Genomic DNA, 57,671 nt, shown 5'->3' on the forward strand with positions numbered 1-57,671 from the left:
CCTGTTATATGATCTTGCCGTCGTAGAAAAAAAAAGCACCCATCCCCTAGGGATAAGTGCTCTTGTATTATAAATTGTTTTCGTCAAACTCGAAGTCAAAGTCACCAATTTGAATCGTTTGTCCATGTACAGCGCCACGTTTACGCAATTCATCATCAATGCCCATGTTACGCAAAATACGAGCAAAACGCGCGATTCCATCTTGGGTCGTAAAATTCGTCCGCTTAATCAATTTCTCAATCGACGGGCTCTCGATAACGAATACATCATTATCACGACGAATCGTGAAGTCATTCTCTTCGCGTTTCTCAAAGCGATATACTTTACGCTCTTGCGTCTCAGCAACTCCCTCGACCTCAGGGGCATTCGGGATGCTTTCCACGATGTCAGAAATCTTATACAGCAAATCTTGAACGCCACCGCGCGTCAATGCCGAAATCGGATAAACAGCATAATCCTTGCCGTCAGCAGCCAACTGCTCTTTGAACAAAGCCAAGTTATCTTCCGACTCTGGCATGTCCATCTTGTTGGCTACAACGATTTGAGGACGTTGCTCTAGCTTCGCATTATATAGCTTGATTTCTTCGTTAATTTTAATGAAATCCTCATATGGATCGCGTCCGTCTGCCGCTGACATATCCACGACGTGAACGATAACGCGCGTCCGTTCTACGTGACGTAGAAACTCATGACCCAAGCCTACACCTTCATGAGCGCCTTCGATCAAACCTGGCAAATCCGCCATCACGAAGCTTCTGCCATCCCCAACATCAACTACACCTAGGTTAGGCGTTAGTGTTGTAAAGTGATATGCGGCAATCTTCGGCTTGGCTGCTGAAACGACGGACAATAAGGTCGATTTACCCACGCTTGGGAAACCTACGAGTCCAACGTCTGCCATGACCTTCATTTCGAGGACAACCCAACGCTCGACGCCCTCTTCACCGTTCTCCGCAATTTCAGGAGCTGTTACACGTGCTGTGGCGAAGCGAGTATTCCCTCTTCCGCCACGACCACCCTTAGCAACAACAACCTCTTGACCATGACGCGTCAAGTCGGCAATAACCTCTTGCGAATCATCATCTATAATCGTTGTGCCTGGCGGGATCCGAACAACCATATCTTCCGCGTTAGCACCATGCATGGATTTGTTACGGCCTTTTTCGCCGCGGTCAGCTTTAAAGTGCTTCTGATAACGGAAATCCATCAATGTCCGTAAGCCTTCGTCTACACGGAAAACAACATCACCACCGTTGCCTCCGTCACCACCGGCAGGACCACCCTCCGGTACATACTTCTCCCGACGGAAAGCAACTAAACCGTCACCACCGTCGCCGCCTTTTACAAAAATCTTCGCCTTATCAACAAACATTTCTACACCTCAACTTTATATATGAAACGGCAATCGCAGCGTGACACTTGCTTCTTCTTCATGCCAATCATCATTCTCAAGCAAATACTGTGAACCTTTCGATGAAAAACGTGCTAAAACCGATTGCTCAAGTTGTTCCCGATTATAGGGGCCTTGATATACAAAATCAAGCAGTAAGCCATCTTCTTGAACATCAAACTCCAAGCTGAGTGTGCCACTTTCCCCATCTTCGAATGCCGTATGTTCCTGGATGCAGGCCACCATTTGCCGAACCAATCGTTCAATCAGTCCGTGCTGAATCGGGAGTTGTCCAAGATTAATTTCTTGCTCCACTTCCACATTCAGCTCTAGCGTCTTTGACTGCACACGGAATTGAAGCAAGTAAGCAATAAAAGAAGGGATTCCCAGCTTGGAGAGATTGCTTTCCTGCTGCATAGTCATTTTTATTTTTTCCATATATGGCCGCAAATTATCAAACTTCTTCATTTGAATGTAACCAAATAAAATCTGGGTATCATTCATCCAATCATGCCGCAAACGATTTACAACGGCAATCAGCTTTAGATGATCCTCTTGCTCTTGCTGCTTCAGCGTAGAACGCCACTTTTCTTCCATTCTACTTACTTCTAGTCTCCAAGCTGTGTACCCACTTACGAGAATAATTAGTAGAAATGCCACTCGAATAATCCACGGTTCTGTAACCAACAAGCCAGTCAATCCTATGAGCACAAGTGCTAATATATAGACCTGTGCGCTGCCCAATTGCTTCATTATCCGCTCGCCCCGTTCTCTGCTTTGTAACCGTTCATCCAGTATATCATGCTGCCTGGAAAACTTCACCAAACAAACGAGAAAACCCCGCCCCGGGCCATCCGAAATGAGTGATCACGGTTAGAGGTTTTTCCTTGCATATTGAGAAAAAATCCCTGGATGAACTCTCGCTCACCAGGGATTCTAATTACGCTTCTAGAGCTGCAGCTACTGGAGCTACATCAACTGGGTATACGCTCACTTTTTTGCGATCGCGGCCCAAACGCTCGAATTTCACTACGCCTTGTACCAAAGCGAAAAGTGTATCATCCGAACCGATGCCTACGTTCGTTCCTGGGTGAATTTTCGTACCGCGTTGACGGTAGAGAATGCTTCCAGCAGTAACAGTTTGACCGTCAGCACGTTTAGCGCCAAGGCGCTTAGAGTGTGAGTCACGACCGTTCTTTGTGGAACCTACCCCTTTTTTGGAAGCGAATAATTGGAGATCCAATTTCAAAAACATGGTGTTATCCTCCTTTGTGATAGATTGTTTCAATCGTTATATAGTCACCGTAAGTTTGTTCAATCGTTTGTAACATAACGACCATCGATTCTATAATTAACTGCACTTGACCCCAAGTTTCAGGCTGGTTGCGCGCACTATCCGGGATGGTTACATCCAGCAGTCCAGGCTCCATCTCATGAATAGGAATCACACCGGTTAAGGATTCTATCGAGTTACATGTACCAACGGAAATCGCTGATACCGCGGCGCAGACCAAGTCTTTGCCAGGCACGTCATATTCGGCATGGCCTTCAACTACAAAAGAAAGAATTTGAGGTGAATCCGGTGCAAGACGTTCTATGGTCACGTAGATCATAGGCTTGTCTCTTACGCTTGGATTTTCTCTACTACTACTCTTGTGTACGGTTGACGATGACCTTGCTTTTTGTGATAGTTCTTTTTCGGTTTGTACTTATAAACGATGACTTTTGCGCCTTTACCGTGTTTTTCCACTTTCGCGGAAACTGAAGCACCTGCAACCAATGGAGCACCTACTACTAGGCCATCTTCTTTGGAAACCAAGAACACACGATCAAAAGAAACAACCTCACCCTCAGCAGCGTTCAATTTCTCGATGTAAAGAACATCGCCCTCTTGAACTTTGTACTGTTTACCACCTGTTTCAATAATTGCGTACATTTTCACTTACCTCCTCATGTCTCAGACTCGCCTTGTGCAGGTGACGGAACGGAACCAAATCCATTCGCGTACTTCGACCTGTTTCGTGCGGTTACAGCATGCCTAAACAACACACTCCGAGTATTATATCACAGTTATATTTTCATATGCAAACCTTTTATTTGCGTTTCCGAGTCATTTCCAACAAGCCTAACTTGGTCCAACCTACAATGGTCGTCTTAGAACGATCCTTGCGCACAGCTTCCGCCATATTCGCCATGACCTTCGCTCGATTGTCTTCTGCATGCATGTCAATAAAATCAACAATAATGATGCCTCTTAGATTTCGAAGCCGCAAGAGCCTAGGGATCTCGATAGCTGCTTCCCGATTAATATCTGTAACCGTTTGCTCCAAATCAATAGAACCCGTATATCGTCCCGTATTGACATCAATTACAGTCAGCGCCTCAGTCTGATCGATGATTAAATACCCGCCGCTAGGGAGCCAGATTTTGCGACGAAAGCTCTGGTTCAGCTCTTCCGTGACGCCGAAATGATCGAACATAGGTGTTCTACGGTCGTAGAAAGCGATGCGGCCACGCCAACCCGGCTGCTGCTTGCGTAATAAGGTTCTCATTTCTTCAAAAACCTTGTTATTGCTCATCCACACTTCTTGAACTTCATCCGAAATCACATCTCGCGCAAGTTTGGGCAGTAAATCCAGGTCTTGATAAAGCTGTGCGGGAACATGCGTTTCATCTCGCTTCGCTAGAATGGTACTCCACACATCGCGTAAATTTTGCAAATCGTCTCGGATAGCTTCTTCACTTTGACCGATTGCACCTGTTCGAATAATCACGCCTTCACCAGGCATAAGATTACCCTCTGCTAGCTGCTTTAGCCGCTGTCGCTCTGCTTCAAGATCAATTTTACGAGATATGGCAATATAATCCGCATCTGGCATATAAACAATCCAACGGCCCGGAATGGACACGTGCGTAGTCACTCTTGCCCCTTTGGTCCCCTGTGGATCCTTGCTCACTTGAACCATTAGCATTTGCCCAACTTCAGCAATATCCGTAATGGACGGCTTAATCTTAGGTTGCTTGTCCACATGAACGGGGAGGAGATCGTCTATATAAAGAAAGGCATTCTTCGCAAGTCCAATATCGACGAATGCCGCTTGCATGCCAGGAAGTACGTTAACGATGCGGCCCATGTAGATGCTGCCTGCCCGTTGAGATTCAAGCGGATACTGCGTGTCATACTCCACAAGACGTCCATCCTCAAGCAATGCCGCTTGTGTAAGCTCTGGTGCGCAGTGAATTATCAGTTGCTTCATACATGTTCACCTCAACAGTTATTTTACATGAAAAGATCGGAAACTGCACTCCCCGGTTTTTTCCCATCTAAATAACCGCCGACGATTTGCTGTTCGGGAAGCACCGCTTGGATGCGCCCTGCTTCATTCACGACATAAATTAAGTGGTATCGTTCCCGCATAAAAAGCTTCAAAGTCTCCGCCATCGTAAGCTGCTTCGTAATGACAATCGGCTGCGCTCGAGTACCTCGGCTGAGCAACTGCCCTACTCGTAACCCGCGCCCCATTAGGAAACGTAGAAAGTGATAGGGAATCTGCCGGTAGGCGTACCAATTGGATACAAGTAGAAACAGGCCTATAGCAAGAATATTGATTGGCAGTTGCCCTTGTACGAGCTGAATAATTGACATAACAATGATTGATAAGCTTATGATCATACTGATCCAAACTGAATAGACAATGGTGTTATGAAACGACATGATATAACCCAACAAGCCTTGCATGATTTTCCCGCCATCGAGCGGCATCACTGGTATTAGATTGAATAATCCGATCATGAGGTTCGCTTCAATGAAGTACTCCCACCAGTTACCACTTCCGATATCCAGTGACTTCATAATCAACGCAAGCCCTATCATCCATACGTGTTGAAGGGGGCCCGCTATGGCGACGATCAACTCCTCACGAGTAGACGTACTCCCTAGCTCATCAACAATTAAGACACCACCAAAGGGAAGTAATTGCACTTCTTGGACCCTCCAACCGAACCCTTTCGCCGCGGTTAAATGCCCTAGCTCATGGATAAGTACGATGCCAAATAAAGTGATTGCTTCTAGGAAATACCCCGTTATCGCACAGCCAATCATAATTAAGGTGAATAATGGATGAAATCGATATTTCGTCCCAGCCCATTTAATCAAAGGTGATCACATCCACCGGATTGATTGTCACGCCTTCTTTCATGACTGAGAAATACAGATTCCCCTTTGTTGGATCTTTGGAAGAAGCTTTACCTATGGGCTCCCCCACCTTCATCCAATCGCCAACAGCTACAGTAACCTCACTTAGTCCACCATATAAAGATTCCAGTCCACCAGGATGCCTAATCATAATTGTTAATCCCGTATCCGTGGTTGTACCTGCGAAAATAACCTGCCCCGTGTCCATCGCATACACCGGAGCGAACTCAGCCGTGTTCAATTTGACTCCCTTATGGATTGTCCCATCGTAGCTGATCAACACGCTTCCTTTGGCTGGTGCGAACAACGTACGCTTCGAGGTACTCACAATCACAGCTTCATTGCCTGCGCGATTAAAGCTTGGAATAAACGAAGGGGTTCCTCCGAACTTATCGGCATACCAAGCGGACAAAGCCGTAAAGTCATAAGACTGCGTTAGTGCTGCTGTTATGTACAGCTTCCCTTGATTTGCCCATGGCTTGTCTATGTGAAACATGCCGTAAACAGATGCAAATAAGGCACCGCTGATGAGCAGCTTAAAAGCGATTCTCCGCGCTGATGGCGGGGTAAGAATTCCTCTTTCTGCATCATCATTCGCCGTATCCATCATGAGCTTCTGTCTCCAAGCAAATTCAGGGTCCTCCATTCGTCTTCTCCAGTCAGGATCAGCATATAACGGCAATTCCTCTTTTTGTCGTGTTGGCAATAGGAAATCAACCGACGGAGAGGATCTGTGTGAGCCTCCATTCCCGAGTGGTGCTTCTGACGACGATTCTCGCAAATGGCGAAGTCGCTCTAGTCGCCGTTGCTTTACTTTATCTTTTATAACCATAGAATCCCCTCCTCATAGACTTTCATTAGTACAGCCTATGTGCAGATGGACAAGATTATGTGAAAAGTCAGCCTTCGTACTGCTTGCAGCAATAGAAAAAGCCCGCGGCCTTGGTAAGGTCACGGACTTCACATAGATAAGTTATTAAAACAATTCAGGCGCCCGCTCCTGATGCAGCTTCACACTCATGACAAGGCCTAGTGAAAGCATATTGATTAGAAGCGAGGTTCCTCCATAACTAACGAAAGGAAGTGTAATACCGGTTAATGGCATAATGCCAATCATCATTCCAACGTTCTCAAAAATTTGGAATACAAACATAGATACAACACCAACAACGATATATGCGCCAGCAAGCTGAGAACTTTGAATAGAGATCAGAATCATACGATAAATAAGCAAGAAATAAATAAGCAAAAGTACGGCTGAACCACGGAATCCAAATTCTTCCCCTACAACAACGAAGATCGAATCCGAATAAGCGAAAGGAATGAAATTACTGTGAACAGAGGTTCCCTTCAAGAAACCCTCACCATCCAACCCACCAGAACCAATAGCCCTTACCGCGTTGCGTACCTGATAATTATCATCATCCGACACATCCTGCGGGTAAAGGAACGTATCTATCCGATCCATCCAGTGACTGAAGCCGTATCCCTTAAGCATATCAAACAAACTATCATGAAAATGTTTATACAGCGTAAGTGTCAGGAAACCTACTCCGGCCACGAGAAGAATACTTATCAAAACTTGTGTGTATTTGATATTCCCAATCCATAGCATTCCTATCAAAATAATAACAAAAATTATCGCATTCCCTAAATCCGGTTGTATGAGAACAAGCACGAATGGGAGAAGTACAGCTAGCCCTACAGGAATTATATCATTTTTCACCTGAAGCAAATCGCCGCCGCGTCTGGCAAGGAGAGCTGTAATGCAAATAATCAAGATTAATTTGACGAGCTCTGCTGGTTGAAATGTCAATCCTCCGGGAAGTTCAAACCAGCCGCGGGCACCGTGAATTTTTTTACCAAAAAAATAGACGGCAATCAACGAGACAATTCCAATCCCATACAAATACGGAGCAATTCGGATAAGTACACGGTAATCGAATAAACTACAGGCTAGAAAAGCAACGAGTCCTACCCCATATAAAATCAGAATTTTCGAAATGCTGATGTTAATGGTCGGATGATCGACAGATGAGCTGTAGACCATCATTGTACTTATCACCATGAAGGCAAACAGAATGACTACAATTGGAATATCAATGTTTTTCAGTTTGGCAAACACAGAACAATCATCCTATTCCAATAAACTTTTTCATTCGTTTTACCCAGCCTGTTTTGTCCTCTAGCTGCATAAGCGGCACGGTATCGCCAACAATACGCCTAGCAATATTCCGATATGCAATGGCAGCGCGTGATGAAGGGTTCATCACCGTTGGTTCACCTAGATTAGCTGCCTTAATTACGTGCTCATCATCCGGTACAATGCCTAATAAATCTATTGCAAGTACAGAGCAAATTTCATCGATATCCAGCATTTCGCCTTTTTTCACCATTTGAGGGCGAATACGGTTAATAACAAGCTTCGGTGATGATATTTTCTCATTTTCCAAAAGGCCAATAATCCGATCCGCATCACGCACAGCGGCATTTTCTGGAGTCGTCACGACAATCGCTTTATCTGCGCCTGCAACCGCGTTCTTGAATCCCTGCTCAATCCCCGCTGGACAGTCAATAATGACATATTCGAAATCATTTTTGAGTTCCAAAATAATGGTACGCACCTGTTCCGGAGTTACGGCGTGTTTGTCCTTTGTTTGAGCAGCTGGTAATAAATACAGCTCATCAAATCGTTTATCCTTAATTAGCGCTTGCGGCAAACGACAACGACCTTCCGCAACATCCACAAGATCATAGATAATCCGATTTTCCAGTCCCATCACGACATCCAGATTACGTAAACCAATATCCGTATCAACCATGCATACTTTCTTCCCCAGAAGTGCAAGTGCAGTCCCCAGATTAGCGGAAGTCGTCGTTTTACCAACGCCACCTTTACCTGAGGTGACAACGATAGCCTCTCCCATATTCCTCACCCCAGACACAGTTTATATGTTAAAAACAATTATTTAATTGGAGCATCCGGCCAAATCCGATGAAGCTGATGCAGCTTATCGATTTCCATTTTGCCTTCTTTGACATAGGCGAATTCCATGAAAGCCTCCTCGATCCCCCACTCATCTGGAGAACGACTGATGACCCCGGCAATTCGTAATTGTGTAGGCCGCATATGAGACGCAGCAATGATTGCTTTCTCGTCTCCGTCTAACCCTGCGTGAGCCATACCGCGAAGTGAACCCATTATGTAAATGTTCCCTGTGGAGGTAATGATTCCGCCTGGGTTAACATCACCTAAATACAGTAAATCACCTTCGTTATGAAGGGTTTGTCCTGAACGAATCATTCCTCTTAGCGTTGTCATGGATACCTTGGGCTCCGGTGGAGCCTCCACCTTAGGCGGTTCACTCTCGATGGATTGAATCAAGAGATTCCCCTTCTTCTTAATTACAGCACGAATCTCTTCTTTCTGCTCATCGGTGGCCACACGGTTGCCCAGTTTGACATTCACATGAATAATCGGACCCGTTAATATTTGTTGATGCGTTTTCTCAAGCTTATGTTGCAGCTCTTGCAACAGCTCTTGCCAATCGCATGCGTCATTTAGTAAAAAAACTAGGCCATCTTTGACCCCTTTAATCATAACATGGTGCTTCGCTACAGACATAATGGCATGACGACCTCCCAACCTATACATTTCGGCCCTTGTTCTAAATTCTCCTGCTTATCGCCTGGAAAATTAATCTTCCTTCGCTGAAGCTGCAAGTCGTTTGCCTTCAAGCAGTTTGCGGATGGGAACGTAGCAAATCAAGGCCACAAGTAAATTGAATAGAACACTAGGGAGCATGTAATGGGTGAGAGCAAAATTCAAATCAACGGCAATCAGTTTAAATAGGCGGTTGATCCCATAGTTGAGAAACTCAAATATTAATAATCCTAAGCTTGTAATAAGCAAGTTGTAAAAAATAAGATTGGGCTGCTTGCGCTGCGCAAGGCCTGCCAAATAGCCTACGAGCCCCATGCTGAAAGAGTAAACACCCAACATCGCTCCATAGTAAGTAAAATCGTGTAATAATCCGAACAGAAGACCGTAAAGAAGAGCCGCATGACGATGATGAAAAAGTCCAATAAACATAATGAATACCAAAGGTAAGTGAGGTGTTACATAGACGATCGATTGCCAAGAGGCTGGCAGCAACCATACGACTAAACTACCTTGAAGGATAAACAGTCCGAGCAGAATGAGCCATAACACATGTCTATTCATTTGCCCACTCACCTCATTTCACTTCCGGAACTTCAACGACGAACACTTCACGGATTCGGTTAAAGGATGCTTTGGGCTTCACCATTACCTTATACGTAATGCCGAATTCCCCAGGTCCAATCGAAGAGATCGTCCCAACTTCTATTCCCTTTGGAAATACCTGCCCCAAGCCCGATGTAATAATCGTATCACCGATTTTCATATCGTCAGCATGTTCAACCTTATTCATCACTAGTTCCCCAAGCTTGGGATCATAGGATTCAATCATCCCGAATGGCTGTGACTCATTCCCTTTGACTGTGACGGCAATTGCTTTGGAGTTGTTGTCGGTATCATTCGTCTCCGACAAGAGCTGCACGTTGGAGTGAAACCCAAATACTTTACTCACTCTTCCCACTAAGCCATCGACAGTCATAACCGCCATATTCTCCTTAATCCCATCTTTGTCACCCAAATTAATCGTTACGGTGCTATTGTAGGGGTCTGGATCAATCGTGACGACCTCGGCGATTCTGTACGTATAATTGTTAGCTTGACGCTGACGTTCTGTGAAACCAAGCTCATCCAACAGACGCTTATTCTGCGATTCAAGTTCATTCAACCGTTGTGTATCTCGTGCGTATTGCGTGAGCGTCAGCTTCAGTGTCTTGTTTTCTTCATAAATGACACGCAGCTGTCTGATGTCTTCGAAGAAGCCCGCTACCTGCGCAGCGGGCTTATACAAGAGTCCTTGCGTCCATGATATCGAGTCTTTGACGAATTTCTCAGGCCATGTCATCGGCCCTCGATTCCCAAGTGTTAGTCCCATTAGAATAAAGAAACAGACTAAACCGGACATAAGAAAAATAAGTCGTTTATTTCCCATGAATTTAAACAAATTAGCACCTTCTAACGAAAATTAACCCTTATACCTTGAACCAGATCCTGATTTGTTTTTGAATAAGTGAATATTCTCTAATGCACGTCCCGTCCCAATCGCAACGCAATCGAGCGGATTTTCGGCAACCATTACGGGCATACCCGTTTCTCTTGCCAGTAGTCGGTCCAAATTACGAAGCAATCCGCCTCCGCCAGTCAGCACAATACCGCGATCCATAATATCCGCCGATAGCTCTGGTGGACATTTCTCAAGTGTGACCTTTACGGCCTCCACAATGGCACTTACCGTGTCAGACAACGATTCCGTAATCTCAACGGACGTTACACTGATCGTTTTCGGTAACCCGCTTACAAGATCACGACCACGAATTTCCATCGAATCGGCCTTCTCTGTGTTAAGCGCTGAGCCAATTTCAATCTTCAGTGTTTCCGCGGTACGTTCCCCAATCATGAGGTTGTAGGTACGTTTAATATATTGAATAATGGCCTCGTCCATTTCATCACCAGCGATACGAATGGATCGACTGGTTACAATACCGCCAAGTGAGATAACAGCAACTTCTGTCGTACCTCCGCCAATATCAACAACCATACTCCCCGTCGGTTCCCAAACTGGAAGATCCGCTCCGATCGCAGCAGCGAAAGGCTCCTCGATTGTGTAGGCTTCTCTTGCTCCCGCTTGCTTCGTAGCATCTTCAACAGCACGCTTCTCTACAGCAGTAATCCCGGATGGCACACATACCATGACATTCGGATGACGCGGAAATAACCAACGCTGCTTCTGAGCTTGTCGAATAAAGTATCGAATCATCGTTGCGGTCGTGTCGAAATCGGCAATAACACCATCCTTCATCGGACGTACGGCACGGATATTCCCGGGCGTACGACCAATCATCTTTTTGGCTGATTCACCGACTGCTTCTATTGTTTTTGTATCTGTACGAAGGGCGACCACCGAAGGCTCCCTAACGATAATTCCTCTGCCTTTCACATAAACCAATGTATTCGCGGTACCTAAGTCAATCCCCAGATCTTTCGTAAAACCACCAAACATACAAACGGCTCCTTTCCTGTAGCGTGTTCTATTATATTACATAAAGCCTTGTTCCTTCAAACTTATAAATCTCTGATCTCCAATGATAACATGATCCAACACTTCAATACCAATTATTGCTCCAGCTTCTACTAATCGACCTGTCAGACTAATATCTTCCGGACTTGGGGTAGGATCTCCACTGGGATGGTTATGTACACAAATGATCGAGGCACTGCTTCGTTTAATCGCTGCACGAAAAACTTCCCTAGGATGGACAATCGACGCGTTCAAGCTCCCCATAGATAAGGTCTCTTGTGCAATGACGTGATTCTTAGTATTTAGAAACAAGCAAACAAAGTGCTCTTTCTGCAAATAGCGAAGATCCTCGCTCATTAAATTCGCGATATCTTTGGGCGAACGAATCGTTATCCGCTCCTCATATGAGCTTTTGGCTAGCCTGCGTCCTAGCTCAATACCCGCAAGTATTTGAAGAGCCTTGGCATCGCCAATCCCCTTGATCTGCGTTAATTGATCCTTGCTCATATCTACAAGACTGCGCAGCCCCCCACTTTCACTTAAGATCCGGCTTGCCAAATGAATGGCAGATTCCGCTACCGTTCCTGTCCGTAATAAGATAGCAAGCAGTTCCGCATGACTGAGCGCCCCTGCCCCCAGTTGTAGCATTCGTTCCCGCGGTCTCTCTTCGATCGGAACTTCTCGCAGCATCAAACTTGAGCTTTCCATGTTTTCCCCTCTTCCGTAATGTAGGTTATGTTACTTATTGCTATCCCATGCATGCGGGTACAAGCCCTAAAAACAACATAAAACCCCCGGATTGTGAGATCCGAGGGCTTCTAGGATAAAGATTCAGTATTCGATTTCGGGCATTCAAACGCCCTTATTTGTTCTAGCATACTGCCAATTGTATGACCTTCAAAGTAATGTTCCATTTGCTTCTCAGCATCATTGAAAACTTTACCCATCAATTTATCCATTTTGGATGATATCATACAAGGCTTGGACTCATCACCAGAGCACCAGCTCGGCTTCAAAGTACCTTGACATGTCAATCGGTAAATCTCCCCGAGTGTGACTTCCTCAGGCTTGCAACTCAGTATAAAACCGCCACCTATGCCTTCCTTCGTTGACACGTACCCTGCTTTTCGAAGAAAACCCATAACTTTACGAATACGGGCAGAATGCGTTGATACATTAGCAGCAATTTCTTCACTAGTTGCCATATGATCAGGTAAGTGAGCTAACAGAACAAGACTGTGGACGGCAATTGTAAATTCGCTGTTCATGGTAGATACCTCCCAGAAGAATGCGAAGTCATGTCGCTTACTGTTATTGTAACCGTTACAGATTGCTCAGTCAATCTAATTACCCTATTTTGGACTAGAATGGATAGGCTTGGAAATGTCACTACAGAACTTGAATATCGAACGTCAGCAGCAAATCACTCAACAAGGATAGTGGAAGTCCCACAACCGTGAAATAATCCCCCTCGATCCCGCTGATAATCGTTGCCCCTATACCTTGAATGGCGTAAGACCCGGCTTTGTCTTTGGGTTCCCCAGTAGCTATATAGCGCAAAATTTGTTCATCTGTCATCGGCTTCATCCGTACATGAGTCACGCTATGCGAGACTACTTGTTGCCCCGTTGCTGCATCCACACAGGCAACACCACTGTAAACCTGGTGCACATTCCCTTGCAAACCTTTGAGCATGCGGAAAGCATCTTGCTCATCGGCTGGTTTGCCTAAAATTTCCTCGTTATACACAACAACTGTATCAGATCCAATGATAATACCATGCTGATCTTGAACTTCTAGCATTTCTCTGACTGTCCCCGCTTTGCGTAAAGAAAGCAGCTCAACGAGCTCCGCTGGCGTTATTTTTTGTTCGACGGTCTCATCCGCGTCACTCACACGAATAATATAGGGTAGTCCGAAAGATTGGATAAGCTCCTGCCTCCGCGGCGACGATGAAGCAAGAATTAGTCTTTGATGTTCTTTGGTTTGCACGCTCAACAACTCCTATAAATAATAAATTCCCACTGCTTAAACGTTCAAAAACTCACTAGAGTTTCCGATATAGGAGATAAGCTCCTACTAATCCAATAATACTGCATAGGTTTAGCTTCACCAAAAGGTGGAATTCATATTTCACAACTTGTAAATCTGCTTTAGGTTCCCAAGAAATTTGAACTGATTTGGTTAAAAATGCGAGAGCAGGAACGGGCGCCAGCAGCTGGCCGATAATAATTCCAGTAATTAACCCGACGATTAAAAAAATGATCAGTGTAAATGTGCTTTTTTTCATTCCTGTCATCCTCTCCAAGTATGTACAAGCACTATTATACGGGCAATCCCCTCTTTTTTCCATGCAAAATAAGCGGCCGGCCGTTGAATAAACCGATGGTGATTCTTACCTGCTTACAGCCTAGTCCAATCCTAGTATTATAGTTACCGGAGGTAAATTCAACTATGACTCTACTCAAAAGACTGATTCTGTTCACTTTACTGCTCACAATTGCATTCCCTTACCAAGCCTTCGCTTACAAGGTCGTACTTGATCCTGGGCATGGGGGAAGTGATCCTGGCGCAATCGGTGTTGGCGGACTCCGTGAAACAGATGTCAATCTGGACATCACGTTAAAGGTTAGACAAGCCCTTCTTGAACGCGGTTACGAGGTCGTCATGACACGCACCAACGACACCTTCTTATCACTCGCTGAAAGGGTTGCCTTCACAAATGAACAGCAAGCTGACTTATTCGTATCCATTCATGCCAACGCACATTCGAGCAGCAAGGCTAACGGAACCATGGTGCTCTATTATGACAATGCGTACCCACAAGAAGATTACCCAGCAAGCAGTGCGATGACGCAATTAACACCTTACAGTAAAGATTTAGCGCAGCATGTGCAAGATGCCTTACTCGCGCAATCCGGTACCAAAGACTTAGGGCTGACTCCAAGCGCTGTCTACGTAGCCCGAATGGGCACGATTCCGAGTATTCTAGTAGAGACGGCTTTTCTCACGAATGCTAGTGATGCAGCCTTACTTGCCAGCAGTTCTATGCGTTCTAAGATGGCGCTCGGCATTGCCAATGGGATTAGCAGCTATGAACCGCCTCCTTTTACCGACGTGCTTGTGCACTGGTCCAAAGCAGCTGTTCTTCGTATGAAAAATAAAGGCATTGTCGAAGGTGTCGGCAACAATTACGAACCAGACCGTGCGCTCACGCGAGCGGAGTTCCTCACACTGATGGATCGCGTATTTACCTTCAGCAAGCTGCCAGCTGTCTGCAGCACGAACGGAAGTGTAACTTCCAATGTTTATGGCTGCGGGTCTGACGCATCGAAAAGCTATTCGGATTTATCGACTTCTCATTGGGCAAGCACCGTTTTTGCCAAAGCAGCCAAATTAAACTTACTACAAGGGTATGCAGATGGGACGATTCGACCTAATCAGGCGATTACACGCGGGGAAGTTGCTTATTTATTCAATCAGCTTCTGCAAATGACATCACCAACTGCACAACCAACGTATACAGCCGCATTCGATGATGTGCCGAAGTCCATGTGGAGCGCTTCTGCCATTCTATCTTTGAAGGATAAAGGCATCATTAATGGCATATCGGATACTTCCTTTAAGCCTGATCAAACGATGACAAGGGCTGAGATTGCCGCCCTGCTCGATCGTTACCTCACGAAATAACAAGAAAGCCGTGTATCCCGGGCTCCGCAGAGTTCAGGGTACACGGCTTTCTCCTTATACTACACTAATCGTCTTAAGGAGATTTTTCTGAGCAATAATGTACTGCATCAAGGCTGACTGCGCTTGCCACATCAAGGCTTGAGATGGCGTTTTCTTGTATTCTTCCATCGATTGAACGGCACTATTAATCGCACTTGTCATCTTCGCCAGCAACGGCTTAACATCCTCACCTGCTCCGTTAGTCAGTCCTGTACCGAGCGTAATTAACGCCTGATGTGAAGTACGAATCGACTGCAAGGAGACATCCGTAAGTGCTGTGGGCTTCGTCTCCGCCAAATGGACAAGTGTGAGTCCACTCATTGCAGCGACAAGCTTGTCGCCCTCAGCAATATAATTGGGCAGGGACTCGGCCTTTGAGCCAGACCAACGAATGCTGTTTACCGCTGGGAAATCCACATTTTTCATAAAAACCTCGATCGTTTTATCTGCGGCCTGCACGCCTTGTCTCAAGGCAATGGCATCGTCCTTCGTCTTTGCAAAGCCTACAAACACAGTAAGTTTATCGGAATTATCCAATGCGGAAGCAAGACCCTTTTTATTGAGTGAATCCTGAACAGCCTGAGCGCCTTGAAGCGAACTGAACACCCCATTTTGCAAGAAGGTATATGATTTAGCAGGAATTTGCACAGCTGTGATAGCTGCTGTCGTTGCTGGGAGAGCTACATCCCCTGTACCCGTTTGTGTTTTGGTCGTGGAGGCAGCCGATTGTGTATTAGGCGATGGCACGGTAATTTTGGTAGGATTCGATGTGGCTATACTCGTGCTCGTATCTCGATCCGAGGAGAACATGGAGAGCACGAAGAAACCGAATGCGATTCCCGTTACCACTGCACCCGCCACAGATGTTGCTATGCGAATCCACGGCGCACCGGATGACTTCGCATAACGAGTTCCAGTCCCCGGATCCCGGTAAGGCTCCTTGGATGTCCAATTGGACCACTCCTCTCGATTGTCCGCAGGAGCAGGCTCAGGCTCCCTCTCTTGTCGAATAACCGTTGTAGGAATTGGCGCATTCTGCTGTTCTCGAGATATTTGGGTTTCCCGAATGATGCGTTCTACACGCTCTCCTTCGGATTCAATCTGGCTATGCCAGCTCCCAAAATCAGTGGTGAACGTATTCAGTGCATGTGGTTCAAATAATGATTCTACTTGCTCTCTTTCTGCTTGGTCATATGGCGTTACTTCCTTCGGGCTGCGATCTATCTTCGGTTCTATCACTTTATACTCTTCTTGATAGAGTGGAATGACGTTCTCTTCTTGTTCATGCACCCTGGCTGCTCTGCGTGTGGATTCTGCTCCTTCTTTGGGGTCGAAGCGATATGTAATTCTACCTTTGTTCATTCTCATCCCTCACTCCTCATCATATATATGGCCCGAAACGGGTACAATGCCGTATCATCTTGTCCCAATCTTCTGTTACTAGAGTATGAGAGAGAGAACCATATTATGATTTATTCAAGAAAAAAAGACCGCCTCCAGCCTATTGGCTCAAGCGATCTTCTCTCTAGGTATGTGATTCGTATTTCTTGCGCAGCGATTTAGCTAACCCATCCGCAGCCTTCCAGATGTCTCCTGCACCCATGGTGAGAACGAGGTCACCAGGTTGAACATGGTCTATCAAATACGTCAGTACTTCTTCACGTGTGGCAATGTGCTGAACATTCGGGTTGCTGTTGCTGCGTATCAACTCAACTAGTTTAACAGAGTCTACACCTTCAATCCGTTGTTCGCCTGCCGGTGAATAAATATCCGTAATGATTACTTCATCCGCTTCTAAGAAGGAACGGCTAAACTGCTCAAACAAATAGTAAGTTCGCGTATAGCGTTGCGGCTGAAACACAGCGACGATCCGTTTTCTCGTTGCTTTCGCAGCAGAAATCGTTGCTTGAATTTCCGTAGGGTGATGCGCATAATCATCAATGACCAAGATATTTTCAACTTCTCCGAGTACTTGGAATCTACGTTTAGCACCACGAAACTCTTGAATCGCTTCCGCAATGCTCTCGAAAGATAGTCCTGCTTCCAAGCAAGTAATCAGTGTCGCGAGTGCATTGTATACATTATGTTTACCAGGCACTGACAGGCTGACTTGGCCAAGGGATGCACCGTTAAACTCCACCGTAAAGGTTACCTTGCGATCACCTAGTGAGATGTCACGTGCGATATAATCCGCTTGCGTTTCAATCCCGTACGTAATCACTTGACTTTGAATTTCCGGTATCATTTCACGTAGGAATTCATCATCCTGACATACAATCGCTTTTCCGCCAGGTCTAACTTGGCTCAAGAATTGTTTGTATGCTTTCTTCAAGTTCTCGAAATCGCCATTATAATTTTCCAAATGGTCGGCTTCGATATTGTTCACTAACGCGAGGGTTGGGTGATATTGCAGGAAGGTGCCATCGCTCTCATCGGCCTCCGCAACAACGTACTCTCCTTTGCCAGCTTTGGCATTGCTGCCTACATTCATAATTTCTCCACCGATGATATACGTTGGATCCGTGCCGCAAATCTCCATCACCAAAGCAATCATGGAGGACGTTGTAGTCTTCCCATGGGCGCCTGCTACGGCAATCCCTTTGCGCTCATTCATCAGCCTGCCCAGCATTTGTGAGCGATGAATAATCGGAATGTTCATTTGCTCTGCTGCTTGCATTTCCACATTATCTTTGGCTAATGCCGTTGAGTATACAACCAAATCGGCTCCTGATACGTTCGTTGCCTCATGGCCGATAAAGACTCTAGCACCTTTCGCTTTCAGTTTATCTGTAAGCTCCTGTTGTGCAAGATCTGACCCCGAAATGCGGTATCCCATTTCGAGCATGACTTTGGCAATGGCACTCATGCCGTATCCGCCGATTCCTATAAAATGTACGTGTTCTGCTTGACTCACGCCGTTCTCACCATCCTTTTTCAGAATCGGTTTGATAGGTTATCCAAGAACGAACATCAGAGATTAAATACAGCGTGCCGGATACGACCGCCAGATCATCCTGCTCAGTTCTATTTGTTAATAAGGTTAGAGCCTGCTTCCAATCACGTTCAACAACAATGTCAACCTCTAGATTCATCTCTTGAAGAAGACCACTTGCGATGTCGGCGAGCAGGGAAGCATCCCCTTTTTTATGAAAATTTGCTTCTGTAATAATGAGCGTATCCACCAATGGTAGTATATGCCTTAAGTAGCCTGTATGATTCTTCGTAGCTAGCATTCCAATCATCATGTGAAGCTTCTTGTAGCTATACACATTCTGAAGTGCTGCAGCTAGTGTCGCAGCTCCCTCAGGGTTATGTGCCCCATCAATAAGGATGCGCGGCTCCTGTGAAACCATTTCCAATCTACCCGGCCATTTGGTTCCCACAAGCCCCTTCTGCAAATCTACGTCCTCCACGATGGTGGCGTAATATTGGCGAAGAACCTCCAGTGTCATAACCGCTACAGCAGCATTCTTCAATTGGTGTTCACCATTCAATGTAATCGACAGATTCGGAATAGGTCGAAATGGTCCGTTAAACTGAAAGCTTTGATGATCTAGCTCACTGTTCACTTCGGTCAAGTTAAATTGATCACCTAGCGAATACAGTGTCGCTTTCTTTGCCTTCGCCGTTTGATCGATAACGCTCCAAATCGCCGCAGGCTCCACCGCTGTAATAACGGGAACTCCCGCTTTAATGATGCCCGCTTTTTCAGCAGCTACAAGCTCCAGGGTATCCCCCAGAATATCCATGTGATCATGACCGACATTCGTAATCACGGTAACAATTGGATTCACGATATTCGTGCTATCCAGCCTTCCCCCGAGTCCAGTCTCCCATACGACATAATCGGGATAAGCCACTTTCCCAAAGTATAGAATCGCCAGTGCCGTTGAAATCTCAAACATGGTTGGCGGACCTACCTCTGTGGCTGCAATCTCATCCACAATTGGCTTCATCTCATTCACCAAGCGAAGCAGTACATCATCCTCAATATCGGCGCCATTGACTTGTATACGATTCGTATACCGCACCAAGTAAGGCGACGTAAACGTGCCTACATCATAGCCGCACGCTTGAAGCACGGAAGCAAGGTAAGCGCATGTTGAGCCCTTGCCATTCGTTCCGGCCACATGAATGAACTTCATCCTGCGTTCGGGGTTACCCAACTTCTCCATGAGTAGATGCATACGTTGGAGGCCCGGCTTCATGCCGAGCTTCTCCATCCGTCCAACGATCCAATCAATGGCTTCCTGTGCGGATTGGAATTCACCCGCCGTGTTCTTGATTTCATCCATTGTTCTCATCCTCTTTTACTATATGAATCACCATGTAGACGAACCTAGGCAATCGTATAATTTACGTTCTTTAAGCCTTTAACTCCGCTAATCGAGCGATAACTTTATCCCGTTTGTCTGCATAATCAGCAAGCTTGGCTTTCTCTTCTTCGATGACTTTCGCTGGCGCTTTAGCTACAAAACCTTCATTACCCAGTTTCTTCTCGATACGCTCAACTTCACCGTGTAAGGATTGCAGCTCTTTGTCCAAGCGTGCAAGCTCTTGCGTGATATCGATCAAGCCCGCTAATGGCAAGTAAAGCTCAGCCCCCGTAATAATCGACGTCATTGCTTTGTCAGGCGCAGTCATTGTAAGGTCAATTTCAAGCAGGGACGTGTTACAGAAGCGTTTCAGGTATTCTTCATTTTTGCTGAGAATGTCCTGTGTCTCTGCACTAGCTGGTTTGATCAAGAGCTCGACCTTCTTACTCATCGGCACATTTACTTCCGCACGGATATTACGAACGGAACGAATCGCTTCCATCAAAAGCTCCATCTCCCGAATCGCATCCGGCGCTTCGAAAGCGGCATTCTCAGTCGGCCAAGCCGCGAGTGTAATCGTGTCCCCAACATGCGGCAAGTGCTGCCAAATTTCCTCAGAAATAAATGGCATGAACGGGTGAATCAAACGTTGCGTTTGATCTAATACATAAGCTAGAACCGATTGTGTCTGCTTTTTCGCCGCCGCATCCGTCCCATATAAGCTCAGTTTACTGAACTCAATGTACCAGTCACAGAGATCATCCCAGATGAAGTTATAGAGTAGACGGCCGGTTTCGCCGAACTCATAGCTATCAATTAGACGAGTCACATCACGAACAGTTTCATTCAAACGATGCAATATCCAACGATCTGCTGTCCCTAATGGGCCTGTCAAATCAATATCCGCTGCGTTTACACCTTCTAAATTCATCAGTGCAAATCGGGAAGCATTCCAAATCTTATTGGCAAAATTACGAGCTTGCTCAACCCGCTCCCACCGGAAGCGCAAATCTTGACCTGGCGTGCTGCTCGTAGAAATCATATAGCGCATGGCATCTGCGCCGTATTTCTCGATCACTTCCAACGGATCAACGCCGTTTCCGAGCGATTTGGACATTTTACGTCCTTCGGAATCACGAACAAGGCCATGCATAAGCACATCTTTAAATGGAATTTGATCCGTAAATTCGAGTCCTTGGAAAATCATCCGCGCAACCCAGAAGTAAATGATATCGTAACCAGTAACTAGGACACTCGTCGGATAGAAACGCTTCATATCCTCGGAATCATTCGGCCAGCCTAAAGTGGAGAAAGGCCATAGCGCCGAGCTGAACCATGTATCCAGTACATCGTTATCTTGATTAAGATTCGCACTTTGACAATGGGAGCAAGCCGTAGCATCCTCACGAGCTACCGTGATTTGACCGCAATCCGCACAGTGCCAAGCAGGAATCCGGTGACCCCACCATAATTGACGGGAAATACACCAGTCACGCACATTTTCAATCCAGTTCAAATACGTTTTCTCGAAGCGATCGGGTACAAAATTAACACCCTTGCCTGATTTTTGCGCTTCAATCGCTTGATCCGCGAGCGGCTGCATTTTCACGAACCATTGGGTAGACAAGTAAGGCTCAATTACGGCACCACTGCGCTCACTATGTCCAACTTGATGAACGTGCTCTTCAATTTTGATCAGTACACCTTGCTCTTTCAAATCAGCAACGATTTGCTTACGGCACTCAAAACGGTCTTGCCCCTGGTATGGGCCGGCATTCGCGTTCATCGTTCCCGTTTCGTCCATAACCAGAATTTGCGGCAAATTGTGACGCTTTCCTACTTCGAAATCGTTCGGATCATGCGCAGGCGTAATTTTTACCGCGCCGCTTCCGAATTCCTTTTCAACATAATCGTCTGCAATAATCGGAATTTCACGGTTTACAATCGGCAGCAGCAAAGACTTCCCAATGAGGTGCTTATAGCGCTCATCCTTCGGATGAACAGCAACCGCTGTGTCTCCCAGCATCGTCTCAGGTCGCGTTGTTGCAACAACGATCGAACCTGATCCATCTGTTGTTTCATATTTCAAATGGTACAGGGCACCTTGTACTTCTTTGTATTCCACTTCAATATCCGAAAGCGCTGTGCGTGCCGCTGGATCCCAGTTAATAATATAGTTGCCGCGATAAATGAGACCTTTTTCAAACAAGCTTACGAAAACTTCACGAACAGCTTGCGAAAGTCCTTCATCCAATGTGAAGCGTTCACGTGAATAATCGAGTGAGAAGCCCATTTTGGCCCATTGCTCACGAATCGTATCCGCGTATAATTCTTTCCACTCCCAGACTTTCTCCAAGAATTTCTCACGCCCAAGATCATAACGTGTTTGTCCTTGTTCGCGAAGCTTCTGCTCTACACGCGTTTGTGTTGCAATACCAGCATGGTCAGAACCAGGCAGCCACAATGTGTCAAAGCCCTGCATCCGCTTCGTACGAATAAGAATATCTTGCAGTGTGAAATCAAGCGCATGCCCGATGTGCAGCATACCCGTTACGTTCGGAGGCGGAATCACAATCGTGTAGGTTTCCGCATCTGGACGGTTGCCTGCTTTGAAGAATTCATTTTTAATCCAGTAGTCGTACCATTTACGCTCCGCTTCTTTCGGGTCGTACGTGGTAGGCATTTCCGTTTGTAATTTCGTTTCGGTCATAAAAGTACCTCCATATCTGGCTAGTTGTTATAAACACAAAAAAACCTTTCGCCCCAAAAAGGACGAAAGGTATAGCTTCCGTGGTACCACCTTCATTTCATGCGACTTGCCCCAATAGCAAATAACATGACACTTAAACAGATAACGGCTGCGACCGGAAAATGCTAATGCAGGCGAGAAATGAAAACTCGGCGATTGCACTCACATTTACTGCTCCAGGGCGACTTCGATCGGATGTATCCTGAGGAACCTCTCAGCGCTGCAGTTCCACTCTCTGAAGGGCGTTCCGACTACTACTCCCTATCTTTGCAATTCCATATGTTGGTTTGAAAATGAGTTACACTATATGATATCGAATTATCGACACATAGTCAATAATTTCGACGCCTATTCTAAGGATTATTTTCTAGTATTGGGCGGAAAGTCGGAATTTATACTAGGACAAACATAAAGAGCCCCCAGCTGCTATCAGCAGCCAGAAGCTCTTGCCTATGTATCATTATTTATTTGGGTAAATAAATAACTTGCCCCACAACAATATCCTGATCACCTAGACGATTCATCAATTGAAGCTCACGCGTGGTCAGTTGATAGCGCTTCGCGATGGATTCTAAGGTGTCGTCCTTCTGAACGATACATAGTTTGAGCTTCCTGAACTCTTGTGACTCCGATCTGCTCTGAAGGAATAGTCGCCGCCACTCTACCGCATCTATCCGCGATTCCGCCTCAAGAGCCGCTTGCGCCTCAGCTTCCGCAAGCCGCTTGTCGGAAAGATACGTGCCTGCCTTAGATAATAGCGATTTGATGCCATATGGGTTAACCTCCACGGCGTCCGTTGCCTTCTTGCCAAAGGCAACTTTCAGTTCCTTTTTTTCCTCCGTAACGACGGTACTATCCGCATGCGGGGTCACTTTCAGCTCGATTTGTTCAAATTCCACACCGATCGTGTCGTCCCCCGAAAAGGGTTCCGGCTGAGCCGCAACGACAGTTGGTTCTGGTGAAGCTGCTATCAACGTTGGGCTTGGCGTAGGTAAAGGTGTAGGAAGAACAGGTGCTGGTGGTGCTTCAATCACTTGTTGAACTTCTGGAACTGGTTGAACCTGTGGTTCTTGAACATACGGTGCTGGTGTAGGTACAGGTTCTGATACGTAAGGCATGACGGGTTCAGAGCGTGGGTACTCAATTTGATGGACAAAAGTAACCTCTTCTTCCTCTCGCCAGCTTTCTTGCGGCACAGATACCATTTCTACACCTTGCAAAGAAAGTACACCAGTTACATTAAGACTTCGTGCCGATAAAAGGTCGATATCAAAATTCTCGATCTCTACCTGAATATCTTCTACACGATGAATACGATTCAAGGGCAGCGTAATTTCGACAGGAATCAAATGCTCAAGTGTGCGAGGACTGCCGCCTTCTTCACTGAAGTAGTTGCCTGTAAGTAGTAGATTCCCCTTTAAGATCGCTTGATCATCCAGCGTTATTACTTGAATATGCGGAAGCAATTCTACCTCATTCAATTCTTGTATAGCCGCCAAATTCTCCTGCAAATGCACACGTTCATAAATATCAAAGCGTAACCCTGGTTGTTGTTCAGACACCGAATGAATCCTCCCTTCCGTTAATTCGAAACATAAACCGGCTCCGAATTGTTGGGTGATATACTTGATTGTCTCTAAAAGTATATGGGTGGATGAGGCCAGGCATGACTATATTTTTAACTCAATGACATTTGATCCAGTAACGTCTTGAAATCTAGTGGATAAGGTGCGTGCACAACGATCTCATTCTGTGTAACCGGATGATTGAATACCAGCCTTTCGCCGTGAAGGGCTTGTCGATGAAACGATCGCGAAGAACCTCCATATAAGATATCTCCGATAAGTGGATGTCCTAAATGGCTGAGATGGACTCGAATTTGATGTGTTCTGCCGGTTTCCAACTCCACTTCAACGAGTGCACCAGCTTTCATTTGTTGAACGACACGGTAATGTGTAAGTGCCTGATCCCCATTGGGAGCCACTCTTCGCTTCCCTGGCCGATGACGATCCTTGCCGATCGGTTCAGCAATCCATCCTTCCTTTTCTTTGAAAATCCCATGAGCTAGCGCAATATAACGTCTATCGATTTGTTTTTCTCGCATGGCTTCATCTAGCAGGACATGCGCCCATTCATTTTTGGCATAAAGTACAACGCCCGTCGTATCTTGATCTAGACGATGAATATGCCGAACGCCGCATGCTTGTCCTGTTGCTTCATAATAGTGAGCTACCGCATTGGCAAGTGTTCCTCCTTGTCCGGCTTCAGCTGGATGGACAGACTTTCCAGCTGGTTTATTCACAACAAGAGTGAACTCATCTTCAAATAAAACGTCTAATGGGTAAGATTCCGCTTTAAACGCCGCCTTTTCCTGTGGAAAAACCTTAAGTCGAATCGTATTATTGTCAATGCGAACAAGTCCCTGGGAAGCTAATCGCAGGAAATATTTGCGAGGCACCGGGAGATAAGCCGCTAATTCTTCAACAGCGCCCGGTTTGAGCGGTTTCCATTGCTCATTCGGAAGCGGTAACTCCAACCATTCTCCAGTGCGCGACCAAGTAATCATGATTTCATGCCTTTACGAAATGATAGAAAGATTGCTAGCAGAATGAGTAGAAATACAAAAACAATCGCCATAAGGTCGATTGGGAAATCAAAAAAGTAATAACGTTTCATAATTAGAACGAGCTCCTTAAGAAAGAGGGATTAAGTACACTTTATTTTAACAATTACCATTACCAATTGCATGCAAAAATATGATACTATTATTTTGTATTGTTTTTTTTCGACATTTTCTATCAATTTATTAATAGAGCAGGAGAGGTTTACCTTGGGTAGTTCAATTGCAAATCATTTTCGAAATTATAGTTGGTTGAAGCGGACTTTACTCGTTATAGCAGTATGTGCATTTTTAAGTTCTAGCTTTCTATTTCTAACCCCGCCAGGGACATTCGTTCGAGAGTATTTGGCCAAAACCGTCATAACAACGCAGCACCGCGACTGGGCTTGGATCTTCGTAGGCGCGCAGCGTCGTGATCAAATGGTGCTTGAGATGCAGAATTTAACGGAAGTTAACTCCATTGAGAAACAAGATATTGAGGCTGTTCAGTTCAATACAAACCGCCCAATTGAGAGTCTAGTCAAAGTAGAAGATATTTCAGGCACCCTGTGGAAGGGTAAGCGAATGTATGTATATGATCCACGTTCAATCCGTGTTGTCGTTCCTTCCAAACAAGGTGAAGGTGAACGAATTACAGCCATGGTTCAACGTACAGGTGCTGTTGCCGGTGTCAATGGCGGTGGCTTCAATGATCCTGACGGCCTTGGAAACGGATTTGCCCCAATCGGTGCTATTATGTCCGGTGGTGAAATTCTTTATACCGACCAAGAGGGAAGCAACCCGCAACAAATTGTCGGATTCACGGATGAAGGAACACTCATTATCGGTAAATATACAATTAACGAATTACTGAAACTCGGCGTCTCTGAAGCCGTTTCCTTCTATCCGCGAGTTATCGCGAACGGTAAACCGCTAATTACAAGCGGTGATGGCGGATGGGGACGTGCGCCGCGAACAGCTGTTGGACAAAAAGCAGACGGTACGGTTATCTTTATCGTCATTGATGGCCGTCAAACGTCAAGTGTTGGTGCTACACTGAAAGAAGTTCAGGATCTTTTCTTAGAAGACGATGTCATCAACGCTGGATTCCTTGATGGCGGAGCATCTTCTGAAATGGTTTATAATAATGCACTCATTACCAAACCATCTAGCCGTTATGGCGAACGTCGCTTACCTTCAGCTTTCTTAGTATTCGATCATCCTGAGAAAGTCGAAGTGAAGAACATTTGGGCTGGCTTAACGACGATCGATGCAGGCGGTGCTTCAACTCACCCTGAATTCTTGAAAGAACAAGCAGAACTGAAGGCGCAAGGTAAATTACCTACACCAACGCCGAAAGCAACACCTACACCATCTGTTAAACCAGAAAGCACAGCTGAATCAGTTAAAGCTGGAGGCTCATCTTCACCTTCAAGTACCGACTCAACGAAGCCGAACTCGACGGATAAGCCATCAACTGGAACACCAACGAATACAACTAGCCCTACACCAACAAATACAGGCAACCCAACACCAACTCCTATAGCTACGCCAACGCCAAGTAATGGGAATAATACAGGTGGTAACACGGGTAGTACGAAGCCAACGACAACAACTTCAACACCATCTCCTACACCGAGTACTACACCTAGTGCTACACCGAAGCCAGCAACGAATGGAGCGGAGACTCTACCTAACACTTCAACATCAACATCTCCAACAATTAAACCTAACTAATACGTTCTATCATAGTTAATAAACCAGCTAGCATCCGATTTTGCGGATGTGAGCTGGTTTTTTTTGCGGGTGCATCTAATTGACACACGTGCAGCTTTGGGCAAACAAATCATTCAAAACCTAGGAGGAGCAGGGTACTGGCACCACCAAGAAGCTACAAACCCCTTTAACCCAACATCATTTACATCGTCCGAGCGGCGGCGTGTCCGTCTTCTTGTCCTTGTCCTTGTCCTTGTCCTTGTCCTTGTCCTTGTCCTTGTCCTTGTCCTTGTCCTTCTCCGCATCCCTTTGTTCTGCGTCCCATGTACGCTCCCATTTCCGCGACTCTTATCCCCGCATCCATACCGATGCGTACAATTGTACTAACTGGAAAATATACAGCTATTTTCGAGATATTTCCTTGAAATTTGGATTTAACTGTAAAACATGTAGGTAAAACGGCCTTTTTTGTTCAAATCGCGAAAAATGGTCAAAATTAACTGTAGGTTATCCATCTAAACTAAGTTTGATCGGAAAATTCAAGAAGTTAACTGTACAAAATCCATCTATTCGCCTGGAACACATGACCTCAAACAAAGGGGCAGCCCTCACGTAGAACCTTCTACGGAGGGCTGCCCTTTTCATTATAATCGTTTCAAGGCTTCGCGATGAGCCTCGATCGTCGTTTCAATATCTGAATCAGAATGCACTGTAGACACGAACATACCCTCAAACTGCGAAGGTGCAACGGAAACACCTAAATCCAGTAAGTTACCGAAATAGGCATTAAATCGGCCAAGGTCGGATGTTTTGGCTGTGTCGTAGTTGGTGACTGCTATCTCCGTGAAAAACGGGCAAACCATGGAGCCTACACGATTAATCGTGCTGGCAATACCGAATTCAGCCGCATTCGCAGCGAAGCCCGCTTCTAGTCTAGCTGACTTGCGTTCCAGCTCCTCATAAACATTCGGCTCGCCTAGTAAGGACAACGTTGCAAAACCAGCTGCCATGGCAAGTGGGTTGCCCGATAACGTACCTGCTTGGTAAATCGGACCTGCAGGAGCAATCTGCTCCATGATATCTAAGCGGCCGCCATAAGCACCTACAGGAAGCCCGCCGCCAATAACTTTACCTAAACAAGTTAAATCAGGTGTTACACCGTATAGACCTTGTGCACAGTTCTTATGCACGCGGAAACCGGTCATAACCTCATCAAAAATCAACAAGGAGCCATACTGCTTAGTAATGTCACGAAGACCTTGCAGGAAGCCAGCTGCTGGAGGAACAACCCCCATATTCCCTGCAATGGGTTCTACGATAAGCGCGGCAATTTCTTCTCCGAACTTTTCAAAAACAAGCTTCACGGAATCCAAATCATTATAAGGCACAGTAATTGTGTTAGACGCGACGCTGCTAGGTACTCCAGGACTATCTGGTAATCCAAGTGTAGCAACCCCAGACCCTGCCTTGATCAACAAAGCATCCGCATGTCCATGATAGCTTCCTTCGAATTTCACGATCTTGTCGCGCTTCGTAAATCCACGAGCTAGGCGCAACGCACTCATGGTAGCTTCCGTCCCCGAATTGACCATACGAACCATATCAATGGACGGTACGCGTTCAATAACAAGCTTCGCCATCTCCGTTTCAAGCAACGTTGGAGCACCAAAGCTTGTACCTTTTATAGCAGTAGCCTGAATCGCTTCCAATACCTTCGGATGTGCATGTCCTACGATGAGTGGTCCCCAAGAACCAACATAATCAATAAACGTATTCCCATCAATATCCGTTACTCGCGAGCCGGATCCGCTCTCCATGAATAACGGTGTTAAGCCCACCGATTTAAAAGCACGAACTGGACTGTTCACTCCGCCAGGAATCAGCTTTCTTGATTCTTGGAAAGCAGCTGCTGACAGTTTGTCGATTCTGCTCGAATTTACCATAATTTAGCCCCCAATGACGTGATCTTGTGATAAAATGAGGTCATATCCTACCATTAACTACCTATAAAGGCGGTACAACCTATGCTAGAGCTTATCAAGAAAGTTCCTTTATTTGCCCAACTGGGCGAGCATCAATTGGACGCCCTTATTGAAATTTGTACAAGACGTACTTATAAACCAGGCACGATTTTATTTCAAGAAAAAGAAATCGGCTCTGTCTTCTATATGGTACTAAGCGGTTCCGTTAAAATCTACACAACAAGCCAGTCAGGTGAGGAAAAAATACTGTCGATCTGCAAAAGCAGCGAAAGCTTCGGTGAGCTTTCTCTCATAGATGGCAAACCACGTTCTGCTTCAGCTCAAACCTTAGAAGAATCCACACTCCTAACGATAACCGGGCAAAGCTTCCTTGATCTGCTTCGTAATCATTTTGACATTAGCTTAGGCATCATGCAAGAACTCAGTAACCGTCTACGCGATACGAATCAACAAGTTTATGATTTAACGTTCGTAGATGCAAGAACACGAGTCATCAAAAGTTTGATCAAAATGGCGAACTCGCATGGCCTGCGTAAAGGCACGACTATCGTCATTAAGCTTGTTCTTAACTTTGATGAAATTTCTCAGCTGGCTGGTGTTCAGAAAGCTACGCTTATGCAGGTCATTCGTGATCTCGAAGAGAAGAAAATCCTGACCATCTCTGCAAGTGAATTCACATTGGAGTTAACCAAGCTCCGTTAATGCTATTGTCTTAGAACAAGACTGGCAAGCTGATTGGCAGCTTCTTTCCCTTGCCGAATACAATCGGGCAATCCGACGCCGTGAAACCCTGCCCCCGTGACCAGTACGCGCGGCATGGCCGAAGACAGTTCTTTTTTGAAATCCGCGATCTCCTCTAAATGGCCAACAGGGTATTGCGGCATGGAATGCATCAACCTCGTCACTTCAACAAAACCAGGTTCAGCTGTAATCCCAAGCAGATCACCTATATCATGTCGTGCTTTACTAATTAATTGCTCATCAGACCATGCTGGCCATTCCTGCTCACCAGAACGACCAATATAACAACGAAGCAGCACCTTGCCTTCGGGTGCAGCATGCAGCCACTTCGCTGAGGTTAACGTACACGCTGTAATGGTATAGCCCTCATGCTTAGGAACGAGGAAACCGGAGGCATCCAGTTCAAAAGGAATATCTTTACGATCGAACGCCATAATCACATTGGCTACCGATATATAATCAATCTTTGCTAGCTTGCTTGCAGCTGGCAGCTCCGCAAGCAGCCTCGCAGCTTGATACGTTGGCGTCGTCACAATGACACCGTCAACGATTTCACGCTGACCGTCCTCAAAGACAACTTCCGTTTGTCCATCCTCTACACGACGCACGGACTCAACACCAACTCCAGCACGCAAATCCACAGTAGATAACGCGTCGACTAACCCATTAACTAGCGATTGCAGCCCTCGCTTAAACGTTACAAAGACTGAATTGCGAACAGCCGCAGGCAAATGCGCGCTTTCCTCAGACACATTTTTGCGGCTCGCCATCATCCCAAGAATTAAACTGCGCTTCTTCTGCTCCATAGCTCGAAACTGCGGGAAAGTGGACTTCAAGCTCAGCTTATACGTATCCCCGGCATAAATCCCAGCAAGCAGCGGCTCAACAATACGCTCAAGCACTTCCTTACCAAGACGACGCTCTAGAAAATGTCCAAGCGACTCATCTGCGGTGACATCCCGCTTCGGCTTGATCAAGTCCATCGCAGCGCGAAGCTTGCCGAGTGGTGAAATAAGGCCTGTCTTCATAAAAGGTGTCATTTGAGTCGGAATTCCCAGAACCAAGCCAGGCGGCATGCGATGCAGCTTTCTCCCACGAACAATGTACGTTTTCTTCGCTTTCGGATTCGTACCTGTCAGCTCATTTTCCATTCCTAAATCATAAGCTAAATCAATAATCGGACGTTTACGAGCTAGGAAGGAATCTGGCCCCTTTTCAATTACAAAACCGTCACGCTCAATCGTATGAATTTTCCCGCCAAATGATGGTGATTTCTCGACGACAGAAATGCGAAAGGGGGAATCTCCACTGTCGGTCTCTAACTGTTTTTTCAAATAAAAAGCAGCGCTCAACCCCGTGATCCCGCCGCCTATAATCATATAATGAGGCACTTTATTACTCATTTCGAACTCGCTGCCTCTTGCCATTTCTTGTAAACAACATCACTTAAGGTTTCCATATATAGCGGATCCGTGTTGAGCGACTCTGTACGTTCCAAGTGGACGCCTAGCTCTTTCGCTAATCCTTGCGCTTCGATATCAATATCATAAAGAACTTCTAAATGATCGGAAACGAAACCGATTGGACAGAGAAGTATCTTATCCACGCCTTCTTCTTGCTTAATCGTACGCATGACATCCATAATGTCCGGACCTAACCAAGGCATGGCTGTCTGACCAGCACTTTGCCAACCAAACTGCCAATTCGTAAGACCAACCCGCTCAGCAAGCGCCTTGGAGGTAGCCAACAATTGATCCGGATACGGATCCTTCATTTCCAGAATTTTCTCCGGCAAGCTATGCGCTGTAAAGATGACTCTCACGTTATCCCGATCCGCTTCAGCAAATTTCCCCAAAGCTTTCTCTACGCGTGTTTGCAAAGCATCAAGCAGCTTCCCATGGAGGTGATAGTCCAGAACGAAAGTTATGTTAAGTCCTAGCGCTTCTGCCTTATCCTTCGCTCTCTTCACATAGCCACCGACACTCATCGTCGAGTAGTGAGGCGCTAGAACGACCCCTACAGCCTCTGTGATGCCGTCTTTAACCATCTGCTCAACACCATCTTCTACATACGGCTGAGCGTGCTTTAGGCCTTGATAGCAGACAAATTCAAGCTCAGGATGCTCTTGACGAAGCGTAGCTTCGAGTCCTTTTACTTGTTTATTCGTATTTTCACGCAGCGGGAAGAAGCCACCGACAATAGCCTCATAACGCGTCGTTAATTCATGCAATTGCTCAGGGGTCGGCGGATGACCACGACGGATATGCGTATAGTACGCTTCGACTTGATCTAAACTTTCCGGCGTACCGTACGACATCACTAAGACGCCAATGCGCGTTTTGGTCATGTTAAACACCACTCTTTCCAGCTTGCTGAGTTAAAACGGAATGCGAATACGTATGAACAAACGTCGTTAATTCCTTTAATTTCTCAAGCGATGCTTCTGGGAATAAGCCATGTCCGAGGTTGAAAATAAAACCTGGCTGCTTCATCCCTTCATCCATAATGGCTTTCGCTTGCGCTTCAATCACACTCATCGGCGCTGTTAGAATATACGGATCTAAGTTCCCTTGCACCGCGTATCGGTTCTGTAGTCTTTCACGCCCAACATTAATCGGGACACGCCAATCCAAACCAATCACATCCGCTTGAATCGTTGTCAGATACGGCAGCAATTCACCTGAGCTTACACCAGGGAAATAAATTTTCGGTTCTTTCAAATCCGATAGCTCTTTGAAAATCCGCATCATCGTAGGACGTACGTAGACGTCGAAATCGGCTGGAGAGAGAGCCCCCACCCAGCTATCGAATACTTGAACAGCTTTTGCCCCATTGGCGATATGCGCTCGTAGATACGTGATAACCATATCCCCAAGCTTATCCATCAAGGCGAACCAGACTGCTGGTTCAGAATACATCATTTGCTTCGTGCGAATATAGCTCTTGGAGGGTCTGCCCTCGATCAAATAGCTGGCGATCGTAAATGGCGCACCCGCAAACGAAATCAACGGAACCTCTAACTCTTTATCTAAAATACGAATCGTTTGAAGAATGTGGGACAAGTCCTTCTCCACATCGATTGGACGAAGTCGTTCAACGTCTTGTGCCGTACGAACCGGCGTATGTATCACGGGACCGATATCTTTCACAATATCAAAATCAACACCCAACGAAGCCACTGGGTTCATAATATCCGAGTACAAAATCGCGGCATCTACGCCAAGTTTTTTGATCGGCATCATCGTTACTTCAGCAGCTAACTCTGGTTGCTGACAAATTTCAAGCAAGGTGTACTTTTCCTTGATCTTACGGTAGTCCGGGTCGTAGCGACCGGCTTGACGCATATACCACACAGGCAGTGTATCAACTTTTTCTTTCCGGCATGCTTTAATAAAATTATCGTTATAACTCATGAGGCACCTTCCTCTTGTTTCCATCTATTCTCATCCATTATGCCCTAATTATACCCCTCTCACAACCAACGTAAGCTTATCTATTGCGACAAAAGTATGACAAAAGAACCACTCGAACTCCGTTATTGATCACAGAGGACAAATGGTTCATGATCTCCTTACTTTTGCAAGTAGCGAGCGATATCTTTGGCGAAATATGTCAAGATAATATCTGCTCCTGCACGTTTGAAGCTTGTCATCGTTTCCATCACAATCGCTTCTTCATTCACCCAACCTTGCTGAGCAGCAGCCTTCACCATGGCGTACTCTGCACTCACATTGTAAGCGACAACCGGCAAGTCGAAGTTATCCTTCAACATGCGGATAATGTCCATGTAAGCGAGCGCTGGCTTCACCATTAAGAAATCTGCTCCCTCGATGACGTCGCTTGACGCTTCACGAAGGGCTTCACGACCGTTTGCCGGATCCATTTGATACGTTTTCCGATCACCGAATTGCGGTGTGGAATGCGCAGCATCACGAAACGGTCCGTAGTAGGCCGAAGCATATTTAACGGAGTATGCCATGATCGGTGTGTTTTCATAACCAGCTTCATCCAGTCCAGCGCGAATGGCTTGCACATAACCATCCATCATATTGGAAGGGGCAATAATATCAGCACCTGCTTTGGCTTGTGATACAGCTGTACGAACGAGTAGCTCGAGAGAAGGATCATTCGCGACATCTGCTTGCCCTGTAATCGGATGATGATGAATGACACCGCAATGACCTGTATCGGTAAATTGACATAAACACGTATCTGCGATAATCAGTAAGTTAGGGTTGAGCTCTTTAATAAAACGCGTTGCTTGCTGTACGATACCGTCATCCATAAATGCGGATGTTCCGGTTGCGTCTTTATAATCAGGCACACCGAACAAGAGAATCGCTTGGATGCCCAATTGCGTGATTTCATCGATTTCTTCTTTGACACGATCGAGTGAGAAATGATACACACCAGGCATCGAGGCAATTTCAGACTTTACATTTGTACCATGCGTAACAAAGATCGGTTGAACGACATCGTTCACTGTCACTTGATTCTCACGTACAAGATTACGAATGGCTGCATTTCCGCGTAAGCGGCGGTTACGAACGATTGGAAAACTCATGATGGATTTCCGCCTCCTTGAATCATGCTTTGTACCAAAGAAGCCACTGTTGCTTCTTCAGCCGTATATGTAATCGACAGTCCTGCTTGTAAGACAGTTTCTGCTGTTTTGGGACCAATAACTGCAATCTCCACGCCTTGCAGCAGCGATATCGGATCTTCCATACCGAGTTGCTTTAGCGCTTCGAGTAAATTCGTAACGGTTGATGAGCTTGTAAAAGTGATGATATGAATGCTTTGATTTTGCAAAAGATGTATAATCTCTTCTCCGTCATCGGTGGTTAATACATTTTCGTACACATCCACTTCGGTAACTTCGAGGCCGAGCTCCGATAATTTAGACGGTAAATAATCACGTGCTAAATCTGCCGTCGGCAGCAATACTTTCTGACCTGCGTTCAAATCCCCTTGAATGGCATCTAGGATACCTTCCCCATGATACTTAGCCGGTAGGACGTCTGCAATGATACCACGCTCAGCGAGCGCCTCAGCGGTCTTAGGACCTACTGCAGCAATCCGTGCGTTCCCCATTCTGCGAACATCAATGCCTAACTCACGCAATCTGCGGAAGAAGAATTCAACACCATTTGCACTCGTTAGCACAATCCAGTCAAACTCCTGCAGTCTCTCTAATGCATTATCCAATGCTTGCCTAGCTTCTTGACTACTTGGCGGCTGTAAACGAATGACAGGGAATTCGACGGGTTCTCCACCCAAATCATCGATCAGATCCACAAGCTCACTCGCTTGACTCCGAGCTCTCGTGACAAGTACTCGCTTGCCAAACAGCGGTTTCTTCTCCATCCAAGCCAGCTTCTCACGAAGCTTAACTACCTCACCTACGATAATGACGGCTGGAGATTTGAAGTTCGCTTCTCTTACTTTTTCTGTGATATCTGCAAGTGTACCTGTAATCGTCGCTTGATCCGCCCAAGTTCCCCATCGCACTAAGGCAACAGGCATTTCTGGCGGCTTCCCACAACGAATTAACTCACGGCATATTTGCTCTAAATTGGCAACGCCCATCAGGAACACCATCGTGCCAATCGCTTTGGCCAGATGCTCCCAGTTTAAGCTGGAATACGTTTTATTCGGATACTCATGGCCCGTTACAATCGCAACAGACGACGTGAAATCGCGATGTGTGACAGGAATACCCGCATACGCTGGAACAGCAATTGAGGAGGTGATTCCTGGGATAATGTCATACGTTATCCCGTTATCCACCAGCAGCTCGGCTTCTTCACCAACGCGACCGAATACACTCGGATCTCCACCTTTAAGTCGTGTTACGATCTTCCCTTGTAAAGCCAAATCCACTAGCAACTGATTGATTTCTTCTTGCTTTAATATATGTTTATCCGGCAGCTTGCCAACAAAGATGAGTTCTGCTTCTGGTCTACGATGCTTCAATAAGCGTGGATTCGCCAGTCGATCATATACGATGACATCAGCTTTTTGGATCGCTTCCATCCCACGAACGGAGATGAGCTTAGGATCTCCAGGACCCGCTCCAACAAGAAAAACTCTTCCTTTGTTCACAGTCATCACTCCCTGACCTCAGCTAAAATCTTCTCGGCTCCTTGTGCGATGAGCTGCTCTGCGACTAACGCGCCCAACGCTTCCGGATCATTCCCGGAAGCCGTTTCCTTGAGCATGGTCACGCCGTCCGGCGTCCCGACCATGCCGGTCAAGGTCAGCAGCGGAACGTCTCCGCTGCTGTTCTCGTTCACGCTCGCGTATGCGCCGAGCGGCACCTGGCAGCCTCCATTGAGTCTGCCGAGGAAAGCCCGCTCCGCTCGCACCGCGAGCGCCGTTGGCTCATGCTGGAACTTGCCCAGCAAGTCCAGCACGAAAGCGTCGTTGCCGCGGCACTCGATGCACAGCGCTCCCTGTCCTACGGCAGGGAGGCATAGCTCGGGCGGCAAGTAGGCGCTGATGCGATCTTGCCAGCCGATCCGGTGAAGACCGGCAGCGGCAAGCATAATCGCATCGAAGTTCTCTTCTTCGAGCTTGCGCAGCCTCGAATCAATATTGCCCCGGATCGACTCGATCCGGAGGTCCGGGCGATGATGCTGCAGCTGGCTAGCCCGGCGCAGCGAGCTTGTGCCGACGAGCGCGCCCTGCGGCAGCTCGTCCAATGATCGGCCGCCACGCGTGATCAGCGCATCGCGCGGATCTTCACGCTTAGGAATCGCGCCTACAACGAGACCTTCGGGCAGCTCGAAAGGCATATCCTTCATGCTATGAACGGCGATATCAATCTCGCCGTCCGTCAATGCTTGTTCGATTTCCTTCACGAACAAGCCCTTGCCTCCAACCTTGGATAACGTGACGTCCAGAATCCGATCGCCCTTCGTTACAATTTTCTTAATTTCAAATTGACATTCGATACCATGCTCTTTCGCAAGCTGTTTCAACAGTTCCACAGCTTGTCCCGTTTGAGTCAGTGCCAATGCACTCTGTCTTGTTCCTACAATAATCGTTTTCATTTCGTCTCCGCCTCCTATACGTGCTGCCCAATCTCATTGATGAAAGACCAAGAAGGCAGTTCCATCTCTACCTGCTCTTGCGATTGCATCCAAGCTTCGCCATGTAAGGCTAGGTTGAACTTCTCTTTCCAGTCTTCAAACTTTCCTTCACGGATCAAAGGCATGAGGTCCCATGCCAGCATGTCTTTAAAAAGGCCCTGTCTTGCTTTTTTATCCTTAACGCGTTCTTGAATGAATAAGCGAGTTTCACTGAGAAAATCCAAATAGATCTCATACTCATCACCATAGGTTTTGTCGATCTCTTTGGCAATTTTACGCGCTGCTGATGGACTAGCTCCACCCGTGGAGACCGTAATGACCAACTTGCCCCGACGCACAACGGAAGGCAGGATAAACGAGCTTAGTTCTGGTTTATCTACAATATTGACGAGTAAATTATGCGCATTCGCATCCTGTGCGATCTGTCGATTGACTTGTGAATCGTTCGTCGCCGCAATGACTAATGCGAATCGTACCGCACCATGGGCGGTCCATATCGATTCATCATAGGACTGTCTCTTCACGTTCACATTCGGCTGATGCTCCATTTCAAGGATTCCAGCCGTGAACGCTGGACTGACAAGCGTTACCTCGGCTCCAGCCGCAAGCAACGATCGCAATTTCCGTTCTGCTATCGGACCCCCGCCAACAATCAAGCATCGGCGTCTTGCTAAATTCATCATTACGGGAAGAGGATGCTGCCAACCATTTAGCTCCATATCCACCCGTGAAAATCCGATACAAGGTTCGAAACAACGAAATTCAACACGACGATACAGAAAGCTGCCAAATTCCAAACAGCTAGCTTATTCCCCGAAATCTGCATCGATTTATGTTGAAATAAGTAAAACGCATAGGCTGCCAACACGAAGAACGAATTGATTACTTTGGGATCATAGAGAAGATTGCGATTTCCTTCAAGCACAACCCACACCACACCAAGACTTAAAGCCATTAGAAGCAACGGCCCCCCGATAATGACCGACAAATACGTATAATGCTCAATCTTCTCAAGAGATGGCAGTCTCATGACAGCCTGAGAGAAATTTTTGCTTTTCAACCTTGCATGTAAAAATATGTACATCCCTGAAAAAATAGCGGCAATTGAAAAAGCGGCATAGCTGCCAATCGCTAACGAAATATGAATGAATAATAGCTCATCATTGATGTCCCAATCGGATTTGATCGGCACGACATGCGGATTTCCAAATATATTCAGTGCAAGAATCGCAAAGCCAAGTACATTCACAAAAAACACGAACAATTCAATTCGGAAAAAACGGTTGATAATTAATGAAATCGTTACAATCAGCCAAGAAAACATAAAGAGTACGTCAGATCGAACGAAAGCCCATTCCGTCAAATGACCATATAAACTGATAGCCAAGTAAGCGGTTTGCAAAACCCATACAAACAAAAGCAGCCCCGTCCCCATCCGTTTCGCGCTCCGGCTCGCATTGGCGAAATCCGAAAAGTAAAACAGTAGGCTCAGGGCATACATATAAATCATCGCATCAAACAACCAGCTACGTGTAACCATGGCACCTCTCCTAGGCGGTTAGCGCCTTTTAATCAAGATGGGGCTAGAATATCCGCGTTTTGCAAACTACGAACGGACAACTTCTCATTGGGCGTTTGTTTACTTTCCGCTTTGTTAAAACCTGACTCTAGCTCTTGTGCGATTTGATCTGCCTGTTCTTGTTGTTTAAGCGTATCTTCTAATGCGAAAAGCTTGGTGAAAATTTCGAGAGCATCATCGCCATGGCGCTCTCCCGCCATTTCTTTGATCCGCAGGATCGGATCACGCAACACTTGATTCACAATACTCTTCGTTAATTTGCGAATCACCTTAATTTCACGCTCATCCAAATCAGTCAACTTATTCAGCATGTTCTCCATGGTTTCTTCGTGAATCTGATTTGCTTTCGTTTGCAAAGCACTAATCAGAGGGCTGACGCCAAGAGTCTTCGTCCATTGGTCAAAAGCAACGATTTCGGACGTGATCATGATCTCAATCTTAGCCGCTTCTTTCTTTCTCTCCTGCAAATGCTTATCCACGATATGCTCCAAATCATCAATGTCGTAGAGGAACACATTAGGCAAGCCGCTAATCTCAGGATCTAGATCCCGCGGAACCGCGATATCCATCATGAACAGCGGACGTGATTTTCTTTTTTGCACATAAGTTTGAATATCCTTCTTCGTCAGAACGTATCCAGGCGCTCCAGTCGAGCTAATGATTATATCAACCTCAGGTAGATAATTCGGCATTTCCTCAAGTGTGCAAGCCACACCGCTAAATTTGCCGGCTAAATCCATCGCTCTTTCCAACGTACGATTCACAACGATAACTTTGTTTGCACCATTTGCATAGAGATGCTTCACGGTCAACTCACTCATCTTGCCTGCACCAATAATCATAATCGTCTTGTTCACATAGCTTCCGAAAATTCGCTTACCGAGTTCTACAGCAGCATAGCTAATGGAGACTGGATTATTACTAATGCCCGTCTCTGAGTGTGCTTTCTTCGCAAGTGTTATCGCTTGTTTGAACAGCGTATTGAAATAGGAACCCGTTGCTTTCAATTGTTGAGACGCTAAAAAAGCATCCCTCACTTGACCGAGAATCTGAGTTTCCCCGATGACCATCGAATCAAGCCCCGTTGTGACACGGAATAAATGCTCAATTGATTTCTCATTCTCATACGTATATAAATGCTTCTGGAACTGATCCTTCGTCACATGAAACCAACGCTCAAGAAAATGCGTCAAGTAATGACTGCACAGCTGAGGACGATCCACGACAGCATAAATTTCGGTGCGATTGCAAGTGGCAACAATGACACATTCCAAGATGCTTTTAGTCTCTTTCAATTCCGCGATTGCCTTCGGTAGATCTTGATCTGAGAACGCAAACTTCTCACGAATTTCTACCGGGGCTGTCCGATAATTCAAACCAACTGCGATAATATGCATTGTTACCACCTGCCTTTCCGTCTATTTAGAATCATTATAGCACAGCATTTCAGACATTCCGACAAAATATTTGAATAAATTATGAATGCTTTGGTACTGATCGTTAGTTTTAACAGCTCCGTGCTCCTCTATACCTCATGCATGAAGAATCCCCTATTGCAGCCCTTTTTTTCTTAAAAAGGAAGTCAATTCGCGATCTAGTTTCGATAACTCGGTATTCTGCGATGAAATGATATCGCCGTTCGAAGCCATCATTTTCTCATAGACCTCATACATCTTCCCAAATTGCTTTTGAGCTTCCTTCAATATTAATGTCTCATCCGCCTTCAGAGCTCTCACGCCACCGAGCTGCAACCTCTGTATGTACTGGCTTAGTTGGTTCATGAAGCTAAGTGAGCTTAACTCCTCTTTTCCTCCTGCTGCCAAAATCAATCGCTCATGCGTGTATTCCGCTGAGTACAGTGCTCGTCTCACTGGATCGAGCTCATTCGTACTTTTACTTTGAGAGGCTTCTTCGAGACTGCTCTTCAATATTTCCATTTGAAATAAGGATACTTGGAACAGTAAATGTGTGGCATCGTGATCTTCCTTTTGATGACCTAACATTTGGGCGAGTTGATAAATAGGCCAAATGATTAGAAAGAGAACAACGACATACAGCACCAATTTCCTAATGATTTTATGCTTCAAGCTTCTTCCCCCACCTCAAGTGAACTGGACATGTATCGCCAATATCATTGTATGGGTGTCTGAACAAACAAATAACCACGGATTTCTCCGTGGCTACCGTTATCTTTTGCAGAATTTTATTTAACAAGCTCTGCTTGCTTTATTTCAGGAGTTTCTACTTGTAGTTCACCCATTCCGCGAACAAGTTTCTTCGCATAGAATGTTTCTGGTTTTAGTACGGACACCATAAAGTCGATTGCTAATTGAGGGTCGACTGTCTCGCCACATGTATAACAATCAAGTGCGGCAAAACCTCTCTCAGGATAAGTATGAATGGAGAGATGACTCTCGGACAACATAACAAGAACTGTTGCTCCTTGTGGTTCGAATTGCTTGGATTGTACAGATAAAACAGTTGCTCCACATACCTCGGCAGCTTCAACCATCTGAGCTTGCAGCCATTCTGCATTGTTCAGAAGTTCAAAATCTACCCCCCAAGTATCAACAGCAACGTGTCTTCCGAAAGTTGAGTATTCTGTTTCCATCTTTCGGTTCCCCCTTCCTAGGAATAAAATGTGTGAAAAAAATTTCATCCGCTAGGACCTACGTCATTCACTTCCCGAGGGTATAATCTCTCGCAACATTCAATGTCCTGAGTGAATCCTGGTTCCTATATTGTTTCAACGAGAATAAAAATAACATCTATCGACGATAAATGCAATAGTTTTTTTTGTTAAAGGCTAACTGTCACACCCATGCCATATCTAAATTATGTCGTAATGCCTTTGCATGTGCCTGAAAACAAAGAGAGACCCAAAAATGGGTCTCCATAAATAATAGCATGTATGGGTGATTATGCCTCCAAAACGAACAAACGATGTGTAAGCTCATTGAGGCGAATGTCGATCTGTTGGTGTTCATCCCTAGCCTGCAGCATGTTACGCATATCAAGAAGGTGATTGATTTGATCGTAGATCATTTCAATCTCTTGCTCAACTTCTCTCTTCTGGAACATCATCTGCATGAGGCCAATGGTATCTTTGTGCTCATAGACAATTGTCAATAGTTGACCTTTGATTTCCTCGATCTTCACTACGGTTCCGCGTTCATAATAATAAACCATCGTGTAGCTTGGGTAAATCCGATTGACTTTAGCGCTGCCTTTGAATTCCGATACTGCTTTACGCATTAAATTAGCTAATAAGGTATTACTTAATCTGCAGGATCCTGTGCATTCATATAGGCCCGATTTCTTTTCAAATGAGAGGACGATTTCTTGACCTTCGCCATCTTGAAAAACAACTTCTTGATTCCCGTTTTCCAAAACTTTGACTTGCAGTGTCACTTGATGGTCCACAAACATTTGAAAAAACTTCAACATATCGGCTTCTGTTAACTGGAGGCAGGTTTTGACATATTCAGTCGCTAACCTTTGTGCCATAAAAATCCCTCGATTCTTTGTTTTCAAGCCATTAACTATTACCTTGCTTATTATTATACTACAAGAGTCACGAATATTCCTGCCGGCAAATCATGATAATCAGCCAAATATTCTGAAAAATGCTTGATAAACTGGAATGCCATCAAATTTCCCCCAGAATACCTCGCTTTCCCGTATACTTCTTTTTGATTTCCTCTATCTTTGAACGTTATCCTTAACAATACGCAAAAAACCGCCCTGCGATTAGGACGGTTGCGGATCGATTACAGCGCTAGTTAGTACTTCTTCGGTTTGAGGATCCGGCTCGCCATAAGCAATCGCTTGCTCTAGAATTCCCCACAGTTCATCTTTGCCAAGCCCTAGCTCGGAAGAGAACATCAGTGGCTGAACTCCTTTATCCATCCCTAGTGTTTCACGTACAATCTTCAAATGTTTGGGCCATCTGCTCTTAGGAATCTTGTCCGCTTTGGTTGCAACAACAAGAACAGGTACATCCATGTGGCGAAGCCATTCGTACATCGCCTGATCATCTTTGGAAGGCGGATGTCTCAAGTCGACTAACTGCATCACAAGGCGCAATGGCTCACGATTCAATAAATAACTTTCAATGAATTTGCCCCATTGCTCACGCTTGGTTTTGGATACCTTTGCGTAGCCATAACCGGGGAGATCAACGAAATATAAGTCCTGATTAATTTTATAATAGTTAAGAGTTTGCGTCTTGCCCGGTTGTGAACTGGTTCTAGCTAAGTTTTTCCGAGAAATCAAACAGTTAATGAGTGACGATTTCCCGACATTAGAACGCCCTGCCAGCGCTATCTCTGGCAAGGCATCCTCTGGATATTGGCTAGGTCCAACCGCGCTGATGATAAATTCAGCTTGATTGACTTTCATGAATGTTCAACTACTTTCTAAGTCGATCCGACGTTAACCGTCGGCTTATTTTTGATAAGCGCATGTTCCAGCACTTGATCCATGTGGCTGACAGGGATGAACGTCATCTCTGTGCGGACACTTTCTGGAATTTCGATAATGTCTTTCTCGTTGTCTTGAGGTAAAAGGATTGTACGAATACCCGCACGATGTGCAGCTAGTGCCTTTTCCTTCAAGCCACCAATCGGAAGTACGCGGCCGCGAAGCGTGACCTCTCCAGTCATCGCCACTAAGCGTGAAACCGGAATGTTCGTCAAGGCAGAGATTAATGCGGTAGCCATCGTTATCCCCGCTGATGGACCATCCTTCGGAATAGCACCTTCGGGAATATGAATGTGTACATCATTCTTCTCATGGAAATCTGGGGCAATGCCGAGGACATCAGCTCGCGAACGCGTGTAACTGAAAGCAGCTTGCGCAGATTCCTTCATGACATCACCAAGTTTGCCCGTTAAGGTCAACTTGCCAGTACCAGGCAGCACAGATACCTCAATAACGAGCGTATCTCCCCCAACCTCCGTCCAAGCTAGACCAGTAACAGCGCCGATCTGATCCTTCTCTTCTGCAACATTATATTTAAACTTAACAGGACCTAAATAGTCACTTAAGTTTTCTACCGTTACATGAACAGGTGTCTCAGGGTCAGCTACGATCTTCTTAGCTGCTTTACGATTCATACCTGCAACCTGCTGTTCTAGATTACGCACGCCTGCTTCTCGTGTATATTCCCGCACGATCTTCATCAAAGCGGCCTCATCCACGACAAGTTGCTCCTCTTCAAGACCATGATCCCGTTTCTGCTTAGGAAGTAAATATTTCTTGGCAATTTGGAGCTTCTCAATCTCCGTATACCCTGGAATATATAGAACCTCCATCCGATCTAACAGAGGACGAGGAATATTATGCACAGCATTCGCCGTAGTCACAAACATCACGTTGGATAAATCAAAAGGTACTTCAATGAAATGATCGCTAAAAGTGCTATTTTGTTCTGGATCCAATACTTCAAGTAAGGCTGAGGCAGGATCTCCACGGAAATCCATCGCCATCTTGTCAATTTCATCTAATAAGAAAACGGGATTATTCGCGCCTGCATTTTTCATCCCTTGAATAATTCGACCTGGCATGGCGCCAACGTACGTACGACGATGACCGCGAATTTCAGCTTCATCTCTCACGCCACCAAGTGAAATACGGATGAATTGTCTTCCCATGGATCTAGCTATTGAACGAGCAATCGACGTTTTACCAACCCCAGGAGGGCCAACTAAACAAAGAATCGGGCCTTTGAGCTTCTTGACTAGCTTCTGTACGGCTAAGTACTCCAGCACTCGCTCTTTCGGCTTCTCAAGACCAAAATGGTCCTCATTCAATATTTCTTCTGCTTTATCTAAATCCAAATCGTCATCGGTCTGTTTGTGCCAAGGGAGACCTAATAACCAATCGATATAATTGCGGATGATGCCGCCTTCTGCAGAAGTTGCAGGCATTTTCTCCAACCGATCAATCTCTTTCTCAACCTTCTCACGTACCTTATCAGGAAGTTCGGCTTCAGCTAGCTGGTTACGTAATTCATCAACTTCGCCAGCACGACCTTCTTTATCCCCAAGTTCTTTCTGAATCGCCTTCATCTGCTCACGGAGGTAGTATTCCTTCTGCGTTTTCTCCATTTGCTTCTTGACACGCTGACTGATTTTGCGTTCGAGTTCAAGCACTTCCCGCTCATTATTCAAAATATTAAGCATTTTCTCGAGCCGTTCACGAACGTCAACGGTCTCGAGAATATCTTGTTTATCTTTGATTTTGAGCGATAAGTGACTACAAATCACATCTGCCAAACGACCTGGTTCATCAATATCAGATACCGCGGCAAGTGTCTCAGGCGTCACTTTCTTAGAAAGATTGATGTAATGCTCGAATTGACTTAGCACACTTCTCATCAACGCATCAATCTCAGGATCTGAGATTTCTTGCTCTGGCAATTCCTTAACCGTTACTTCGTAATACTCGTCATTCGTCAAGTACTCTACGATTTCAGCACGTAAAACACCTTCTACGAGAACGCGAATCGTACCATTCGGTAATTTGAGCATTTGCCGCACTTTCGCAATGGTTCCGATGCGATAAATATCCTCTTTCGTTGGTTCTTCTATGTTGATCTCTGATTGAGAGCAGAGGAGAATCATGCTGTCATCCACCATCGCCCGCTCGAGTGCTTTCACCGATTTTTCTCGCCCTACATCCAGGTGTAGAACCATGCTCGGATAGACCAGCAGTCCCCTAAGTGGCAATAACGGCAATCTGCGCACCTTCATTTTTCCAGGCCCCATCCTCTGCACCTCCAATAATAGGGATCCTTGAACCTTCGTTCAAAGTCTCACCTTGAAATAAAGTAATAATAGGTTTCACATAATAAATCGGCTTTATTTTTGGATAAACGCACTCGTCCAGAGGACGGTGTAGCCGTTTATTTTATCTATGTGGGATTTTCTCCCTACGTTGCCCTTTACATTTTAACAAAACTCTAAACAAAACACCAATTGAGGGCTAACGCGCCATGTAAGGTAGCGAAAAGCCTCCCTTTAAGAGTCAATTGTATGCTGTGAATTGGCATGTAGAATGGGTAAAGTTGTAGCTGGAATCGTTCTTTCCATAGAGAAAGGTAAAGGAATCACATTATCATGAAGCTCAATGCCGAGTGCTGCAGCTAGCACTTCCTCAATTGTTTCTGCCGCTACAACTTCAACACCAGGTAAATCAACAAACAAAGCTTGCCAATTTTCTTTTGGAATAATAACACGGGTAGCTCCTGCTTGGAATGCCGCCTCTACTTTGGCCACAACACCGCCAACAGGCTTCACTTTCCCATGTATGCTCATTTCTCCTGTCATGGCTAATTTGTTATCTACAGGTATTTTATGTATGGCTGAGGCGATCGCTGTAGCCATCGAAATACCTGCGGATGGTCCATCAATCGGCACCCCGCCAGGGAAATTAATATGCAAATCATAATCCGACGTATTAAAACCTAGCTTACGAAGAACAGTTAATACATTTTCTACAGAGCCTCTCGCCATGCTTTTACGACGAATGGTTCGAGAGCCCCCGCCCATTTCTTCTTCATCAACAACACCTGTTATATTGAATTTCCCTGTACCTGCAACCGCAATTGGAATCGCCGTAACTTCAATCTCCAATAAGGTGCCCAAATTAGGTCCATAGACAGCTAAGCCATTTACGAAGCCTATTTGTGGCTGAGCAGGTACTTTGCGCTCCGGTCTAGGCGGAATTTGTGAAGAATTCACGACCCATTCAATATCAGCTGCTGTGATCGAATCCCGCTTATCGGTTAGAGCAATCCCCGCGGCTAATTGAATGACATTGACTGCCTCGCGGCCATTCGTTGCATATTTCGTTACAACTTCAATGGCGTCTTCACATTTTTTGAAACCAATTTTATCAAGCGCTTTTCTTGCAATTTCTCCTACCTCACCAGGCAAAAGTGGCCGGAAGAAAATTTCCAAACAACGTGAACGGATGGCAGGAGGAATTTCACTCGGCGTGCGGGTTGTTGCCCCAACCAAACGAAAATCTGCCGGTAGCCCGTTTTGAAATATATCATGAATATAGCCTGGAATATTCGCATCCTCAGAGCTGTAATAGGCACTCTCTAAGAATACTTTACGATCTTCAAGCACCTTTAATAATTTGTTCATTTGCGTCGCGTGCAATTCACCAATTTCGTCAATGAACAAAATTCCCCCATGCGCCTTCGTTACAGCACCCGGTTTTGGTTGTGGTATTCCAGCAACACCCATCGCCCCTGCTCCTTGATAGATGGGGTCATGTACGGATCCAATCAGTGGATCAGCAATACCACGCTCGTCAAAGCGAGCCGTTGTAGCATCTATCTCTGTAAACTTGGAGTCAGGTCGAAAAGGAGACTCTTGATTTTTCTTCGCTTCTTCTAATATGACGCGTGCTGCAGCCGTTTTTCCAACGCCGGGAGGACCGTAAATAAGCACATGCTGAGGATTTGGGCCGCATAGTGCCGCTTTCAGTGCCTTCAACCCTTCGATTTGGCCAACAATATCCTGCACAGAAGAAGGTCTCGTTTTCTCAGACAGAGGTTTGGTTAGAGAAATGGATCTCAATTTGCGCAATTTCTCCAGTTCTTTCCTAGACTCTCTATCCACTGCAGACTTGTTCGTCTGTTGATTTCGCAGCAAATTCCAGAAATACAACCCGATTACAACTGCAAAAAACACTTGAATGACCATTAGAATGATACTTAAACTCATGTGTTGAACCTCCTTAAACACGTCATCTTCGATTAGGTACGTTGTCTGTCTAGCCTAACTGTCTTTGCTAATTTCCATTATTCCCGTGTAAAAGAAGGTTAATCCAATCCATGCAAACTTTTGCATCACGTATGATAGTCTCCTCGCGGAAGAAGGATAAGGGTAGTTATTCTTGTAAAAGGATGTGGCGGGATTTGAAGAAATACTTGTTGATTATTCTACTTGCGCTATTTCTTTGCGTGCCTAATTCACAGTTAGCTTCGGCTTCTCGTTCTGATCCCCTTCTTCCTACCGCGGACATCATTCTCGACGTAGGACATGGTGGAATCGACAGCGGGACCATGGTTGGCAAATATGAAGAAAAAGATATGAATCTAGCTATCGCCAAGAAAACATATAAGTCACTTGTTAAAAGAGGGTATCGCGTCATTATAAACCGTACCGAGGACTATGCATTGAGTGATGACAATACATGGTCTTACGGAAGCAGACATCGCAAAGATCTCGCTCAGCGATCTGGCCTAGCCAATACCATTAAACCGAGCATGATGCTTAGTTTGCATATCAATTGGTCCAAAAAATCGAACACACGCGGACCGCTCGTCATTTATCAAAATCAATCTGACAGCATTCTGTTAGCAAGCCTCTTACAAGATGCTTTGAATCAAGTTTATGGGACGGAAGAGCTTCCTGTTCTTGGTAAAAAGTATCATGTACTTAAGTACTCTAAATGCCCTTCCGTCATTGTTGAACTTGGTTTTTTGTCTAATAAATCGGATCGGAAACTCCTTAATGACAGTCATCATCAAGCCAAGCTTGCCAAAGCCATTACACTTGCTGTCGAACAATATTTCACCATGACACATCCGAAATAGTCTACTTAACCATTTGTGAAATAGGAACAAAGGTTGCTTCCTTTTGAATACTTGGAATAGCTTCATTGATGACATGAGCGGTCTTCTTCCCAGGAGGCCCTACATGGCCAATAGCAATCACTTCATCCTTGTCATGCATTAATTTTCTAAGCTTAACCATTTGCTTATTAATATGAGTGTACGTATACAGATCATCAAAAAATAACTGATTATCCGCATGCGGCACGCCACGTGAATCTGCAATCTTGCCAATCAAACTCTTTGGTGTGGTCCGACTGTCCAGTAAGATTAGATTTCGTTCTTTGCAAATCTCGATAAGGATCTTCATGACTCTTTCGTCCGCGGTCGCTTTTGAACCCATATGATTATTAATACCTATGGCATAAGGAACATCGTCGATCGCCGCAACGATTCTTTTATGAATTTCTTCGCTGGACAAGTCCGTTGTAATTGCGCCTGGACCTAACCAACTCTTCTTCCCTCTTACAGGTTCCATTGGAAGGTGCAGAATGACCTCTAGTCCTCTGTCATGAGCTAACTGTGCATCTTGCTTCGTTGAGGGCAAGAAGGGCATTACAGCCACTGTAAATGGAATGGGCAGCTTCAGCATTTCCGCTGTCCCTTCCATGTTGTTGCCAAAGTCGTCAATAACGATGGCTACTTTCTTTGTAATCGCTCCAGTTGGTTGTTGCGGTATGAAATTGGGCTCTGCCTGTGTGAATCCTGGATTCGCAATTAATACAGCACCTGTGATTAGAGTAAGCGCTACCTGTCGATATATTGCAAATGCTGGAAATATCTTCATCCTCTTCTCCTCCTTAAAGTTTCCTTCAGAAAAACTGGCTTCATAAAGCATTAGCTTTTGTTTCAAAGAGACTTCGTACAATTGAGCATGCTTTCCAGTTTTACTCATTATGCTTCACTTCCTTGGCAAATATGCGCTTAGACATGGGTATACAAAAAAACCGTTAAAGACTCATCGTTGAGTGCTTTAACGGTTGTTATTTCGTTCAATTATCTACTTAGTGCTGCTTGCGCCCAGGAATAACCCCAGTCTGTTCGTAGGAAGCCACAATAATATCAATTTCTTTTTTCAATTCAGCAAGCAGTTCCGCCTCAGGCACCTTACGAATCATTTCTCCGTAACGGAACAGCATACCTTCTCCACGAGCCCCCGCAATACCAATATCCGCTTCTCTCGCTTCACCAGGCCCGTTTACGGCACAACCCAGTACCGAAACCTTAATCGGCACTTTGATCTTGGCAATATACTCTTCCACTTCATTAGCGATCGAGAACAAGTCAATATCCAGACGACCACAAGTCGGACAAGAAACCAAAGTAGCGGCGTTCGTAATTAATCCGAATGTCTTAAGCAGTTCTCTGGCAACTTTAATTTCTTCAACAGGGTCTGCACTCAAAGAAATACGAAGTGTGTTACCGATCCCCATATTAAGCAAAGTGCCAATCCCCGCGGCGCTTTTCACAGCACCTGTAAAGAGAGTTCCTGCCTCTGTAATACCAAGATGAAGTGGATAATTAAACGCCTTCGCAGCCTGGGAATACGCCGCAATGGCCATAGGGACATCAGAGGCCTTCAAGGATACGATGATATCATGGAAATCGAGTTCTTCCAAAATGTTGATATGGAACAAGGCGCTTTCTACCATCGCTTCAGGCGTTGGATAGCCGTACTTTTCAAGAAGATGATTCTCAAGGGAGCCCGCATTAACGCCGATACGAATCGGGATGCCACGCTCTTTACATGCCTTTACAACCGCCTCAACCTTCTCACGGCGACCGATATTACCTGGATTAATGCGGACTTTGTCAATGCCGTTCTCAATCGCTGCAAGAGCCAAACGATGATCAAAGTGAATATCCGAGACCAACGGAATATGAATTTGTTTCTTAATTTCCTTGATAGCTTCAGCAGCTTCCTTATTGTTGACCGTCACACGCACAAGCTGACAACCTGCTTCTTCTAAGCGAAGAATCTCTGCAACTGTCGCTTTGACATCAGCGGTTTTGGTAGTACACATGCTTTGCATGATTACTTCGTTACTGCCACCGATCGTTAAATCACCTACCCGAACGGCTCTGGTATCTCGTCTATGGAACATTTTGGTTTCTCTCCCCATGACACCAAACATCCTCCGCTCCAATTCCCAGAAATGGAAATCGGATTGGAGGCTGTGTGTTCATTTATAAAATTATAGGTTAAGCACTTTCTTCCTTCTTCTTACCAGATGGCTGCACGCCTTCTTTGGTCGTCAGAACAGGCGTAATCTTGTTTTGAACCGTTTCTTTGGAAACGACACAAGAAGATACATCCGTTCTTGAAGGAACCTCAAACATCACATCAAGCATAATGCTTTCAATGATGGCTCTAAGACCACGAGCACCCGTGTTCCGTTTAATCGCTTCTTTGGCAATCGCATCAAGTGCTTCTGCATCAAATTCAAGCGAAACGTTATCCATCTCAAGCATCTTCTGGTATTGTTTCACAAGCGCGTTCTTGGGCTCGGAAAGAATACGCACAAGCGCTGCTTCATCTAGCGGCTCTAGCGTTGAAATAACCGGTAAACGGCCTACGAACTCCGGAATTAACCCGAATCTCAATAGATCCTCAGGAAGGACCATGGATAGGTATTCACCTGGTTTCAAGTCAACTTTCATACCATCGGTGCTAAAGCCAATGACTTTTTTCCCGATTCTGCGTTTGATAATTTGCTCTAAACCATCAAAAGCTCCACCACAAATAAAGAGAATATTCGTCGTGTCGATTTGAATGAATTCTTGATGCGGATGCTTACGTCCACCTTGTGGAGGTACGGAAGCTACTGTGCCTTCAAGAATTTTGAGAAGAGCTTGTTGTACACCTTCACCGGAAACATCGCGTGTAATGGATGGGTTCTCGGATTTACGTGCAACTTTATCAATCTCATCGATATAGATAATGCCGCGCTCTGCTTTTTCAACATCGTAATCAGCCGCTTGGATCAGTTTAAGCAAGATGTTCTCGACATCTTCCCCTACATAACCAGCTTCTGTCAACGAAGTTGCATCAGCAATGGCAAATGGCACATTCAAAATTTTCGCAAGTGTTTGCGCAAGAAGTGTTTTACCACTACCTGTTGGCCCTAGAAGGACGATATTACTTTTTTGAAGCTCAACATCTTCAAGCTTGTTCTGGGAGTTGATCCGTTTGTAATGGTTATACACGGCAACAGCCAAGGATTTCTTCGCTTGTTCTTGACCAATAACGTATTGATCCAAGATATTACGGATTTCCTTTGGTTTCGGAACATCTTTCAGATCTAGCTCTTCTTCATGCCCTAATTCTTCTTCCACAATCTCCGTACAAAGCTCTATACATTCATCACAAATGTAAACTCCCGGTCCGGCAACAAGTTTACGAACTTGGTCCTGGGATTTTCCACAAAAGGAACATTTGAGTTGGCCTTTTTCATCGTTAAATTTAAACATGGGATCACTCCTTTATTTCAAGTCGTTTCGAGTGATAACCTCGTCGATTAACCCGTATGCCTTCGCTTCTTCAGCGCTCATAAAGTTATCTCGGTCGGTGTCTCTTTCGATCTTTTCAAGCGGCTGTCCCGTTCGGTCCACGTAAATCTGGTTGAGTTTATTCTTGGTCTTGATAATCCAATCCGCGTGGATTTTGATATCGGTTGCTTGACCTCTAACACCGCCGAGCGGTTGGTGAATCATTACTTCTGCATTCGGCAGCGCGTATCGCTTACCTTTGGCTCCTGCTGTCAAAAGCAAAGAACCCATACTTGCGGCCATACCTACACAAATCGTAGATACATCCGGTTTAATAAACTGCATGGTATCGAAGATACCCATTCCAGCCGTAACAGACCCACCAGGTGAGTTGATATATAAGTGAATATCTTTTTCAGGGTCCTGGGCGGATAAAAAGAGCAGCTGGGCAATGACCAAATTAGCCACATCGTCATCAATAGCGGTCCCGATGAAGATTATGCGGTCCTTAAGTAAACGCGAGTAGATATCGTAGGAACGTTCCCCACGAGCCTCTTGTTCTACAACCATAGGAATAAGACTCATTGTACCAACTCCTTTTGCGGCAAGCGCCATGTTCTCTCACTTGAGATTCAATTACAGTTTAACACGATTGAACAACAATGTCATTTTTCTGAAATTAGCTATGTAGGCGGGTAATACGTATGTACTAAGGCGTTTAGACGTAAATTAGGGTAAAAGAAAGGCACGTTGCTTGCGTACGTGCCTTTACTTACCTTATTTACACGGCTGCGGAAACATGCTTGCTATTTTGAAGCAAGAAATCAACCGTTTTTCTGATAACTAGATCGTTGCTAAGACCTTCAAGAGATCCGTTGGAAGCAAACAGCTCACGAAGTTCAGCTGTTGATTTTTGGTAAGACGGTGCATATTTCTCAAGTTCCGCGTCAACTTCTTCGTCGGAAACTGTGATGTTTTCTGCAGCTGCGACAGCTTCAAGAACAAGGTTGTTACGAACACGCTTCTCAGCATCTTCTTTCATTTGTTCTTTCAATGCGCTCTCGTTTTGACCGGAGAACTGGTAGTAGATCTCAAGCGTCATGCCTTGGGAGCGAAGACGTCTTTCGAATTCTTTTACCATGATATCAAGCTCAGCTTCAACCATCGAACCTGGAATTTCAACCTCTGCGTTAGCAGCGGCTTTCTCAACAACTGCAGTTTCAAGTGCAGCCTCGGAATCTTTCTCTTTGCGCTCTTGCATACGTTTTTGAAGTTCTTCTTTGTACTCAACAAGCGTATCGAACTCACTTACGTCTTTAGCGAACTCATCATCAAGCTCAGGCAGGTTTTTGCGTTTGATATCGTGAAGTTTCACTTTAAACACAGCTGCTTTGCCTTTCAGATCTTCGGAATGATAGTTTTCAGGGAAGCTAACGTTAACTTCTTTCTCTTCGTCCTTACCAAGACCAACAAGTTGCTCTTCGAATCCTGGGATGAATGAGTTGGATCCAAGCTCAAGGGAATACTTCTCCGCTTTACCGCCTTCGAATGCCACTTCATCAACGAATCCTTCGAAATCAATGATCACGACATCGCCGTTAGCAGCTTGTCCTTCTTCAAGAACAACCAATTCAGCATGACGTTGTTGCAAACGTGCAAGCTCTTCATTCAATTCTTCTTCAGACACAGAAGCGTTAACCGCTTCTACTTCGATACCTTTGTAGTCGCCAAGCGCTACTTCAGGCTTAACTGTTACTTTAGCTTTGAATTTCAAGACTTGACCTTTACCAAATTGCTCAACATCTACTTCTGGACGATCGACAGGCTCGATTTTAACCTCTTCAATCGCTTCAACGTAAACTTCTGGCAAAATGATATCTAGTGCATCTTGATACAAGCTTTCAACACCGAATTTAGCTTCAAAGATTGAACGTGGCACTTTCCCTTTACGGAATCCTGGAACATTCACTTTCGCTGATACCTTTTTAAATGCTTTATCCAAAGCATCTGCTACACGTTCTGCCCCAACTTCAACTTCAAGAACGCCAACGTTCTTCTCTATTTTTTCCCAACTTGCTTTCATTTTATGCCTTCCCCTCCAAAAATGTACCATGACATATATTTTTCACGTTAAGCTCATTATAACCATTCTATTATACCATATAACATTTTCATTTCAAGCGAGCTTTGTTCTTAGCCAGGATCCGGGCTAAATTGCTTTACAAAAGCAGTTAGCACGTTGTGCGCGCGCTTCCACTGCAGCGTCATCGCATCCACGATTCCATAAGTTTCTAACAGCTCTTCTCGATCAACCGTACCAAACAATTTGTCTTGCAAAATCGCATGCAGCGCTGAGGCCCATACATCTACCGCGCTTTCTTCTGCCCTTAGCAGCTCCGTGTAAATCGAGGTGCCATAGGCATAGGCAAGAAACTCCTGCCAAGTCTGAGTCGCAAAGTAAACAAAGTCAGGTTGGCTTATTTCACTAATGTCCCCGACTCTGCGAATCATATCACGAATCCGCAATGGAAAATCCTCCGCTGTAAGCGGCGTCTCATCGATTTCGACGAGAACTGTTCGGCCATTCTTCGGAAACTCAATTAAGCCGTGCTCTCCCATTTGCTTAAGCGTCTGTAACGCTTTGAATTGAAGATGAGGATGTCTAGGCCTTTCGCAAAGCCATGTCTTCACAAATTCGCTCACATCAGATTGCTCAATAAAAGCAAGCTGCTCCAATGCGCTTACTTGTTCCTCTAGTGAACCTTCTTGCAGCATGTTTTGAAGCTTCATCACAAAAGCACCATCATCCGAAGCTGATTTCTCATGGATATACTGGCGCAATAGGGCAGACTCTTCCTCCGAATCCTCTTCTACTGTCACGGATGACGAGAACATCGTTTCCGGAAACATGGTGAGCAGCCAGTGCCGCAGGGCTTCCCATTGATCAGACTTATTCGCATCGACATTAGGAAATTGCAGCAAAAAAGTAAGTATCTCCAGTGCTTCTTTATACTGCTCGGAGCGTAACAACTTCATTAGCTCGTCTTCATAGAACTGTTCTGTTTTAGGAAAAAGGATGACATTGTTGGGCGTAGGATCTGATATAGGGATCACCTCTGTTCGTGTGTCTCGCTTGTGCCAGTTTACTCCATCATTCAAATGAATGCAAAAATATTTAAAAATGATGTTGACTCACATTTTACGTTGTGATATATTAACTCTTGCTTCGCCAAACGGATCTCGTCCAGGCGGTAAGAAGTGTCATAGGTCTCAGTAGCTCAGCTGGATAGAGCACACGCCTTCTAAGCGTGCGGTCGGGGGTTCGAATCCCTCCTGGGACGTAAATTTCAAAACAAAAGACCGCGCAATTGCGCGGTCTTTGTTTGTTATAGACTTATTGATACAATTTCTAACATCGGTATTAACCTTCGATTCTTTTAACAAGATGTAATCCTCATCATTTCGTTTATGTTGCTGAATCCACATTGTTGCTTCCACATCACTTGGCCAAGCTCTGTCCCCCAAATTAGATATTCCTTATGGAATTTTATCTCCTAGGGCTGTGAGGAATATGTTGTAATTCCGCCGCAAATTTTGTCGAATATCCACGTTTTTTAGGCTAGAATATGATATAGCACATGTTAACAACTCAGAATTAGCTAAGTTACTTATAAACTTAGAGGAGAGAACCGGATGCAAGCCACAACGAAACAACAATTAGAAATTTTAACATCTATACAAAGCCATTTAGCTATGATTATGTTTGACACGAGCGGCTATGTAACATGGGCAAATTCACTCTTCACTTCTGCCATAGGGTATACGGTGGAAGAAATTATTGGCTTCCATCATAGCAAGTTTTGTTTGCCTGAATTTGCGTCCAGTTCAGCCTATGATAATCTTTGGAAAGAACTACGCAAAGGCAGGGCCTTTCAAGATAAAATTATTCGGGTTGCAAATGATGGAAGAAGGCTTATTTTAGAAGCAACTTACATGCCGATCTATAGCGATGGCCACGTGGATGCGATCATCAAGATCGCTACAGATGTTACGAGTCGTGAAACTGTCCTACAACAGAGTACAGCCGAATTGAAAGCCATGGTAGAGAAGATTACCGCCAACACAGAGGAAGTATTAGAAGCTTCGAAAGTGATCGTTACGCATATGTCAGAGATGAGCAGAGAATCTTCTACAGTTGAGAAGCAAGTCAAGAGTATCCAAACCGTAACCACAATTGTCAAAGAAATTGCTTCTCAGTCCCACCTATTGGGCCTGAATGCCGCACTTGAAGCTGCTCGTGCAGGCGAGCTTGGACGAGGTTTTGAGGTGGTTGCAAATGAAATCAGGAAAATGGCAGGTTCTAGTAAACAATCTGCTGAAGACATATCCGATCAGTTAACTAATATATCGACTTCGGTATCAACGATGATTCAAAGCATTGAGGATATTACAAAGCAAATTTCCATCAACTCCAATTCTATTGAACAATTAAAGAAAGCATATGATCATATCGCTTCGACAACGGAACATTTGGCATCCTCTATTTAAATGATTTACATGCCACAACCCAGTCTTGCCAACAACTGCTTCTATTAATGGAAAAGCACCCCGCTGCTTGTGCAACAAGGGTGCTGCTAGGATTGTTAATTTAGTTAGCTTACACGGACGGCCTATTTGGCTGATGATGTCCAGGCTCCGTTGAATCGAGATTCGACTGAATACGGGATGATTGCTTCGAGTGATCGATCGCACTTTGTGTTTTCTGCATCATACTTTTCTTTTTACCCATGGTAAGCAACTCCTTCTATTTATAGAATGAACGCCACCTTAGTATGGAGGGTTTCCTTACTGACTATGCTGGGTATCGTTTCCTTCACTCTTGCATCAAGCTGGAGAATAACAAAGAGCCTGTAGGGATGCCCCTACAGGCTCTTGCTCATGCCAAACGACGTTAGTGCATCTTATGAGGCAAATTCTTGCCTGTCTGACCATCACCTTGTGTCCTTTTATTCTTCTCGGCTTTCCTCTGCTTCTCATGCAGCTTGCTAATGAAATGACTATCCATGAGCACTCGCCTCCTGAAGAAAGAATGGCATTACCCTAAATAGAATGTCACGAAAGGTCCGTATTTAATCGCATTGCCAAATTTATTATTGCTGCCCTGATTTCCACATCGGACTGTACTTTTTCATACAAAGATTCAAAAGTTGCTCGATTTCGGATAAATTCAGGCTCAGTTTTTATTGCCGTTTGCGTCCAATTAATCAGTACATTCTCAGCCTGTACCAATTCGTTGTAGGCGCGATGCAAGCCAACCTTTTCAATAATTTCTTCCATTTCAGCTTGACCCAATTCTACGCCATCTTGTTTTGCATTTTCAATTCGAATATCTGCTTGCGCGCTAATTTGTAAAAAGTGCTCTTTCGATGCTAAATAATCAACCTGAGCTCTTGAATATTTTATTCCCATTGTCATCACCTTTGTTTATTTATTGGCAGTTCTTGAATTTGATAGTAACAGCCTCGTCAACAAAACACAAAAACCACGATCTGCTTACTTTGGTCCTATTCTGGACAGACATTTAATACCTTCCATTCGCATACCCTTTATCATTATGCTCTCTTCAAAAGAAAGGAAGGAACGTCTATGTGCGGAATAACGGGTTGGATAGATTGGCGGAAAGACTTGACCGGGTACCCGTCCATTCTAGAAAATATGACGGAAACGCTCCAACTGCGCGGACCTGATGCTTCAGGTACCTGGATTTCACAGCATTGTGCCCTCGGACATCGACGTCTAAGTGTTATGGATCCTGAGAATGGCGCTCAGCCCATGGTCCGTAAACAAGGCGACTATACGTATACCATCGTATATAATGGCGAACTCTATAATGCCCCAGAGTTAAAAAAAGAACTCGAGCTTCGCGGCCATCAATTTCGAACAACGTGTGATACCGAAGTGCTGCTGGTCGCTTTTATAGAGTGGGGAAAAGCATGTATAGACCGTCTGAACGGCATCTTTGCTTTCGCGGCTTGGAATGACCAAGAGCAGTCACTGACCCTCGTTCGTGACAGACTCGGCGTTAAGCCTCTTTTTTATTCCCATCAGGATAGTGTATTATTATTCGGCTCTGAACCAAAAGCCATTCTAGCTCACCCTGATTTCAAAGCAGAGGTTGGTGCCGAGGGCTTTGCAGAAATATTCGCTGTCGGACCGGCTAGAACGCCTGGACATGGGATTTATCGCAACATGTCTGAGCTGAAGCCAGGTCAATTTGCTATT

At 45.2% G+C, this 57,671-nt stretch carries 56 protein-coding genes, 1 tRNA gene and 1 other annotated feature (1 of these 58 running past the window's edge); of the genes, 7 read left to right on the plus strand and 50 right to left on the minus strand.

The window, feature by feature from the left end; all coding sequences use genetic code 11:
* Nucleotides 1–67: 67 nt before the first annotated feature.
* The 18 genes from obgE to GC096_RS11610 all read right to left on the minus strand — a co-directional run bounded on the left by obgE (nucleotide 68) and on the right by GC096_RS11610 (nucleotide 14,051).
* On the minus strand, nucleotides 68–1,372 hold the full coding sequence (gene obgE / locus GC096_RS11525) for a GTPase ObgE (RefSeq protein ID WP_171630381.1): 1,305 nt from the start codon (nucleotides 1,370–1,372) through the stop codon (nucleotides 68–70).
* Nucleotides 1,373–1,387: 15 nt separating this feature from the next.
* Nucleotides 1,388–2,143, minus strand: coding sequence for a Spo0B domain-containing protein (locus GC096_RS11530; RefSeq protein WP_171630382.1), 756 nt, complete (start codon nucleotides 2,141–2,143; stop codon nucleotides 1,388–1,390).
* A 187-nt stretch (nucleotides 2,144–2,330) separates the two neighbouring features.
* On the minus strand, nucleotides 2,331–2,645 hold the full coding sequence (gene rpmA / locus GC096_RS11535) for a 50S ribosomal protein L27 (protein ID WP_036742986.1): 315 nt from the start codon (nucleotides 2,643–2,645) through the stop codon (nucleotides 2,331–2,333).
* A gap of 4 nt (nucleotides 2,646–2,649) precedes the next feature.
* On the minus strand, nucleotides 2,650–3,003 hold the full coding sequence (locus GC096_RS11540) for a ribosomal-processing cysteine protease Prp (protein WP_171630383.1): 354 nt from the start codon (nucleotides 3,001–3,003) through the stop codon (nucleotides 2,650–2,652).
* Nucleotides 3,004–3,014: 11 nt separating this feature from the next.
* Nucleotides 3,015–3,326: a 50S ribosomal protein L21 gene (rplU, locus tag GC096_RS11545; RefSeq protein WP_028555793.1), complete on the minus strand. Its 312-nt coding sequence runs from the start codon at nucleotides 3,324–3,326 to the stop codon at nucleotides 3,015–3,017.
* 157 nt (nucleotides 3,327–3,483) lie between these two features.
* On the minus strand, nucleotides 3,484–4,647 hold the full coding sequence (locus tag GC096_RS11550) for an Rne/Rng family ribonuclease (protein WP_171630384.1): 1,164 nt from the start codon (nucleotides 4,645–4,647) through the stop codon (nucleotides 3,484–3,486).
* Between the two features lie 23 nt (nucleotides 4,648–4,670).
* Nucleotides 4,671–5,546: a M50 family metallopeptidase gene (locus GC096_RS11555; RefSeq protein WP_246302707.1), complete on the minus strand. Its 876-nt coding sequence runs from the start codon at nucleotides 5,544–5,546 to the stop codon at nucleotides 4,671–4,673.
* Nucleotides 5,539–6,417, minus strand: a complete 879-nt coding sequence (locus tag GC096_RS11560) for a M23 family metallopeptidase (protein ID WP_171630385.1) — start codon at nucleotides 6,415–6,417, stop codon at nucleotides 5,539–5,541. The genes GC096_RS11555 and GC096_RS11560 overlap by 8 nt, the downstream gene beginning before the upstream one ends.
* Before the next feature lie 144 nt (nucleotides 6,418–6,561).
* Nucleotides 6,562–7,710, minus strand: a complete 1,149-nt coding sequence (locus GC096_RS11565) for an FtsW/RodA/SpoVE family cell cycle protein (RefSeq protein WP_171630386.1) — start codon at nucleotides 7,708–7,710, stop codon at nucleotides 6,562–6,564.
* Between the two features lie 7 nt (nucleotides 7,711–7,717).
* A complete protein-coding gene (gene minD / locus GC096_RS11570) occupies nucleotides 7,718–8,512 on the minus strand; it encodes a septum site-determining protein MinD (protein WP_056610363.1) in 795 nt (264 codons plus the stop codon).
* Between the two features lie 38 nt (nucleotides 8,513–8,550).
* The gene (minC, locus tag GC096_RS11575) at nucleotides 8,551–9,210 is read right to left on the minus strand and encodes a septum site-determining protein MinC (RefSeq protein WP_171630387.1); all 660 of its coding nucleotides are present in this window, start codon (nucleotides 9,208–9,210) and stop codon (nucleotides 8,551–8,553) included.
* A gap of 72 nt (nucleotides 9,211–9,282) precedes the next feature.
* On the minus strand, nucleotides 9,283–9,810 hold the full coding sequence (mreD, locus tag GC096_RS11580; protein WP_171630388.1) for a rod shape-determining protein MreD: 528 nt from the start codon (nucleotides 9,808–9,810) through the stop codon (nucleotides 9,283–9,285).
* A gap of 13 nt (nucleotides 9,811–9,823) precedes the next feature.
* Nucleotides 9,824–10,687: a rod shape-determining protein MreC gene (gene mreC, locus GC096_RS11585; RefSeq protein WP_246302708.1), complete on the minus strand. Its 864-nt coding sequence runs from the start codon at nucleotides 10,685–10,687 to the stop codon at nucleotides 9,824–9,826.
* A gap of 21 nt (nucleotides 10,688–10,708) precedes the next feature.
* Nucleotides 10,709–11,743: a rod shape-determining protein gene (locus GC096_RS11590; protein ID WP_171630389.1), complete on the minus strand. Its 1,035-nt coding sequence runs from the start codon at nucleotides 11,741–11,743 to the stop codon at nucleotides 10,709–10,711.
* 36 nt (nucleotides 11,744–11,779) lie between these two features.
* Nucleotides 11,780–12,469 (minus strand): RadC family protein, encoded by a 690-nt coding sequence (gene radC / locus GC096_RS11595; protein ID WP_171630390.1) that lies wholly within the window; start codon nucleotides 12,467–12,469, stop codon nucleotides 11,780–11,782.
* A 110-nt stretch (nucleotides 12,470–12,579) separates the two neighbouring features.
* Complete coding sequence (locus GC096_RS11600; protein ID WP_171630391.1) at nucleotides 12,580–13,029, minus strand: RrF2 family transcriptional regulator; 450 nt, start codon at nucleotides 13,027–13,029, stop codon at nucleotides 12,580–12,582.
* A gap of 121 nt (nucleotides 13,030–13,150) precedes the next feature.
* A complete protein-coding gene (locus tag GC096_RS11605; protein WP_171630392.1) occupies nucleotides 13,151–13,753 on the minus strand; it encodes a Maf family protein in 603 nt (200 codons plus the stop codon).
* Nucleotides 13,754–13,808: 55 nt separating this feature from the next.
* On the minus strand, nucleotides 13,809–14,051 hold the full coding sequence (locus tag GC096_RS11610; RefSeq protein ID WP_056610348.1) for a DUF4321 domain-containing protein: 243 nt from the start codon (nucleotides 14,049–14,051) through the stop codon (nucleotides 13,809–13,811).
* Nucleotides 14,052–14,215: 164 nt separating this feature from the next.
* Here GC096_RS11610 and GC096_RS11615 point away from each other — a divergent pair, with 164 nt between their 5' ends.
* Nucleotides 14,216–15,451 (plus strand): N-acetylmuramoyl-L-alanine amidase, encoded by a 1,236-nt coding sequence (locus tag GC096_RS11615; RefSeq protein WP_171630393.1) that lies wholly within the window; start codon nucleotides 14,216–14,218, stop codon nucleotides 15,449–15,451.
* A 54-nt stretch (nucleotides 15,452–15,505) separates the two neighbouring features.
* Here the strand turns inward: GC096_RS11615 and GC096_RS11620 are convergent, their stop codons facing one another.
* The 6 genes from GC096_RS11620 to GC096_RS11645 all read right to left on the minus strand — a co-directional run bounded on the left by GC096_RS11620 (nucleotide 15,506) and on the right by GC096_RS11645 (nucleotide 25,121).
* Entirely contained in the window at nucleotides 15,506–16,852 is a 1,347-nt protein-coding gene (locus GC096_RS11620) for a hypothetical protein (RefSeq protein WP_171630394.1), read from the minus strand.
* A gap of 163 nt (nucleotides 16,853–17,015) precedes the next feature.
* Complete coding sequence (gene murC, locus GC096_RS11625; RefSeq protein WP_216626104.1) at nucleotides 17,016–18,356, minus strand: UDP-N-acetylmuramate--L-alanine ligase; 1,341 nt, start codon at nucleotides 18,354–18,356, stop codon at nucleotides 17,016–17,018.
* 55 nt (nucleotides 18,357–18,411) lie between these two features.
* Nucleotides 18,412–19,785, minus strand: a complete 1,374-nt coding sequence (locus GC096_RS11630; protein ID WP_376769493.1) for a bifunctional folylpolyglutamate synthase/dihydrofolate synthase — start codon at nucleotides 19,783–19,785, stop codon at nucleotides 18,412–18,414.
* Between the two features lie 70 nt (nucleotides 19,786–19,855).
* A complete protein-coding gene (locus GC096_RS11635) occupies nucleotides 19,856–22,516 on the minus strand; it encodes a valine--tRNA ligase (RefSeq protein ID WP_171630397.1) in 2,661 nt (886 codons plus the stop codon).
* 55 nt (nucleotides 22,517–22,571) lie between these two features.
* Nucleotides 22,572–22,832: a binding site (T-box leader), on the minus strand.
* 187 nt (nucleotides 22,833–23,019) lie between these two features.
* Nucleotides 23,020–24,117: a LysM peptidoglycan-binding domain-containing protein gene (locus GC096_RS11640; RefSeq protein ID WP_171630398.1), complete on the minus strand. Its 1,098-nt coding sequence runs from the start codon at nucleotides 24,115–24,117 to the stop codon at nucleotides 23,020–23,022.
* A 116-nt stretch (nucleotides 24,118–24,233) separates the two neighbouring features.
* A complete protein-coding gene (locus GC096_RS11645; RefSeq protein ID WP_216626099.1) occupies nucleotides 24,234–25,121 on the minus strand; it encodes an RluA family pseudouridine synthase in 888 nt (295 codons plus the stop codon).
* Nucleotides 25,122–25,385: 264 nt separating this feature from the next.
* Here GC096_RS11645 and GC096_RS11650 point away from each other — a divergent pair, with 264 nt between their 5' ends.
* Nucleotides 25,386–26,891, plus strand: a complete 1,506-nt coding sequence (locus GC096_RS11650) for a phosphodiester glycosidase family protein (protein ID WP_246302709.1) — start codon at nucleotides 25,386–25,388, stop codon at nucleotides 26,889–26,891.
* 181 nt (nucleotides 26,892–27,072) lie between these two features.
* Here GC096_RS11650 and GC096_RS39070 read toward each other — a convergent pair whose 3' ends face one another.
* Together GC096_RS39070 and hemL are read right to left on the minus strand one after the other, a co-directional pair.
* Nucleotides 27,073–27,195 (minus strand): hypothetical protein, encoded by a 123-nt coding sequence (locus GC096_RS39070; RefSeq protein ID WP_281366781.1) that lies wholly within the window; start codon nucleotides 27,193–27,195, stop codon nucleotides 27,073–27,075.
* A gap of 319 nt (nucleotides 27,196–27,514) precedes the next feature.
* Nucleotides 27,515–28,813: a glutamate-1-semialdehyde 2,1-aminomutase gene (gene hemL, locus GC096_RS11655; protein WP_171630400.1), complete on the minus strand. Its 1,299-nt coding sequence runs from the start codon at nucleotides 28,811–28,813 to the stop codon at nucleotides 27,515–27,517.
* Between the two features lie 81 nt (nucleotides 28,814–28,894).
* Here hemL and GC096_RS11660 point away from each other — a divergent pair, with 81 nt between their 5' ends.
* Nucleotides 28,895–29,554 (plus strand): Crp/Fnr family transcriptional regulator, encoded by a 660-nt coding sequence (locus tag GC096_RS11660; protein WP_171630401.1) that lies wholly within the window; start codon nucleotides 28,895–28,897, stop codon nucleotides 29,552–29,554.
* Between the two features lie 2 nt (nucleotides 29,555–29,556).
* Here GC096_RS11660 and hemG read toward each other — a convergent pair whose 3' ends face one another.
* The 15 genes from hemG to lonB form a co-directional block, all read right to left on the minus strand.
* Nucleotides 29,557–30,996: a protoporphyrinogen oxidase gene (gene hemG / locus GC096_RS11665; protein WP_171630402.1), complete on the minus strand. Its 1,440-nt coding sequence runs from the start codon at nucleotides 30,994–30,996 to the stop codon at nucleotides 29,557–29,559.
* Nucleotides 30,993–31,940: a ferrochelatase gene (gene hemH / locus GC096_RS11670; RefSeq protein WP_171630403.1), complete on the minus strand. Its 948-nt coding sequence runs from the start codon at nucleotides 31,938–31,940 to the stop codon at nucleotides 30,993–30,995. Before hemH ends, hemG begins: the two co-directional genes overlap by 4 nt.
* Before the next feature lies 1 nt (nucleotide 31,941).
* Entirely contained in the window at nucleotides 31,942–33,006 is a 1,065-nt protein-coding gene (hemE, locus tag GC096_RS11675) for a uroporphyrinogen decarboxylase (protein ID WP_171630404.1), read from the minus strand.
* Nucleotides 33,007–33,164: 158 nt separating this feature from the next.
* Nucleotides 33,165–34,157, minus strand: a complete 993-nt coding sequence (gene hemB, locus GC096_RS11680) for a porphobilinogen synthase (protein ID WP_171630405.1) — start codon at nucleotides 34,155–34,157, stop codon at nucleotides 33,165–33,167.
* On the minus strand, nucleotides 34,154–35,704 hold the full coding sequence (gene cobA / locus GC096_RS11685) for a uroporphyrinogen-III C-methyltransferase (protein ID WP_171630406.1): 1,551 nt from the start codon (nucleotides 35,702–35,704) through the stop codon (nucleotides 34,154–34,156). Before cobA ends, hemB begins: the two co-directional genes overlap by 4 nt.
* On the minus strand, nucleotides 35,704–36,648 hold the full coding sequence (gene hemC / locus GC096_RS11690; RefSeq protein ID WP_171630407.1) for a hydroxymethylbilane synthase: 945 nt from the start codon (nucleotides 36,646–36,648) through the stop codon (nucleotides 35,704–35,706). Before hemC ends, cobA begins: the two co-directional genes overlap by 1 nt.
* 14 nt (nucleotides 36,649–36,662) lie before the next feature.
* A complete protein-coding gene (locus tag GC096_RS11695) occupies nucleotides 36,663–37,406 on the minus strand; it encodes a precorrin-2 dehydrogenase/sirohydrochlorin ferrochelatase family protein (protein WP_216626100.1) in 744 nt (247 codons plus the stop codon).
* A complete protein-coding gene (locus GC096_RS11700; protein WP_171630409.1) occupies nucleotides 37,397–38,227 on the minus strand; it encodes a cytochrome C assembly family protein in 831 nt (276 codons plus the stop codon). The genes GC096_RS11695 and GC096_RS11700 overlap by 10 nt, the downstream gene beginning before the upstream one ends.
* Before the next feature lie 32 nt (nucleotides 38,228–38,259).
* Nucleotides 38,260–39,663 carry a glutamyl-tRNA reductase gene (gene hemA / locus GC096_RS11705; protein WP_171630410.1) on the minus strand — a complete coding sequence of 468 codons (1,404 nt, stop codon included), beginning with the start codon at nucleotides 39,661–39,663 and terminating at the stop codon, nucleotides 38,260–38,262.
* A gap of 153 nt (nucleotides 39,664–39,816) precedes the next feature.
* Nucleotides 39,817–40,353, minus strand: a complete 537-nt coding sequence (locus GC096_RS11710; protein WP_171630411.1) for a hypothetical protein — start codon at nucleotides 40,351–40,353, stop codon at nucleotides 39,817–39,819.
* Nucleotides 40,354–40,469: 116 nt separating this feature from the next.
* Nucleotides 40,470–40,877 carry an adenosylmethionine decarboxylase gene (gene speD / locus GC096_RS11715; RefSeq protein ID WP_056610310.1) on the minus strand — a complete coding sequence of 136 codons (408 nt, stop codon included), beginning with the start codon at nucleotides 40,875–40,877 and terminating at the stop codon, nucleotides 40,470–40,472.
* 308 nt (nucleotides 40,878–41,185) lie between these two features.
* The gene (locus tag GC096_RS11720; protein ID WP_056610308.1) at nucleotides 41,186–41,773 is read right to left on the minus strand and encodes a hypothetical protein; all 588 of its coding nucleotides are present in this window, start codon (nucleotides 41,771–41,773) and stop codon (nucleotides 41,186–41,188) included.
* Between the two features lie 243 nt (nucleotides 41,774–42,016).
* A complete protein-coding gene (gene yihA, locus GC096_RS11725) occupies nucleotides 42,017–42,667 on the minus strand; it encodes a ribosome biogenesis GTP-binding protein YihA/YsxC (protein ID WP_171630412.1) in 651 nt (216 codons plus the stop codon).
* A 17-nt stretch (nucleotides 42,668–42,684) separates the two neighbouring features.
* Nucleotides 42,685–45,036, minus strand: a complete 2,352-nt coding sequence (lon, locus tag GC096_RS11730) for an endopeptidase La (protein ID WP_171630413.1) — start codon at nucleotides 45,034–45,036, stop codon at nucleotides 42,685–42,687.
* A gap of 252 nt (nucleotides 45,037–45,288) precedes the next feature.
* Nucleotides 45,289–47,007, minus strand: coding sequence for an ATP-dependent protease LonB (lonB, locus tag GC096_RS11735; protein ID WP_171630414.1), 1,719 nt, complete (start codon nucleotides 47,005–47,007; stop codon nucleotides 45,289–45,291).
* 194 nt (nucleotides 47,008–47,201) lie between these two features.
* Here lonB and GC096_RS11740 point away from each other — a divergent pair, with 194 nt between their 5' ends.
* Nucleotides 47,202–47,882, plus strand: coding sequence for an N-acetylmuramoyl-L-alanine amidase family protein (locus GC096_RS11740; protein WP_171630415.1), 681 nt, complete (start codon nucleotides 47,202–47,204; stop codon nucleotides 47,880–47,882).
* 1 nt (nucleotide 47,883) lies between these two features.
* Here the strand turns inward: GC096_RS11740 and GC096_RS11745 are convergent, their stop codons facing one another.
* From GC096_RS11745 to GC096_RS11770, 6 genes are all read right to left on the minus strand, one after another.
* Nucleotides 47,884–48,687: a divergent polysaccharide deacetylase family protein gene (locus tag GC096_RS11745; protein ID WP_171630416.1), complete on the minus strand. Its 804-nt coding sequence runs from the start codon at nucleotides 48,685–48,687 to the stop codon at nucleotides 47,884–47,886.
* A gap of 217 nt (nucleotides 48,688–48,904) precedes the next feature.
* Nucleotides 48,905–50,005, minus strand: coding sequence for a flavodoxin-dependent (E)-4-hydroxy-3-methylbut-2-enyl-diphosphate synthase (ispG, locus tag GC096_RS11750; RefSeq protein ID WP_171630417.1), 1,101 nt, complete (start codon nucleotides 50,003–50,005; stop codon nucleotides 48,905–48,907).
* A gap of 97 nt (nucleotides 50,006–50,102) precedes the next feature.
* Nucleotides 50,103–51,371, minus strand: a complete 1,269-nt coding sequence (gene clpX / locus GC096_RS11755; RefSeq protein ID WP_171630418.1) for an ATP-dependent protease ATP-binding subunit ClpX — start codon at nucleotides 51,369–51,371, stop codon at nucleotides 50,103–50,105.
* Between the two features lie 12 nt (nucleotides 51,372–51,383).
* Nucleotides 51,384–51,974, minus strand: a complete 591-nt coding sequence (gene clpP, locus GC096_RS11760) for an ATP-dependent Clp endopeptidase proteolytic subunit ClpP (protein WP_056610292.1) — start codon at nucleotides 51,972–51,974, stop codon at nucleotides 51,384–51,386.
* A 196-nt stretch (nucleotides 51,975–52,170) separates the two neighbouring features.
* A complete protein-coding gene (gene tig / locus GC096_RS11765; RefSeq protein ID WP_171630419.1) occupies nucleotides 52,171–53,472 on the minus strand; it encodes a trigger factor in 1,302 nt (433 codons plus the stop codon).
* A 110-nt stretch (nucleotides 53,473–53,582) separates the two neighbouring features.
* Nucleotides 53,583–54,425 carry a hypothetical protein gene (locus GC096_RS11770; protein WP_171630420.1) on the minus strand — a complete coding sequence of 281 codons (843 nt, stop codon included), beginning with the start codon at nucleotides 54,423–54,425 and terminating at the stop codon, nucleotides 53,583–53,585.
* Nucleotides 54,426–54,656: 231 nt separating this feature from the next.
* Here GC096_RS11770 and GC096_RS11775 point away from each other — a divergent pair.
* Nucleotides 54,657–54,730 (plus strand) — tRNA-Arg (locus GC096_RS11775).
* 352 nt (nucleotides 54,731–55,082) lie between these two features.
* Nucleotides 55,083–55,937 (plus strand): methyl-accepting chemotaxis protein, encoded by an 855-nt coding sequence (locus tag GC096_RS11780; protein ID WP_171630421.1) that lies wholly within the window; start codon nucleotides 55,083–55,085, stop codon nucleotides 55,935–55,937.
* Nucleotides 55,938–56,046: 109 nt separating this feature from the next.
* Here the strand turns inward: GC096_RS11780 and GC096_RS39075 are convergent, their stop codons facing one another.
* The 3 genes from GC096_RS39075 to GC096_RS11790 all read right to left on the minus strand — a co-directional run bounded on the left by GC096_RS39075 (nucleotide 56,047) and on the right by GC096_RS11790 (nucleotide 56,858).
* On the minus strand, nucleotides 56,047–56,178 hold the full coding sequence (locus GC096_RS39075) for a hypothetical protein (protein ID WP_268796183.1): 132 nt from the start codon (nucleotides 56,176–56,178) through the stop codon (nucleotides 56,047–56,049).
* A 162-nt stretch (nucleotides 56,179–56,340) separates the two neighbouring features.
* On the minus strand, nucleotides 56,341–56,454 hold the full coding sequence (locus GC096_RS11785; RefSeq protein ID WP_082593271.1) for a DUF4023 family protein: 114 nt from the start codon (nucleotides 56,452–56,454) through the stop codon (nucleotides 56,341–56,343).
* A gap of 47 nt (nucleotides 56,455–56,501) precedes the next feature.
* Nucleotides 56,502–56,858, minus strand: a complete 357-nt coding sequence (locus GC096_RS11790; protein ID WP_171630422.1) for a hypothetical protein — start codon at nucleotides 56,856–56,858, stop codon at nucleotides 56,502–56,504.
* Nucleotides 56,859–57,035: 177 nt separating this feature from the next.
* Between GC096_RS11790 and asnB the strand changes: the two genes are divergently transcribed.
* Nucleotides 57,036–57,671, plus strand: partial view of an asparagine synthase (glutamine-hydrolyzing) gene (gene asnB / locus GC096_RS11795; protein ID WP_171630423.1) — the 5' end (the start) only. 1,209 nt of this gene lie beyond the right edge of the window; the window shows 636 of its 1,845 coding nt (coding positions 1–636); it begins with the start codon at nucleotides 57,036–57,038; its stop codon lies off the right edge, out of view.

The organism is Paenibacillus plantarum (genome assembly GCF_013141695.1).
Taxonomy (GTDB): domain Bacteria; phylum Bacillota; class Bacilli; order Paenibacillales; family NBRC-103111; genus Paenibacillus_E; species Paenibacillus_E plantarum.

What these genes read in the sequence shown, in the direction of transcription:
- GC096_RS11660 (WP_171630401.1), top strand. Translation starts at nt 28,895, where the DNA reads ATGCTAGAGCTTATCAAGAAAGTTCCTTTATTTGCCCAACTGGGCGAG.
- cobA (WP_171630406.1), bottom strand. Translation starts at nt 35,704, where the DNA reads ATGACTGTGAACAAAGGAAGAGTTTTTCTTGTTGGAGCGGGTCCTGGA.
- speD (WP_056610310.1), bottom strand. Translation starts at nt 40,877, where the DNA reads ATGGAAACAGAATACTCAACTTTCGGAAGACACGTTGCTGTTGATACT.
- obgE (WP_171630381.1), bottom strand. Translation starts at nt 1,372, where the DNA reads ATGTTTGTTGATAAGGCGAAGATTTTTGTAAAAGGCGGCGACGGTGGT.
- GC096_RS11615 (WP_171630393.1), top strand. Translation starts at nt 14,216, where the DNA reads ATGACTCTACTCAAAAGACTGATTCTGTTCACTTTACTGCTCACAATT.
- GC096_RS11620 (WP_171630394.1), bottom strand. Translation starts at nt 16,852, where the DNA reads ATGAACAAAGGTAGAATTACATATCGCTTCGACCCCAAAGAAGGAGCA.
- GC096_RS39070 (WP_281366781.1), bottom strand. Translation starts at nt 27,195, where the DNA reads ATGGGACGCAGAACAAAGGGATGCGGAGAAGGACAAGGACAAGGACAA.
- hemH (WP_171630403.1), bottom strand. Translation starts at nt 31,940, where the DNA reads ATGACCAAAACGCGCATTGGCGTCTTAGTGATGTCGTACGGTACGCCG.
- GC096_RS11600 (WP_171630391.1), bottom strand. Translation starts at nt 13,029, where the DNA reads ATGAACAGCGAATTTACAATTGCCGTCCACAGTCTTGTTCTGTTAGCT.
- GC096_RS11790 (WP_171630422.1), bottom strand. Translation starts at nt 56,858, where the DNA reads ATGGGAATAAAATATTCAAGAGCTCAGGTTGATTATTTAGCATCGAAA.
- rplU (WP_028555793.1), bottom strand. Translation starts at nt 3,326, where the DNA reads ATGTACGCAATTATTGAAACAGGTGGTAAACAGTACAAAGTTCAAGAG.
- GC096_RS11745 (WP_171630416.1), bottom strand. Translation starts at nt 48,687, where the DNA reads ATGAAGATATTTCCAGCATTTGCAATATATCGACAGGTAGCGCTTACT.
- hemG (WP_171630402.1), bottom strand. Translation starts at nt 30,996, where the DNA reads ATGAGTAATAAAGTGCCTCATTATATGATTATAGGCGGCGGGATCACG.
- hemL (WP_171630400.1), bottom strand. Translation starts at nt 28,813, where the DNA reads ATGGTAAATTCGAGCAGAATCGACAAACTGTCAGCAGCTGCTTTCCAA.
- hemE (WP_171630404.1), bottom strand. Translation starts at nt 33,006, where the DNA reads ATGAGTTATAACGATAATTTTATTAAAGCATGCCGGAAAGAAAAAGTT.
- clpX (WP_171630418.1), bottom strand. Translation starts at nt 51,371, where the DNA reads ATGTTTAAATTTAACGATGAAAAAGGCCAACTCAAATGTTCCTTTTGT.
- GC096_RS11630 (WP_376769493.1), bottom strand. Translation starts at nt 19,785, where the DNA reads ATGGATGAAATCAAGAACACGGCGGGTGAATTCCAATCCGCACAGGAA.
- GC096_RS11530 (WP_171630382.1), bottom strand. Translation starts at nt 2,143, where the DNA reads ATGAAGCAATTGGGCAGCGCACAGGTCTATATATTAGCACTTGTGCTC.
- GC096_RS11700 (WP_171630409.1), bottom strand. Translation starts at nt 38,227, where the DNA reads ATGGTTACACGTAGCTGGTTGTTTGATGCGATGATTTATATGTATGCC.
- clpP (WP_056610292.1), bottom strand. Translation starts at nt 51,974, where the DNA reads ATGAGTCTTATTCCTATGGTTGTAGAACAAGAGGCTCGTGGGGAACGT.
- GC096_RS11695 (WP_216626100.1), bottom strand. Translation starts at nt 37,406, where the DNA reads ATGGAGCTAAATGGTTGGCAGCATCCTCTTCCCGTAATGATGAATTTA.
- minD (WP_056610363.1), bottom strand. Translation starts at nt 8,512, where the DNA reads ATGGGAGAGGCTATCGTTGTCACCTCAGGTAAAGGTGGCGTTGGTAAA.
- rpmA (WP_036742986.1), bottom strand. Translation starts at nt 2,645, where the DNA reads ATGTTTTTGAAATTGGATCTCCAATTATTCGCTTCCAAAAAAGGGGTA.
- GC096_RS11770 (WP_171630420.1), bottom strand. Translation starts at nt 54,425, where the DNA reads ATGAAGTTGTTACGCTCCGAGCAGTATAAAGAAGCACTGGAGATACTT.
- lonB (WP_171630414.1), bottom strand. Translation starts at nt 47,007, where the DNA reads ATGAGTTTAAGTATCATTCTAATGGTCATTCAAGTGTTTTTTGCAGTT.
- GC096_RS11540 (WP_171630383.1), bottom strand. Translation starts at nt 3,003, where the DNA reads ATGATCTACGTGACCATAGAACGTCTTGCACCGGATTCACCTCAAATT.
- radC (WP_171630390.1), bottom strand. Translation starts at nt 12,469, where the DNA reads ATGGAAAGCTCAAGTTTGATGCTGCGAGAAGTTCCGATCGAAGAGAGA.
- GC096_RS11610 (WP_056610348.1), bottom strand. Translation starts at nt 14,051, where the DNA reads ATGAAAAAAAGCACATTTACACTGATCATTTTTTTAATCGTCGGGTTA.
- mreD (WP_171630388.1), bottom strand. Translation starts at nt 9,810, where the DNA reads ATGAATAGACATGTGTTATGGCTCATTCTGCTCGGACTGTTTATCCTT.
- tig (WP_171630419.1), bottom strand. Translation starts at nt 53,472, where the DNA reads ATGAAAGCAAGTTGGGAAAAAATAGAGAAGAACGTTGGCGTTCTTGAA.
- lon (WP_171630413.1), bottom strand. Translation starts at nt 45,036, where the DNA reads ATGGGGCCTGGAAAAATGAAGGTGCGCAGATTGCCGTTATTGCCACTT.
- minC (WP_171630387.1), bottom strand. Translation starts at nt 9,210, where the DNA reads ATGTCTGTAGCGAAGCACCATGTTATGATTAAAGGGGTCAAAGATGGC.
- hemC (WP_171630407.1), bottom strand. Translation starts at nt 36,648, where the DNA reads ATGAAAACGATTATTGTAGGAACAAGACAGAGTGCATTGGCACTGACT.
- GC096_RS11560 (WP_171630385.1), bottom strand. Translation starts at nt 6,417, where the DNA reads ATGGTTATAAAAGATAAAGTAAAGCAACGGCGACTAGAGCGACTTCGC.
- murC (WP_216626104.1), bottom strand. Translation starts at nt 18,356, where the DNA reads ATGAGTGCCATTGCCAAAGTCATGCTCGAAATGGGATACCGCATTTCG.
- ispG (WP_171630417.1), bottom strand. Translation starts at nt 50,005, where the DNA reads ATGTTCCATAGACGAGATACCAGAGCCGTTCGGGTAGGTGATTTAACG.
- GC096_RS11785 (WP_082593271.1), bottom strand. Translation starts at nt 56,454, where the DNA reads ATGGATAGTCATTTCATTAGCAAGCTGCATGAGAAGCAGAGGAAAGCC.
- GC096_RS39075 (WP_268796183.1), bottom strand. Translation starts at nt 56,178, where the DNA reads ATGGGTAAAAAGAAAAGTATGATGCAGAAAACACAAAGTGCGATCGAT.
- yihA (WP_171630412.1), bottom strand. Translation starts at nt 42,667, where the DNA reads ATGAAAGTCAATCAAGCTGAATTTATCATCAGCGCGGTTGGACCTAGC.
- hemA (WP_171630410.1), bottom strand. Translation starts at nt 39,663, where the DNA reads ATGCATATTATCGCAGTTGGTTTGAATTATCGGACAGCCCCGGTAGAA.
- GC096_RS11720 (WP_056610308.1), bottom strand. Translation starts at nt 41,773, where the DNA reads ATGGCACAAAGGTTAGCGACTGAATATGTCAAAACCTGCCTCCAGTTA.
- hemB (WP_171630405.1), bottom strand. Translation starts at nt 34,157, where the DNA reads ATGAGTTTTCCAATCGTTCGTAACCGCCGCTTACGCGGAAATGCAGCC.
- GC096_RS11590 (WP_171630389.1), bottom strand. Translation starts at nt 11,743, where the DNA reads ATGTTTGGTGGTTTTACGAAAGATCTGGGGATTGACTTAGGTACCGCG.
- GC096_RS11645 (WP_216626099.1), bottom strand. Translation starts at nt 25,121, where the DNA reads ATGATTACTTGGTCGCGCACTGGAGAATGGTTGGAGTTACCGCTTCCG.
- GC096_RS11780 (WP_171630421.1), top strand. Translation starts at nt 55,083, where the DNA reads ATGCAAGCCACAACGAAACAACAATTAGAAATTTTAACATCTATACAA.
- GC096_RS11550 (WP_171630384.1), bottom strand. Translation starts at nt 4,647, where the DNA reads ATGAAGCAACTGATAATTCACTGCGCACCAGAGCTTACACAAGCGGCA.
- GC096_RS11635 (WP_171630397.1), bottom strand. Translation starts at nt 22,516, where the DNA reads ATGACCGAAACGAAATTACAAACGGAAATGCCTACCACGTACGACCCG.